Source organism: Leptobacterium flavescens, assembly GCF_010671605.1.
Classification (GTDB): Bacteria; Bacteroidota; Bacteroidia; order Flavobacteriales; family Flavobacteriaceae; genus Leptobacterium; species Leptobacterium flavescens.
Window position 1 is genome coordinate 1 of record NZ_JAABOO010000003.1, and the last position, 57671, is coordinate 57671.

Genomic DNA, 57671 nt, shown 5'->3' on the forward strand with positions numbered 1-57671 from the left:
CTATTCCACTGAAAGCTCCTCCGTTAAACGATACCTCATAAGTGTATCCAGGATATCCGCTTCCTGCCGTAATATCTATCACAGCATCCGGACTCACAGAACAATCAAGATCCTTGGTCAATACCGCTGATGCAGTCAATGCGTCGTTGATCGTAAGGGTAACCGAATCGGTACAGTTTCTGCTATCTACTACCTCAACAGTATAAGTTCCCGGGGTTAACCCGGCAAATACATTGCTGGTCTGATAAGGACCACCATTAACTCTATACTGGAAAGGAGCAGCTCCACCTGATGTTACATTGGCAGTTAGCGTCAGGCCAACTCCCGGATCATAACATACATCGTTAGGGGTTACGTCCAGAACCGGTGATACTGCATTGGTCAATACAAAAGTATCGGTTATCTCACAACCATTAACATCTCTTACCGTAACCGTATAGGTTCCTGCATCGGTAAGGTTGGTAAAGGTACTTCCTGACTGGAAAGGTCTGATAGTACCATTTGGTTCTTCAAGTTGATACTCATAACCTCCCCAACCGTCTGTTGCGGTAATCGTAACAGTACCGGGATCGGTACAGCTAATGTCCGTAACACTTAAGCTCATAGCCAGGGCAGCTGGCGGACCATCAATAGTGATGGTGTTGGACACGGCCTCACAAAGAGGTCCGGTTGGGTCATTAACGGTAATTGTATAATTACCGGGGGACAAGTTGTTAAGTGTTACGGTTGCATTAGATGTTGTAACTCCTGCAGCACCATTTACAGAATAAATATATGATCCTGTAAAATTGCTTACTGTGAAAGAAAGGCTTCCGTCGGCTGCACCGAAACAAACCTCATCATTGATCTTGGTTGCGATAACACTTAAAGGTACTATCGGATCTATGGTGAAGTTCTTGCTGAAGGTACATCCTTTGGCATCTCTTACTTCAAAAGTGTAGGTTCCAGCAGAAAGCACAAACGCATTGCTGGGGTCAAAGGCCGTGGCCGAAGCCGCGGGCGCCGTAATTCTGTATTCGAACGGTGCGTTCCCGTCAACCGGGGTAACTGTCACCGTTGTGGTATCTGCAGCACATGACAGTGCATTAGCTGCAAAATTGATATCGGTAATCGGGTTAAGAGGATCAACGGTAATTGGGTTTAGTACTACTGCACATCCGTTAGCATCCCTAACCGTAATATTGTTATAGGTTCCGTCGGTAAGACCGGTAAATACATTTGATGCCTGGAAGCTTCCGCCATCAAGACTGTATTCGTAAGGAGCCGTACCTCCGGTAGTGTTCTGAACCGTAATTTCTGCAGTCGTCAAACAGGTATAATCCTGGGTAAGCACTGCATTGGCAGTAATTACCGTTGCTTCATTAATGGTTACGGTTGCCATATCCTGGCACACATCAGGCCCCAGAGAATATCTTACGATCACATCGTAATTCCCAGGTGCCAGTCCTGTAAACAGGTTGGACGTCTGGAAGTTCACACCTCCGTCATTACTGTACTCCAGCGTAAAGCCGTTGGTATTGGTAACATTTACCGTAATCGTACCGTCATTAACCCCGTTACAGGTAGTATCTGTCGGGTCTATGGTATAGACCGGCGGCGGGATCTGGTCAACTGTCACATCTACGGTAGTCTGACAGTTATTGCTGTCTACCACCAGGATAGAATAGGTTCCTGCAGTCGTTACTGTAAACAGGTTGGACGTCTGGAAGTTTGCACCTCCGTCTATACTGTAAAAGTAGGGTGCCAGACCACCTGAAGCGTTTACGGTGATCTCTCCGTCGGCACAGGTAATATCTTTACTTGCCACCCCTGTAGCCAGGAGTTCAGGGAATTCCTGAATGACAATATCATCTGTAAAATTACATCCGTCATCCGTAGTTACGGTTACCGTATAGGTTCCGGCCGGAAGGTTGTTGAATGTATAATCGTTATTGTTGGTCGGTCCGAAGGTATCTATGATGGTCGCCCCCTGAGCAATCTGATAGAAATACTGGGGTTCAACATCATTTACCTGTATCCTTACATTTCCGAGATCGCCGGCACAAAGAATGTCCTGAGGGATCAGGTCTACTGTAAAGTTACGCTCTCTGATATCGATATTCGGAACAGAGAATACACAAGTGTTTCCGGAAACACCAGCCTGTCTGATATAAACCGTATAAGTTCCTGCAGTAGCAATGCTGAATACAGGGCTTGACTGGTAAGGTCCGGCCTGGTTATCTAAACTAAACTCGTAATCTGTTGGTACATTAGTAATGGTGATCTGACCCGGAGTGTTACAGATAATATCGCTTGTTAAAGCATTCGGGTCTAAAACATTCTGAGTTACATTAAAGTAGAAACGGTTAAAACATCCGTTCTGATAGTTGATCACCAGTCGGTACTGACCGGCAGCAGTAACGTTAAAATCGTTTCCTGCTTTTACCTGGTTCCATGTACAGGTTTGGTTTTTATTGGCACAGCCATCTATTCCTACAGCAGGACAGCTGGTTTCATCCAGCAATTCCCAGCTAATGGAAGTGGCATCTGTAATATCTGTATCAATAAATCTGTTGTCGTTCAATCCGCAGAGGAAGATCTGTGGGAATTCGTCTCCGTCGTTCGGACAAACATCCACTTCATCTGCAAAAGGAATAACAGGGTTGGTTACCGTATTTCCGAAAAGTACCACATTAACCACCTCATCAAAACTCAAACAAGGAGCCGGAGCGGTCTTGGTAACCGTATAGGTACCTACTTGGGTAACTGTAATACTTTGCGTTGTTCCCAGAACATTACCGCTGCTGTCTCTCCACTCATAGGAATCGAAGCCTGAACCTGCTGTAAGAACAACGCTGTCCCCACAAAGGATCTCCTGACGTGTAAAATCACAATCATCAAGATCGGTAAGGAAGTTGGTAGATCCCGGGATACCGAAGTTACACACGTCATATCCAAGGAAACTGGGGTCATCGGATACCACAACGCTGTTAAGCACCCCAGTATAACTGGAGAATGCCTGGTTCTCAATAATATTGGAACAGGCGTCTCTTAGCTCGTTACAGCTGTTAACAACCCTAACTTTAAATCTTATTTCGTATTCGGGGTCTCCGGATTCTACATAGCCATCCGGGACTTCAAATCTCAATTCGTTGGTTGCCGCATCGAAGGTATAGGTTATCTCTTCGGTCGGACTTAAAGGAGCCGGGAGAATAAGGTCTCCGGGCTGTATGGTTCCGCCTACCGGCGGGAAGTTTACGTTGGCCGGAAGGACATCCCGTATTACATATCCGGTGGCGTCGTCATTACCATTGTTCTGAAAACGCAGTACGTATACAATTTCCTGTCCCAGGGTAACACCGGCACCTCCGATATCGTTACCCGCACCGTCTTCCACGGTTTTTGCCAGGTTAATATCGGGTTCGATCACCTCTACATCAAAGGCATTAAAATAAATATAATACCGATCTCCCGTAGAACTCATCCGGAGGGTTGCCCCTGTTTCATCGTTGGGGATGACACTGTTTAAGGGGTTGGCAATACTCAAAAGGTCGGCATCGTGCCCCAGCGTATTGACACTATTGGGATTCCGTGCCGTAAAGGTGGCATCATCAATAGTAATATTACTGTTGAAGAAGTTTGTTCCGGGGTTTAACGTATTACTTAAATTCGTAAACGTGGCATTACTGTTTGCTCTGATGGCAAGCTGATCTCCCGTAATCCTGTTATCACCCTCCAGGGCACCAACACTAATATTGGCACGTACCGGGAAAGGAGCAGGAAGTGTAATAAATCCGTTATAATCTACATCTACAGATCCCGAACTGGAATCCACTCCGGCAAAACCGTCGAAAGTAGTGATAAATTTACCCGGAAGGGTCGGATTTTCATAAACCACAACTAAGGTCCATCCCGCAGAACCTCCACCACTGATAAATCCGTTTGTAGCCCTCACATTTGCCACAAAATACTCTCCATTAGGATCTCCAAGACCACTGATAATGGAAGTTACATCGGCGTAACACGCATAAGGTGCGTTCACCCCGAAAACCGGATCGTTAAATCCGTCGAACAGAATTTCATCGGCTGTAATATCCTGGTATGTCCCTCCAGGAGTTTGGAATTTTACCTGATTAAAATCGTTTTCCCTGATACCATCTCCCGTAGACGGATTTCTGGTAAATCCTTCATTCCATCTGTAGACCGCAGACCAATACAGACCGGCATAAATAACCCGGCTACAGGACTGATCCGGCAGAGTCAGGGTAGCGCTACTCGAACTAAAAGTAGTCGGATCGCTATCGATATCGATATAGCGCATATTAAAGAGATCGTTAAAGGTAGATGCCGTTCCCGTAAGGTTGTACGGGTCTTCCGGATCTGCCGATGACGTATCCCTGTTAAGGATGTTGTTGGAAATAAACGTAATATCACCCTTTGTATTTACCTGATACCTTACATCAAAAGGATTTGGTACACCCTGAGCATGTGAGGCAGATATACCGGCAAATAAAAGGCACGCCAATAGTATGACGATTTTTGAGGGACATAAGTAGGTTTTCATTTCTTTCTTTCTTCGGTTCGGGACTTATTTAGTTATAAAATATAATCAGTATTGACTCGCATGATCCATATATCTTCGAAATAGGAATCATTCAGATTGGAATAGTATGAGGCTAATGCGCTATTCCAAGAGCTGTGCTTCTTCAAATAAACATATCTGTAATTGTTTTCCGGGTTAACGAAATACGCGGCATCCAGACCTTGTTTCTTCAATTTATCAACAAAACGGGTTGCATTGGAAGGAACAGCAAAGACATTGGCAATGATATAATATCCTTCATCAAGCGAAGCAATATTTACTATTTTGCCTTTTTTAGCCTGTTTTCTCTTCCTGGAAGTGGAATTAGAATACTGATTTCTAATTTCATCTTCCGACTTCTCATCCACATTAGAAGCTACTGCATCTTTATCTGATTTGGGGGTTACAGTACTCTTCTTTACAGGGGATCCTGTATTACTCTGGCCTTTGTCATTGGCCGTAATACGACTATTTGTTTTATTTGGAGCGTTCACCCTGTCTGTGTTTTCTTTTCTAATATCACCAGGCCTGTTTACCACTCTTCCCGTATTGTTAACAGGTGGAGTTTTGGTAGCCGGACTGGTAACCCGTTGTTTATCTCCGGCAGGTTTTCTGGCTGTAATAGCTGTTTTCCTGCTTTCGTCTCCTCTTTTGGCCGTAGAGGATGGTCTCGTATCTCTATCTGCATAACGTAAAGTACTCTCATTTTGTACATTCATTATCCACATATCGTCGGTATAAGTATTATTCAGGTCTGATTTATATGCAGCGATGGCATCCTGCCAGTTATCAAAACGCTTTAAATACACATAATTCAGGTTATTTCTTGTATTTAAGAAATAATCAGGGTCCAAACCGTCATTTCTAAGCTTGTTAACAAACTTATCTCTGTAAAATCTTCCATTGGTCTTCTGACTGTAAACATTAACGATCAGATAGTATCCTCCGTCTACACCCTGTAGATTTTTAATGGTTCTTTGTCTTATATTATTCGCCTTTGCGGCAAGAATAAAGTCGTCGTCATTGTATGAACTCGTAGAAACAACATTGATGTTTCTTGGTTGATTTGAAAAGGTAGGACGATTTTTTGTGTTTGTTCTGTTTCTATTGTTATCGTTACGGGCTACCGCTGTGTTATTGGCGGGCTGCCCCCTTTTCATTGTTTTGATCAGATTGTAAAATCTCTTTTCAATATCCTTGTTTACTGCGCGCTCCAGGGAATCCTGTTTTAAGATAAGCTCAGCAAGGATCATATTATTTTCTTCGAGATTTTTCTTGATCTGTGCCAATTCTTCGTCTTTACTGGCAATTACCTCATCCTTTTCCTGGATCTTTTCTTCCAGTTGGGCGAGGTCGTCCAGTTCTTCCTCATTCAATTCTACACGATCGTCTGTGAGATTGGGTTGGAAAGAATAGGCAAAAGTAAGTTCATGAGTGGTACCCAGATTCTGAATCCCATCATTTAAACCTTTTTCTATGGTATAACCTAAAGATAATCGCTTGGTAAGATTAAAACCGATCCCGGCAGAAGCTCCGAAGAAATCGTCATAACCACCCTGAATCCATCCGAGTTTAGGTAGGTCAACTATAAGGCTCCCCGATAAATTGACGTCTCGATCCCCTTGTTTTCTCCCTCTTGCCAAGGCGGAAAAACGTCCATTTTCAAAAATTCCCGATGAGTTTTTGAATTTGCGGGTATACATCAGGTGACCTGAGAAGGTTTTCTCATTAAAATCGGTAACAGATTCGCTGGTTCTCAGATTGTAATCGAAAAGATTTTCTGCATAAAGACCAAAGTCAAAACTTCCGAGAGAAAGGTTGAATCCTGGCTGAAAGGACAGAAGAGAACTATCTTCTATCGAGGCCAAAGCCGGATCCGGCATTCCCGGAAAGATCTCACCTGTATCCAGTCCACTGCTGAAAAAGGATACATTAAAACCAAAAGTAAGGTTAATCCTGTCTGTTAATCGTACCCCATAGGCGTAGTTCGCCAGGATCCCGAAGTTGGTGATCACTCCCAGGTTTTGCTGGTAAAGGCCAAGGCCAAGACCTGTTCTGTCTCCTACTCTTCCCGAGTAGCTTGCCAGATAAACTTCCGGAGAATCCTCAAACTGGATCCACTGGTTCCTATGGTACAGATTAATGTACGAATTGTCCTCCCGAACCGTTGAAAAAGTTGGGTTTATCAAAAACCTGTTGAACTTCAAAAGGTTTTGAGAAGGTATATCAAAAGATATAAAAGGGTTCTCCTCCTGGCCCCTGACTGCTGTCAGTCCAAGTATAAAGAGGAAAAACACAATAACTTTTAGTTTCATTCCTAGCGTATTAAGGTTATAGTTCCTTGTTTTAAAATTTCCTTTCCTCTAACAATCTTGTAATAAAATACAGGTTTGTTAACAGGATACGATAGGTTCGATTCGGGCCAATTGTTTTGGTACGAGGAAGTTGCAAAAATAGTCTCCCCGCTCGCACCATAAATAAATACTTGAACGTCCGGATTAAAGGCATAACGATTAGGTATTACCCATAGGTCGTTGATCCCGTCTGAATTCGGACTTATAACATTCGGTACCGCAAAATTGTCGTTAAACATCACCGTAAACGTCTTAATAACCTCGCAATTGCCTACGCTGGCTCTCAGGACATACTGTCCTTCTTCGGAAAGCGTAACGCTGGCAGCGCTCGATATTTCAACATTTTCTTCATTAAACCACCTGTAACTATCAGCACCTGAGGCAGTTATTATTCGAAGAGATCCCTCCTGAATAACAATATTTTCCGGTGCATCAACGGTTACGATAGAATCTTCGAAGGGGTTGATGATAATCTCATTTGATGTTACCGTACATCCGAAGGCAGCAACTTCGAGTCTGTAGGTACCGGTGAGGTTGATTGTAAGTGTCGGGCTGGTTTCAGACGCCAAAGCCGTTCCATTTCTGAACCAGGTATATGTATAACCCGGATCGGTGAAATCGGAGGTAATGGTAATGTCTGAGCCTCCGTCACAGGAAACAACATCATCACTTTGAATAACCGGGTCTTGCTGACTGAAGGTCATTCGTACATCAAATTCGTTGGACACAACGTGGAAAGCACCTAAATCGGCTTTCAGCACATATTTACCGTTAAGGGAAGCGTCGGGCAGCGACATATGGTCATTGTTTTCTCCGGAAAGATCTGTTCCGTCCTTTTCCCACTGATACGTAAACGAGCCTTGAAGCTGAGCTGTAACATCGATCAGCTGGTTCGTACTGGTAACAGCCTCTATCTTCTCTATAACCAGTGTTACTGCAGAATTCTCGCAGTCGGTATAGCTTTCAAGAGTGGAAATGGTCATGTTGAAACTCTGTGGAAGTTCAACATCGATCTCGGGAGAGCGTTCAACAACGGCACAACCTACTCCTTGAGTTACTTCGGCCTGGTATGTACCAGGGCCACTCGCAATGAGGGTGTCGCTGTTTTCACCGCTTAACAATACTCCATCCCTGTACCACGCATAACTTGGTGTATCTGCAGTGGTGGTGACGGTAAAAATAACATTGTCTCCAGGCAACAACAAAGTGGTTACCGAGGGAGAAATAGAAACGTTGATAGAAGGAACTGTAATGACAACAGGGGCAGCTGTTTCTCTACATCCTCCTCCGCTTTCTATTTCGAGGGTATACGTACCGGCAGGATCGCTGGGATCTACCGATAAAGTGGGCTGATATCCCGGAGGTACATTAAGCAGAGTACCATCCTTAAACCATCTGTAAATCAGGCTTGGATCGTCGACATTGGCGGTTAACTGATATGCAAAACCAGGGCATAGTTCTACATTGGATGGTCCGTTTATAGCAATACCTACGGGTGTTGCCATAATAACTTCAACTTCATTTGAAGCTGTACTGAACGAACAAAAATCGCCATAATCAACCTCTACATAATAGAAACCTTCGTCTGTAACTTGTAATGTGGGTCCGGTTTCCCCTGGCATAGGGGTAATGTTTCTGTTTTTAAACCACCGGTAAGAAGGTTCTCCAGGAAAATTGTCTACGCTAAGCGTAACAAATGAGCCGTCGCAAACGACTTCTGTAGCATTAAACCCGTTAATGATCAGGTTTTGTGTTACATTTTGATAATATGCCGGAAACGGATCACTGACCGGGCTTGTAAGGGCCGGGCTCGTAGATCTGACGCGTACTCGATAGTTTTCGCCTCTCGTTGATGTGGGGAAAGAAAAGTTAAAATCGAAGTCTAGTGTGGTGTTTTGATTATTTACCGAGGCTAATTGGGTAGGACTGGAAAAACTACCATTTGCGTCTGAAAGTTCCAGAATAAATTGGTTGTCGCTATTGACCAGCGGAGTTTCCCAGGTGAAGTTTACCTGGAAAGTATTAAAACCTGACGATGCACAAGGAGATGTGAACTGTGGTGTTGGTTTTCTAAGTGTTTGCGTATGGGCAGCAAAAACACCTGAAAATAACACAATGCACAGCATCAAAAGACGTATATGAGTTATACTTCTCGTATTCATACAAAGTAGGTTAATTAAAGATTGGGTCTTTAAAACAACTAAATTATAACGAATCATTTTAAAAAACCAGATCAACGGTATAAATCCTCGTTGAGTTGTTAACAACAGCCATAAAAAGCAAATTATTTTATGAACTTTTGTTAAAAACATATCAACAAAATTTTATTTTTTGCTGATAAGCAACAATTTACATTGTTAATATCTGGTGAAATTTTCGATTTTTTAACGCCACTAAAGTACTTAAATTTTTTAAAATCGCAATACTTTTCCATAGTTATTAACAATTGTTGATAAAGTTTATTGTTTTAAAAAGGCTTTTTTTTCCTGATAATCAGTCTATTCTTTTGTGTATTTTTGCAAACTATTATAAAAAACGATCATGTCAGAAGAAACAAAATCGCTTAATTTTTTAGAACATATTATAGAAGACGATCTTAATTCGGGTTACTCAAAAGAGGATCTCCGCTTTCGTTTTCCTCCCGAACCAAATGGCTATTTACATATAGGTCATACGAAAGCTATCGGGATCAGCTTCGGTTTGGGTGAAAAATACAATGCTCCCGTAAATCTTCGCTTCGACGATACCAATCCCGCCAAGGAAGAACAGGAATATGTAGACGCCATAAAGCGCGATATTTCCTGGTTGGGATATCAGTGGGAAAGCGAGCTGTATTCTTCCGATTATTTCCAGCAATTATACGATTGGGCCATTCTTTTAATTAAAAAAGGAAAGGCTTATGTGGATAGTTTAAGTTCTGAAGAAATTGCCGAACTTAAGGGAACGCCCACCCAGGCAGGAAAAAACAGTCCCTACAGAGACAGGTCGGTTGAAGAAAACCTCGATCTTTTCGAAAGAATGAAAAAAGGTGAATTTGAGCCGGGAACCCATGTTTTAAGGGCTAAAATAGATATGGCCTCTCCCAATATGCTGATGAGAGACCCGCTTATGTACCGTATTATGTATAAATCGCATCACCGTACCGGAGATGACTGGTGTATTTACCCTATGTATGACTGGACGCATGGTGAAAGCGATTATATCGAGCAAATATCGCATTCTCTTTGTTCGCTGGAATTCAAACCTCACCGCGAACTATACGACTGGTTCCTGGATCAGGTGGTAGAGGAAAGCAGGATACGCCCTAAACAACGGGAGTTTGCCAGATTAAACCTCAGCTATACCATTATGAGTAAGAGAAAATTGCTCAAACTGGTTGACGAAGGTGTGGTTTCCGGTTGGGATGATCCGAGAATGCCTACTATTTCAGGGCTTCGCCGCAGAGGTTATACTCCTGCAGCTATTCGAAAATTTATTGAAACCGTTGGGGTTTCCAAGCGTGATAACGTTATAGATGTTGCTCTTCTGGAATTCTGTATCCGTGAAGATCTCAATAAAACCGCACCCCGTGTAATGGCGGTGCTTAACCCGGTTAAACTGGTCATTACCAACTATCCGGAGAATGAGGAAGAATGGCTGGATGCCGAAAATAACCCGGAAGATGAGGCTGCCGGAAGTAGGAAAGTACCTTTCTCCAGGGAATTATATATAGAAAAAGAAGATTTCCGGGAAGAGGCGAACAGGAAATTCTTCCGCCTGAAGCTCGGAGGTGAAGTGCGATTAAAAAACGGTTATATCATTAAAGCTGAGAGTGTTATAAAGGATGAAAACGGAGAAGTTACCGAGATACACTGTACATACGACCCTTTGAGTCGCAGTGGTAGCGGAACCGAAGAAAGTATGAGAAAAGTAAAAGGTACGCTTCACTGGGTATCTGTAAAACACGCGGTTCCTGCCGAAGTAAGGGTATATGACCGTTTATTCTCTGATGAGGCTCCCGACGGGCATAAAGACAAGGATTATATGGAATTCCTGAACCCGGAATCCCTGACGCTGGTAAATGCCTTCGTTGAACCGAGCCTGAAAGAGGCCAAAACAGGAGAACGTTTTCAGTTTCAGCGTCTCGGATACTTTAATGTAGACGATGACAGCAGTGCCGACAAGCTGGTTTTTAATAAAACCGTTGGCCTGAGAGATACCTGGGCCAAGCAGCAGAAAAAAGGATAATTTTAATATCCATTCATATAAAAAACCGGGCTATATGCCCGGTTTTTATTTAAGTAATAGTTTAATATTTATAATTTAAAACACTATAAACCAAATATTTGTGTGTTAATTTATTTGATCTATTCTATATCTTCCGTTTTTATTTCGTCCTCGGGAATTTCTATATCCGTCTTGAAATCCGGTAATAATACACTAACCAGCTGAGCATTTTTCAGCCTGGCAGCTTCCAGGAAATACCAATGTTTCTGTTCTTTATTGTAAAAACCAAAGAGGTAACTTTTAGAACTAATGCGTTTTCCGTCCAGTTTCATCTGATTATAGCCTTCAATAATACAGCGGTATTCATCCTGTTCAAAAACTACATTGGAAACTCCGTTAACTTCGGCCTTTTCAAAAACAAAGCCCTGGCTTTTCATGGTCGCAAAGGTAGATTCCAGCACATTTATCAAGGCGTCCTTTCCTCCGGAGGCCTCTATTATCTTGGGGTGCGTATACTTAAGTACGTTCTCGAAATCGAATTTAAGGGTGGCGTCGGCAGCAGCTTTAGCATCTCTTAAAGCGCTTTCTTCCAGTTCCTTCGTGGTTTGAGCTGTTGCAAAACTAACTGCCAGGAACAATAGCAAAAGGGTGATTTTTTTCATTTCTCAGTTTAAAAATTAAGACCCTGACTTATCGTCAAGGTCTGGTTTATATTTATTCTTCGTCTTTTCTTTTGTTTTTCTGCCTTTTCATGGCCTCTCCTATCTGGTTACTGGCCGTAAATGAAGCTACCATATTATTCAGCATATCGCTTCCCGCCTGAGGTGAATTCGGTAAGAGGATCAGGTTGCTATTGGTTTCCTCCCCTATAGACTGCAGGGTATCATAGTGTTGCGTAACCACGATCAGTGCTGATGCTTCCTGCGAATTGATCCCTACTTTATTCAGTACTTCCACACTTTCCTCCAGACCGCGGGCAATTTCTCTACGCTGATCGGCAATACCCTGACCCTGAAGGCGTTTACTTTCGGCTTCGGCCTTCGCTTTTTCCACAATAAGGATCCTGGCAGCATCCCCTTCAAACTGAGCAGCGATCTTTTCACGCTCTGCAGCATTAATACGGTTCATGGCCGCTTTTACCTGAGTATCAGGATCTATATCGGTAACCAGGGTTTTGATAATACCGTATCCGTATTCAAGCATCGCCTCCTGTAATTCAGCTTTTACGGCAATTGCTATATCATCTTTCTTAACGAATACATCGTCAAGTTTCATTTTCGGTACCTCGGCACGAACTACGTCGAATACATAAGAGGTGATCTGATCATGCGGATATTCCAGTTTATAAAAGGCTTCATATACCTTATCCCTTAAAACAACATACTGTACGGAGACTTTCAGCTTTACAAAAACATCATCCAGGGTTTTGGTCTCTACAATTACATCCAGCTGCTGTATTTTCAGGCTTAATCTTCCAGCTACACGATCTACAATAGGGATCTTCATCTGTAATCCGGAGTTACGGATACTCTGAAAACGCCCGAATCGCTCTATTAAGGCAGCAGTCTGCTGTTTGACAATAAAAAAGGAGGACAATAAAACTATGAAGCCAATAAAGGCAAACGGTAATAAAAAGTAATATGGCATGGCTAAAAATGTTAGTAGTTAATAAATTTTTAATGAAGTTATAAAAAAAACCTTCAATAAGTAGGTAGCAAATTCAACTAATTTGTTACACCTCTATAACTACTACCCTCTTCAGCCTTAACCGCTTATAATTCCGTTAAGATCTTTTCTAACCTGCCAAGGGTTTCTTCCTTTCCGATAACTTCCATGATATCAAAAACATGTGGTCCTTTCAGGGAACCTACTAGTGACAGGCGCAGCGGGGCCATAATTTTTCCGAAGCCCAGTCCCGAATCCGTAATCCACTGTTTTATAACGGTTTCCGTATTGGAAGCTGAAAAATCATCGATGGTCTTTATAAGTTCCATCAACTGCTTCATTAAATCGGGCGTATCTTCTTTCCACTGTTTTTTTGCAGCTTTCGGATCGTATTCTGCCGGTCTTTCGAAAAAGAAATTGGTCAAATCCCAGAAATCAGAGACAAAAGTTGCCCTTTCCTTCATAAGAGAGATCACTTTTACCAGTTTTCCGCTATCTGCATGATGTCCTTTTGAAAGGAGCTCCGGATTAAAGGCATTGGCCAGTTCTTCACTGCTTTTTTGCTGTAAATACTGGTGGTTATACCACTTTATTTTTTCCGGATCGAATCTGGCACCTGATTTGTTAACTCTTTCTATTTCAAATGATTGTATAAGTTCATTTAAACTAAAGATTTCCTGATCTGTGCCCGGGTTCCATCCGAGGAAAGCCAGGAAATTAACGGTAGCATCCGGAAAGTAACCATCTTCTCTGTACCCACGTGAAACAGTTTGATTTTTCGGATCCTTCCACTCCAGCGGAAATACCGGAAACCCGAATTTATCTCCGTCCCTTTTGCTCAACTTCCCGTTTCCGGTGGGTTTAAGGATAAGCGGAAGATGTGCGAATTCCGGCGCATCCCAGCCAAACGCTTTATATAAAAGCACGTGTAAAGCAAGAGAAGGTAACCACTCTTCACCACGGATCACATGGCTTATTTCCATTAAATGGTCATCTACAATATTTGCCAGGTGATAAGTAGGCATTCCATCGCTCTTAAATAACACCTTGTCATCCAGAATGTTGGTGTCGATGTTTATCTCTCCTCGGATCATATCGTTCAACAACAATGTTTCATCCTGAGGGGATTTAAAGCGAATCGAATACGGCATTCCTGACTCAATATTTAAGAACACTTCTTTTTCTGAAAGCGAAAGCGAATTTTTAAGCTTCAGGCGGTTGTGCCAGTTGTAGATAAAAGTCTTTCCTTTGGATTCGTGATCCTTACGATGTGCCTCCAGTTCTTCCGGGGTGTCAAAGGCATAATAGGCCAGACCTTTGTTTATCAGTTCGTCGGCATATTGTCTGTACAGTTCTTTCCTTTCGCTCTGGCGATAGGGGCCAAAATTCCCTTCTTTCCCCGGGCCTTCATCAAACGGGATCCCGCACCAATTCAGGGATTCAACAATATATCCTTCAGCTCCTTCTACATATCTTTTCTGATCGGTATCCTCGATCCTAAGTATAAAATCCCCACCCTGTTTCTTGGCAAACAGGTAATTAAAAAGAGCGGTACGCACACCTCCAATATGCAGAGGTCCTGTAGGGCTGGGTGCGAAACGAACACGTACTTTTTTGGCCATGAATAAAATTTTGGCCAAAGATACAATCTTTGCATGTAAAAAAGAGGGCTAAAATGCCTCTTTCATCTCCCTGGGGATCCTCTTGTTCATTATTTTGAACCAGAGCGGCGGGATGAGCGAAATAACCATGGAAGTAGGGTAACCATAGGGCATTTGCGGGCTTGTATTGTGATAATCAAGAAGTTGGTATTTCTTGCTGGCTTTATAATGATGATCGCTGTGGCGGGTAAGCTCGTACAGGACCACCCTGCCGATAATGTGATTTGAATTCCAGGAATGTATTTCCTTTACCCTTTCATACCTGCCCGAGCTTAGTTTATTGCGTCGGAGGCCGTAATGCTCAATATAGTTAATGGTTTCCAGTAAAAGGAAGCCAATAACGGCAACAGCAACTGAAAATATCAGGCCTGAAACGCCAAAAAACCAGTAAATCACAAAGAGATAAGCTGCCTGGAAAAGCAAATACCAAAGCATATCGTTCTTTGCCGAAACAAACTGCCGGTTCTCTCTTTTTAAAAGGTCGAGCTGAATTTTCCACGCACTTATATACTGCCGGCTGACCGATGTAAACCAAAACGAATAGACATTCTGGTTATACCGTGCCGTGGCAGGGTCTTCGGCAGTGGCCGCATGCAGGTGATGACCAAAATTATGCTCTATAAAAAAATGCATATAAAGCGACGGCATCAGAAGGAACTTGGCCGCAAGCTGTGAAAATCTGTCTTTTCTATGACCCAGTTCATGGGCTACGTTAATGCCATTGGAACCCAGAACAATTCCCGTGGAAAATGCCAGGCCAATCAACTCATAGGTGGCATAGGTATGAGTGCTTACATCTATTAGTGTGTATATTAACAGACTGAATACCAGGGGGATATTAATAAAAAGCATCCAGTCGAAAAAGGGATTTTCCGACTTGCTATCTCTCTCCTCCTCACTAAGGTTGGATCCGTCTAAAGGAAGCAATAGTTCCAGGACCGGAATAATACCGAAAGCGTAGACCAGGGTCAGGTAGCTAAAATAGCCCTTTAAGCTCAATGCAATTACAGCCATTAAAGGGATGGTATATGCTGATAAGTACTTTAAGTCTTTCATTTTGAAGGCATTTTTAACAACATCTTATCAAAATTAACTAAAAGTTCCTCAAAATAAAATTGTAGTTTTATCTGTTAGTGTATCAATAAACCATTGAAAAAGAAGTGAGTAATTTTTCCGCAATACAAAATAAGCTAGAGCAATTCATCAATAAGTACTACCGAAATGAATTGATAAAAGGTGCTATCCTTTTTGTGAGTATAGGTTTTCTTTATTTTCTGATCACCCTTTTGGTAGAGTATTTTTTATGGCTCGACAGCACGGGGCGAACCATTTTATTCTGGTCTTTTGTCCTGGTAGAAGCTGTTTTGCTTATTAAGTTTATCGTGTTGCCACTGGCGCATCTGTTCAGGTTCCGAAAGGGGATCAATTACAAAGATGCTTCGATGATCATCGGAAATCACTTCAACGAGATCGGCGATAAGCTGATCAATGTGCTTCAGCTGGCCGAAGACGACAGTAAATCGGAATTATTACTGGCCGGAATAGAGCAAAAATCTGCAGATATACAGCCGGTTCCTTTTAATCTGGCCATCAATTTTAAAACTAATGTCAAATATCTGAAATATGCATTAGTTCCGTTATTATTGTTTTTAACTATTTATATATCAGGTAATTACGATGTTTTTTCCAAGAGCTATGAGCGTGTGGTAAACTACAATACCAGCTATGAACCACCGGCACCTTTCCAGTTTGTTATCGCCAATGACAATATGAGAGCGCTGGAAGGGCAATCCTTTGTGCTTAATGTAAAAACCGTTGGAGATGTGATCCCGCAGGAGGTGGAAATTCACCTGGGTGATGAAAGATATTTTTTACAGAACACGGGTTCCGGAAATTTCAGATATACTTTTACCCAACCCGGTTCTCCCATCGATTTTTATCTGTCCGCCAACAAGGTCAGGTCTAGGCAGTACTCCATAGATGTAGTTAAGGTACCCACCTTGCTGAACTTTGAGATGGAGCTGGATTATCCGGCCTACACCAGAAAGCAGGACGAGGTTATTAAGAGTACCGGAAATGCTATTATTCCAGAGGGCTCCAGGGTAAAATGGAAGATCAATGCCCGGGAAACCGATAAGGTAGAGCTTATCCTGAACGATACGGTCTGGAATTTTGATAAGGATGAGAATGATTTTGCGCTGAACAAGACACTTTACAATGATCTGGAATATGAGGTAGGTACCAGCAACGGCAATCTGGAGCGTTATGAGACCCTGGGATATTCTATAGAGATCGTTAAGGATAAATATCCTGAAATAGAAATGATGTCGGAGAGAGATTCCATGTCTCCGGATAACAGGATGTATTTCCTGGGGCAGGTTTCTGATGATTACGGTGTTGCGGCTTTAGAGATCGTTTTTTATCCTCAAAATGAAGAAAATGATAAAAAAACGGAGAAAATTTCCATAAATGGAGGTGTTTTTGACCAATTTACCTATGCTTTTCCAGGAAATCTTGAATTAAAAGACGGCGTAGACTATGAATTTTACTTTCAGGTAACGGATAACGATGCTATCCACAAAGGGAAAAAAACCAAGAGTCCCGTATTTAATTTCCGCAAATTATCGCAATCGGAGCTCGAAAGAGAGCAATTAAAGCAACAGGGAGAAACCATCAAGGACCTGAATAAGTCGCTGGATCGCTTAAAAGAGCAGGAAAAAGAGCTCAATGCTATCTCCAAAAACCAAAAAGAGAAAAAAGAACTCAATTTTAACGATAAAAAGAAACTTCAGAACTTCCTTAACCGTCAGAAGCAGAGTGAAACTTTAATGAAGAACTTCAGTAATGAGCTCAAACAAAACCTGGAGGAGTTCCAAAAGGAAGAAGAACAAAGTGATGAATACAAAAAATTGCTGCAGGAACGCCTGGAGCGTCAGCAGAAGGAAATTGAAAAGAACGAGAAGTTGCTGGAAGAACTGGAGAAGTTAAGTGATAAGATCAACAAGGAGGAGCTGAGCAGAAAGCTGGAGCAACTGGCCAAGCAACAACAAAACAACAAAAGGAGCCTGGAGCAGATCCTCGAACTTACCAAACGTTATTACGTACAGGCAAAAGCAGCCAAAGTGCAAAAAGATCTGGAAGAGCTGGCCAAAAAACAAGAAGAACTTTCCAACAAGGAGGGGGAAGAAAACAATAAGGAAAAACAGGAGGAGCTGAATAAGAAATTTGATGATGTTAAGGAAGATCTGGAGGAATTGCAAAAAGAGAATGAAGATCTGCAAAAGCCGATGTCATTAGACAGAGATGAGAAAAAAGAAGACGAGATAAAGGAAGAACAAAAACAGGCTTCCGAAAAACTGGAGGAAAACCAGAAAAACAACGACCAGAATTCTCAGCAGAAAAATAAGAGCGAGGCTCAAAAAAATCAGAAGAAAGCTGCTCAAAAGCTCAAAGAGTTAAGTGATCAGTTACAACAGCAAATACAACAGGGAGGAGCCGAAGGAGAAACTGAAGATGCTGAGATGTTAAGACAGATCCTCGACAATCTGGTTTTGTTTTCTTTTGATCAGGAAGATGTATTGAACAAATTCTCGGAACTCGGAAATGAAGATGCTTCATTTGCCAAAAACCTGAGAAAGCAAAATAATCTCAGAGAATTATTCGGACATATAGATGATAGCCTGTTTGCACTTTCTTTACGCCGGCCGGAGATCTCAGAGCAGATCAACAGAGAAATAACCGATGTGTATTTTAATATTGATAAGGCACTGGAGCGTCTGGCTCAAAACAGAATCGGCCAGGGAGCAGCCAGTCAGCAATCGGCTTTGACCGCCGCCAATAATCTGGCTGACTTTTTAGGGGATGTCCTCGATAATATGCAACAGAATATGAGTGGTCAGGGACAAGGGCAAGGGCAAGGATTCCAGCTTCCCGATATTATACAAAGCCAGGAACAAATACAGCAGCAATTCCAACAGGGTCTTGATAAACAAAAAGGACAGGACGGAAAAGAAGGAGAAGGAAAAGATGGCGAACAGGAAGGTGAAGGCCAGGATGGAAAACAACAGGGGGAAGGGAAAGGTTCCTCCGGAGGGGATGGAGATGAACAGCTTTCGGAAGAGCTTTATGAGATCTTTAAACAACAACAACAATTAAGACAATTGCTGGAAGAGCAATTAAAGGATGTTGAAGGAAAAGGAGCCAGGGGAAATGCCGATCGTCTTTTAAGGGAAGCCGAGCAGATAGAGAATGAATTACTCGAAAAAGGGTTTAACGAAAGAACTCTTCAACGGATGACCAATCTAAAACATCAGCTTCTTAAACTGGAAGATGCTGCTTTTGATCAGGGCAGAAAACAGGAAAGAGAAAGCATTACCAACAGGAAGGAATTCGATAATAATACAGGAAGTCAGCAAATTGATATTAAACAATATTTCAATCAGATAGAAATATTAAACCGACAAGTGTTACCTTTGCGCCAAATTTACAAAAAGAAAGTGCAGACTTATTTCAAAGGTGATGATTAATTTCCATTATGAGAATGATTTTTTATTAGAAGATGAATCACTTTTTTCGGACTGGATATCTAGGGTAGCCAGTTCGGAAAATCACACGGTCGGGGATATCAATTATATCTTCTGCGACGATGCCTATTTGCTTAATTTAAATCAACAGTATTTAGATCACGACACACTCACCGACATAATCAGTTTTGATTATACAGAGGGTGAAATTCTACACGGAGATATTTTCATTTCAACCGAACGGGTCAGAGAAAATGCCAGCACATTTGAAGTTAGTTTTGAAAAGGAACTTCAAAGAGTTATGGTACACGGTATCCTTCACTATTGCGGATATAAGGATAAAAGTGAGGAAGAATCCGCCGAAATGCGTTTAAAAGAAAACGAAAAATTAAAGATGTTCCACGTGGAACGTTAATCTGCTTTTTATTATTTTCATCATAAAAGATTGTACAAATTATGTTTGATAAGGAATATGATGTAATTGTTGTTGGTGGGGGGCATGCCGGTTCTGAAGCTGCAGCCGCTGCTGCCAACATGGGTTCTAAAACCCTTCTGATTACCATGAATCTTCAAAATATTGCTCAGATGTCATGCAACCCGGCTATGGGGGGTATTGCTAAAGGGCAAATCGTGAGAGAGATCGATGCCCTTGGAGGCTATAGCGGAATCGTAACAGACAGGACCGCCATACAGTTTAAGATGCTCAACAAATCTAAGGGACCCGCCATGTGGAGTCCGAGAGCCCAAAGCGACAGAATGCGTTTTGCTGAGGAGTGGAGATTTATGCTCGAGCAAACTCCAAACCTAGATTTCTATCAGGAAATGGTATCAGGATTACTGGTTGAAAACGGAAAAATAAGAGGAGTAAGAACATCGCTCGGAATAGAAGTAAAAGCGCAAACCGTAGTATTGACCAACGGGACTTTTCTAAACGGACTAATACATATTGGTGAAAAACAATTCGGTGGTGGAAGGGCAGGAGAAAGAGCCTCCACAGGTATTACGGAAGACCTGGTTTCTTTTGGTTTTGATTCCGGAAGAATGAAGACCGGAACACCTCCAAGAGTTGACGGACGTTCTCTGGATTACAGTAAAATGAAAGAGGAACCCGGAGATATAAATCCGGATAAATTCTCTTATTCCAATGTTACATCCGCACTTAAAGAACAGCGCTCCTGTCATATGACCTATACCAGTAAACAGGTACATGAATTACTGCAGGAAGGCTTTGATCGTTCTCCTATGTTCAACGGAAGAATCAAGAGTATCGGTCCACGATATTGTCCCTCGATCGAGGATAAAATAAATCGCTTTGCAGACAAAGACAGACATCAGATCTTTGTGGAACCCGAAGGATGGAATACGGTAGAAGTATATGTAAATGGCTTCTCAACTTCCCTTCCGGAGGATGTACAATTTAAAGCGCTTCGTGCGGTAGAAGGATTTGAAAATGTAAAATTCTTCCGCCCGGGATATGCTATAGAATACGATTATTTTCCGCCCACACAATTAAAGCACAGTCTCGAAACAAAGCTTATAGAAGGACTGTATTTTGCTGGACAAATTAACGGAACTACGGGTTATGAAGAAGCAGCTTCTCAGGGGCTGATTGCAGGAATAAATGCCAGTCTTAAGATACAGGAAAAGGATCCTTTTATTCTAAAAAGGAATGAAGCTTACATCGGAGTACTTATAGATGATCTTATTACCAAGGGTACCGAAGAGCCATACCGAATGTTTACCTCCAGGGCAGAATACAGAACTTTACTCAGACAGGATAATGCAGATTTCAGACTGACACCTGTGTCTTATGAATTAGGTTTAGCTAAAGAAGACAGGATGCGTCGTATGGAAAAAAAGAAGAAACAATCGGATGCTTTTGTTCAGTTTTTCAGAGAAACCAGCATCAAACCTGAAGAGGCAAATCCAATTCTCGAACAGGTAAATTCTTCTCCGATGAAACAATCAGATAAGATGTTCAAGGTGTTTTCCAGACCCAATGTTACGCTCGAAGCTCTGAGTACTATTCCAGCTGTTTCCAATTATATTTCCGAAAACGAACTGGACAAAGAGGTGATGGAGCAAACAGAAATTGAAGTAAAATATGCCGGCTATATTCAAAAGGAAAAGAACAATGCGGACAAGCTAAGCAGGTTGGAGGATATAAAAATTCCTGAGAATTTCGACTACGACAAACTCAAATCCCTGTCGTATGAAGCCCGTGAAAAACTAAAAAAAATCCGACCGGTTAGTCTATCTCAGGCATCGAGAATTAGTGGAGTTTCTCCAAACGACATAAGTGTAATGTTGGTTTATATGGGAAGATAATCGCGTTTTGTTCCACGTGGAACAAAACAAAAAACAGATGCTTATCAACAAAATCCGTATACTTGTTCACCCGTTTTTTCATAGTATCTTTTGCTAAAAAAGACAAAGTTTACAGCTAAATATAGTTTTGAAAAAGTGGAAAGATCATTTATCAGTCTAATTTATTTTAAAAATAGCCATTAGGAATATTCCTTCAAAACAAGATTAACTACTATCTTTAAACCGGAAAACTAAGAATACAATTTACCTTAATGACAGCTTCAAAAAATACCGCCGATCCATTTCTTATATGTAAAGACCATACCGTTTCGGGAGAAGAATTTCAACTTCTTTACGATACGGAATACGATATGCTGATCACTCATCCGCAACCTTCCATAGATAAGCTGCCTTCATATTATAAAAGTGAAGACTATATTTCTCATACCGATTCCAGTAGAAACCTCTTTGAATATATTTACCAAAAAGTAAAATCCTATGCTCTTCGTAAAAAACTGGGACTTATAAATTCTCTTCAACCCGAAGGAGGAAATCTTCTGGACCTGGGAGCAGGAACCGGCGACTTTTTACACACAGCCAAAAAGGGAGGATGGAATATTTTGGGAACCGAACCCGATGCAGATGCCAGGAAGCTCGCTCTCGAAAAAGGAGTGGAACTTCATCTCAGTTCCGAATTATTTCCCGGGAAACATTTTCATATCATAAGTATGTGGCATGTGCTGGAACATGTTTCCGATCTTCAAAAACAGACCCGGGAATTGAAGCGTCTTTTACATCCGGAAGGAACATTACTGATAGCTGTTCCGAATTACAAATCTCTTGATGCAAAAATTTACGGAGCTCATTGGGCCGCTTATGATGTTCCACGACATCTATGGCATTTTTCACAATCTTCGATTTCCGCACTTATGAAACAAGAAGATCTTATGGTTGAAAAAGTGCTTCCCATGAAATTTGATTCTTATTACGTGAGTCTGCTTTCCGAAAAATACAAAAGTGGTAAAATGAATTTTTTGAAGGCTTTTATCAACGGATTTCGATCAAACAGGAGTGCAAAACGCAGTGGGGAATATTCCTCCCTCATTTATGTGATTAAAAACAGCTAAAATCCAATTTAAAGCCATTTCACGGCTTTTCACCGCCTTCCCGCTGTCATATCATCAGCCTTTTTAAATACGCTCTCATGCTCCTTTATACGGCTTCAATAAAATAAAGATAATTTATCGCGTTATAATTTTACAATAAGTATTCTTTATATTATAAAGTCCATGTATAAAACCAAACATTTTCGCCCTGACTTTCATATTTTTGCGATCAACATAATATTTACAAAATGAAAAAAATAGTTTTGGGGATTTTAATGACTGCTTCATTAATTTCCTGTCAGCAGGAAAAAAATGCCTTTATACATAACACGACCCTGATCAATGATTATGAAGAACGAAAAGAGATAGAGGCAAAATTTAAAAAGAAGGTGGAGGCTTTCCAGAAAAAAACAGATAGTCTTTCACAGTTGTTTCAGATAGAAGCTACCGAATTCCAAAATCAGGCTGCCAAGCTTCCGCAACAAAAAGCTCAGGAGCGTTATAATGAATTATTGCAAAAGCAACAATTCATGCAACAGCAACTAGGTCTTGAAGAACGTCAGATCCAGCAGGAGAGTCAGACAGAGATCGATTCCCTGATCAGCAAAGTACGAAGGTTTATTAAAGACTACGGAAAGAAAAACGGCTATACCTATATCTGGGGTGCTAACGAAGCAGGAAGTGTTTTATACGGCCAGGAAGGGAAAGACATTACACAGGAAGTTCTTAAAGCTCTGAACGATTCCTATAAAAAATAAATTGTTTCACATGAAACCATAAAAAAACCCTGACCGTGAAGTCAGGGTTTTTTATTTCTATTTTGTTTCTATTGTGTTCTTATCTTTTCAATTCCGTCCTGTATATTGAGTCTGTCCTTAGGCAGGAAGCCTTTAACGATCAATACCGCTCCACAGAGCACCAGGATGATCCCCAGCATTTTTTTAATGATCAGGATCCTCTTAGGAGTTAGTTTTTTCTTAAGTCGCTTAGCCAGTAAGATCTTAAACATATCCGTTATAAAGTAGGTTGCCAGCATAGCCCCAAAGAAAACCATAAACCTGTTCGGGTCATTATCCAGGTTCGGGCCGACAATTACAATAACCCCCAGCCAGAACACCAGGACCCCAATATTGATAAAATTAATTAGAAAGCCCTTTATCATCAGGCCGGGATAGTTTGTCCTTTTGACATTTACAGCCTGGGTTTCACTGCAGATCTCCTTGGGTTTCTTCAGAAAGGTGATCAGTCCGTATACAAGAAGTATCATCCCTCCAAAGACATAGAGTCCGGGTTGATTGCTTAAATTCTCCAATAACTGAAAACTACTGAAATACGCCAGGAAAAGGAAGATAACATCGGCTACTATCACTCCGAAGTTAAAAGCGAGAGCCGCCCTGAATCCTTTTAGGGCACTGGTTTCGAGTAAAACAAAAAAAACAGGCCCTATCATAAAACTCAAAAAAAAGCCAAGTGGAATAGCAGCCTGTATATCTTCAAACATATATTATTTTACTCTTTAAGACAATTTAAAAATAATTTGATAAACGGAAACCATAGGGGCAAAAATTATTGCTCAATGATCTTACCTCCTAAAAATCTTTTCTTGTCAATGACTTTAGGGTTTCCATAAATGCGAATTGTTCCTCCGGCCTTTACCGAAGCCTTCACATATTCGGAAGCGTTGATGTAAGCAGTTCCCCCGGCATTTACCGTAACGGAGGTTTGTTCCGTAACCAGGCGATCCCCTTCGTAATTACCTCCGGTATTTACCGTAATAGTCTGATTAATGGCATCTCCTATGGCCTCGATCTTTCCACCGGTAACCGATTTAACGATCAGGCGTTGTACATCCGTCTTTACATCTATCTCTCCCCCTTCCTGGGCTCTCAGTTCCAGACTTACTTCTTCTATCACATCATCTCCTTTAATAGACGCATTTTCGTTTACGTCAAGCAAGGTGAGTCTTCCGTTGTAATATACCGTTGCAAATGTTCTATATCCACTGAAGATCTTATCGATCTCCATTCTGATCTTCAGGCGGCCGTTATTATTTACTACCGCTACCTTATCACTGTCCTCTCCGCTAACGACTACTTTATTCTGATCGGATTTTACCAGATTAACAGAAATTCCGTCAAAAACCTTCAGCTCGTCAAACTTTCCCGTTTCCTTTTCCAGTTTCCCCTGGGCGAAAACGGTTGTGCTTAATAGCACTACTACTAACTTTATTACTGTCTTCATTTCTTAAATTTTCTTTTTTAATAAGATAAGATTATCCTCAGATTGTTACAATTCTATGTATATAAACTTATGTTAAGTGTCTAACTGTACACTTCTTCCCTCTTACCTAAAAGTTCAAAATCGAGATGGCGTTTAATAAGATCGGTGCTCTTTACTTTAACAACAACCTCATCTCCAAGCTGATACATATTTTTGCTTTCCTCACCTACCAGGGCATATTGCTTCTCATCAAAATTATAGAAATCATCTTTAATTTCCCTGATCCTTATCATTCCTTCGCATTTATTTTCTATAATTTCAACATAGATCCCCCATTCGGTCACTCCAGAGATCACTCCCACGAATTCTTCATCCTGATGATCCTGCATAAAACGTATCTGCATATACTTGATAGAATCTCTTTCGGCGTTGGCTGCAAGACTCTCCATATCGGAAGAGTGCCTGCACATTTCCTCATAGCTTTCCTGCTTGGCAGATTCACCCTTATCCAGATAATGTTGTAGCAAACGGTGTACCAAAACATCCGGATATCTTCTAATGGGCGAAGTAAAATGCGTGTAATAATCAAAAGCCAATCCGTAATGGCCTATATTCTCTGTCGTATAAACTGCTTTACTCATACTTCTGATAGCTAAAGTATCTACCAGATTCTGTTCTTTTTTTCCCTGAACTTCACTCAGTAAATTGTTCAGAGAACTGGTAATGGTCTTTTTGCTCTTCATATTAAGGGCATAACCAAATCTGGAAATGACTCCCTGTAAAAGCATCAGTTTCTCTTCATCCGGCTCGTCGTGTATCCTGTATACAAAGGTAGGTTCAGGATTTCTTTTACCGATAAACTCCGCTACCTTTCTGTTGGCCAGCAGCATAAATTCCTCTATCAGCTTATTAGCATCTTTGGCTTCCTTAAAGAAAACACCCACCGGATCGTTTGCCTGATCCAAATGAAATTTAACTTCTATTTTATCAAAAGAAATCGCTCCATCCCTCATTCGCTCCCCTCTCATTTTCTTGGCGAGTTCGTCCATTTTAAGAATGGCCTGCACAATAGTATCATCTACTTCGTACTCCCCTCCTCTTATAGAAACGGAATCATCTATTTTGTTGGTTCTGTTTTCAATGATATGCTGTGCCTCTTCGTAGGCAAACCGTTCATCAGAATAGGTAACTGTTCTTCCGAACCATTGTTTTAAGACCTCTGCTTTATCATTCATTTCAAATACTGCAGAAAAGGTGTATTTCTCTTCATGTGGACGCAAAGAACAGGCCTTATTGGAAAGCACTTCCGGAAGCATAGGCACTACCCTGTCTACCAGGTATACCGAAGTAGCTCTTCTGTAGGCTTCATCATCCAGGATCGTTCCGGGTTGAACATAATGTGAAACATCAGCAATATGTATCCCTATTTCATAATTTCCGTTTTCCAGCTGCTCAAAAGAAAGTGCATCATCAAAGTCTTTTGCGTCTTTAGGATCTATGGTAAAAGTAAGTGTCTTACGCATATCCCTTCTTTTTGCGATCTCCTTTTTACTGATCGAGGTATCCAACTGATTGGCAAAATGCTCTACTTCCAAAGGAAATTGATACGGTAAACCGTATTCGGCAAGGATAGCGTGTATTTCGGTATTGTGCTCTCCGGGTTTACCCAGGACTTCCGTTACATAACCATATGGCGAATCTGCCTTATCGGGCCAGTCATTGATCTCTACCAGCACCTTATCTCCGTCCTTCGCCTTTCCTACCTTCTCTTTGGGAACAAAGATATCGGTATACATACGAAGGTCCGTAGGCACGACAAAAGCAAAGTTCTTCTGCATCTGAACTATACCCACAAAAGAGGTTTTGGCCCTTTTAATAACCCTCATGATCTCCCCTTCCAGCTTTTTTCCTTTACGTCTGGGATACACATATACCTCTACTTCATCGTTGTGTAAGGCCTTGTTAAACTTATTGGCGGGAATAAAAACATCGTTCTCCAGCTCATCACAGATGACATAGGCATTTCCTCTAACATTGATATCAATAATTCCGGTAAAATAATTTTGAGATGGGATGGCTTTGTACTTACCTCTTTCTACTTCCTCTATCTTCTTTTTTTCCTTGAGTTGAACCAGTCGTTTAATAAGTAGATTTCTTCCGCTGGCATCTGTAATTCCAAGTTTTGAGGCAATTTGTTTATAGTTGAAAGATTGGTTTTTATTTTGTTCTAGTACAGAAAATATTCCTTTTGTAATCTCGTATTTTTTATGTTTTTCAGCTCTCTTTTTCTTTCTTGACATATATCATTAATTGGTTTAGAAAAGTACGAATAAATATTGAAGTTCGGATTATCTTAAAAAAAGTTAAAAATTTATTAAAAAAAATGTAACATTTTGCTTTTGAAATCGTCTTTAATAATACCTAACTATGCAAAACACGTGAAAAGAGTCTATAAAATAATCATCCTTTTTGTGGTCATTTTCCTGATCGGTGTATTTTCTTTTGCCGGTTATATCAACTATTCCCTGAAAAAAAATGACGAACTAAAAGCTGTAGACAGCAGTAAGACTTCCAAAAAAGGATCGGCTAAGACTACTTATCTTAATTAAATCTTTAGTAAATTAGATTGTATCAATATTTACAGTAAATGGAAAATTTTATTGTAGTAGCTACATTTACCTACCCTTTTGAATACGCTGTTCTGAAGTTAATTTTGGAAGAGGAAGGTATCCCTTATGTTTTTGAAAATGAAACAATGGTTGCCATTACACCTTTTTATTCTAATGCCTTAGGAGGGATAAAACTTAAAGTCCATAGAAAAGATGCTAAAGCAACCATTGAAATAATTAAAGACTTGGGGCAAAAAAATTCAAATCTTCGAATCGTTTAATTCACCTATTTTAGAAGAATTTTTTTGGTAAAGGTTCCAATTTCACTATTAATCTGAAGTACATAGACATTGCTTAATGCATTCCCCAGAGGAATAGTATTTTCACCTTCATTCAAGTCTCTACTTACCACAGCAACTCCCTGTAGGTTAATGATGTTAAGAGAGGCCTTACGGTCGCTATTAATATTTAAGGTTTTATCATTTCCAATGAAGAAACTGAAAGTTCTGTCAAGAACCTCTTCAATGGCATTATCGTTTGCACTCTGAACACAGTTGGCAGAAAAATTAGCATCAAAATCCATATTCCATCTTCCGGTAACACTTTTTGCATTATCAGAAACGATATCGTCATCTGCTGTAATACAGTTCAGACCAGGATTCCCTTCAGCTCTGAAGATCTGGAAATTAGCATTGTTACCATTTCTGATATTCAAAGATTCAAGCTTGTTATAAGCTACCAAAACCGCATACAAAGCTGTATTTGAAGAAAGGTCAAGATCGGTAATACTGTTGTATAATACATTGATCTGTTGCAGGCTTGGGTTTGTATTTGTATTTAATCCGCTAAGGTTGTTATTACTTGCAGTAATCTGAACCAGCTCAGGAGAATTATCTACATTCAATGCAGACAAATTGTTGTACTCTGCGTTGATGATCTCCAGTAAAGGCGAATTACTAACATCTAAAGAAGTTAACTGGTTGTTCTGGCAATACAATTTTTCCAATTGCTTGTTATTTACCAGGTCAAGTTCTAAAAGATTATTATCGGCTGCAGCAAGGTAGGTAAGGTTCCTGTTGTTATACAGTACTAATTCGGACAGCCTGTTGTTGTAAACGTTTAGCTTTTCCAGTTTTGCATTATTGGAAACATTAATAGAGCTAAGTTTGTTGTTGTATACACTTACTTCCTTTAAGTTAGTGTTCTGGCTAATGTCTAAAGAAGTAATATCATTTTCATCTGCTATTAAAACCTCAAGATTAGTAAAGGCTTCAATTCCGGAAAGATCCTTTATCCCTTTTCCGGATATATCCAGGTAACTTACCTGAGTCATATTCTCCATAGCAATCAATCCATCAGGATTTCCACTGTCATATCCAAGCTCAATAAGAACGTTTTCAAAGTTAGCATCTCGGATCTCTAAAGTCTGTGCATTTATTAGTGTCGTACATAATAAAAATGCGAAGTAAAGTTGTCTCATGGTAATCTGTTTTTGGGGTTTAACAAGACTAACTTAGAAAAAAATCTGGAAAGTATCGATAAAATACACAATTTTTTCGATGAACTGCACGTTATACTAAATCGTTCCTACATTATAAGAGTTTAAAGAAATAAATAATAATTAACAGTAATTATATAATTACAATAAATTCTTTTTTAAATAAAATAAAATGATGGATTATGATGGTCTGTTAATTTGATGAATAAAAAAGCTTCGATTAATTTTTTATTCCGGGAATAGTATAAATATACATTTTAATCAACAGCTTATTAATAGGCTAAAGATTTAAAAATGAAAAAATTGATAAATTACTTCAACAGTTGTCAACAAGTTATTTGAACATATCTTTTTTAATAATTAGAGTACTTAAAAACTGTTGATATTTAGGAAAACGGGTTTTAATAAATCAGGAACAATTTGTAAAAAAACCTCTTGTTTTATCCGATCAAAAATCCATATTTAAATTTTCTGCGAAATACACAAAAATAGTTTTGTCAATTAATCAATAAATATCAACATTTTATGTTAGTTTTTAATTAACTGATATTTAACTAATTGTAAAACAAAATTAACACGCCTATTTGTAAGAGTTGATAGCCAGTATTTTTTACCTTTGTCACATCATACAACACACTAAACAAAATTAAAAATGAAAATTGCAATTGGAAATGATCACGCCGGAACAGAATACAAGTTTGCTATTCTGGGTTTACTTAAAACCATGGGTATTGAAGCCGAAAATTACGGTACCGATGATATCAGCAGCGTTGATTATCCTGATTTTATTCACCCGGTAGCAGATGATGTGGAAAGCGATAAAGCAGATCTGGGAATCATTATTTGCGGAAGCGGGAACGGAGCTGCCATGACTGCCAACAAACATCAGAAGGTAAGAGCGGCACTTTGCTGGAATAAAGAACTTACCGAACTGGCACGTCAGCACAATAATGCCAATGTACTTAGTATCCCGGCCAGGTTTGTATCCTTGAACCAGGCACTTGAAATGGTAAAAGCATTTTTAGATACTGAATTCGAAGGTGGCCGACATGCCAACAGGGTAAACAAGATCCCTCAAAACTGCTAAGATCGAAGCGGAAATATTTCTTTAAATAATGCTGAATATAAAAGTCAAAAGTTTTAAAGAGCTGAGCTCTGATGAACTTTATGAACTGCTGGAACTTCGCAGTGAAGTTTTTGTGGTGGAACAAAGCTGTATTTATCAGGATGTTGACGGGAAGGACCGGAAAGCCATTCACGTTCTGGGAGAAAAGGCAGGAAAGATCGTTGCCTATACCCGCATTTTTAAAGCCGGAGATTATTTTGAGTATCCGAGTTTCGGGAGGGTTGTGGTTAAAGAAACAGAACGCAAATACGGTTATGGCCACGATATAATTAAAGCTTCTGTAGACGCGATAAGAAGCTTTGATCCGGAATCAAAAATCAAGATCTCCGCCCAGAGTTATCTTCGAAAATTTTATGAAAGCCACGGTTTTTTCCAGGAAGGAGAGGAATATCTCGAAGACGGGATCCCTCATATCTCCATGCTGAAAGAATAAGTTATCAGGCTTTAAACAAATGGATCCAGATAATCCGGGATGCCCTCATATTAAAGAATGACAGGGCAACCATGGAAAAAGCAATGATCAGGAATATTCTAAGGTCTATAGCCTTTTCAAAAAAGAAGGAACAAATAAAATAAATAGCAATAGCTTCTGCTACGGTAAGCATATAACTTACATACATAGCCCCGTAAAAATAACCGGGCTCCTTTTCAAAAGTATGTTGACAAACCGGACATTTTTTATTCATACGTGGCATTCTTAATCTTAAAAGAGATCCTCTTTTCTCATAAATATCTCCTTTATGACATTTATGACATTTTCCTTTAAGTAACTGTGATATAGCTATTTTCATGAGTTATTTATTTTGTACAAAATTAGAGTATCCCTTATTTTTATATTGTTTGTTTTATCGCTATTTATAGGATAAAAAAGACATTTTGTACTTTTGGAATGTGAAAAAACTACCTGTTTATACCATTGATAGATTTGAAACGCCGGTCGGAGACCGGAACATCTATATCAATAATTTCAGGGACCACCTCAAAACACATTCTTTTATTAAGGAACCCCATGGCCATGATTTTCATCTGCTGGTCCTTTTTACCCGGGGAAAAGGGATGCATGAAATAGATTTTAACCGCTACCCCATACAGAAAGGAAGTGTATTTATGTTACAACCCGGTCAGATGCATCACTGGGAATTATCTGATGATATAGACGGCTATATCCTTTTTCACTCCAGGGAGATCTACAACCTGTATTTCGGTCAGAAAAATATAGATGATTATCCTTTTTACTATTCGGTTTACAACACGCCTTTCCTCACTTTGAATAAAATCGAAACCCAAAAAGTAAAGAGTTTATTTGAGCATATCACTGAAGAATATTCAAAGGAAATACTTTTTAAGAATCACGTATTTCTCAATACTTTGGATATGATCTATATAGAATTATCCAGAAAATATATCGAAAGCAATACGCATAAGGTACATTCTTATTCGGAGCAGTTGCGAAAGCTGGAAAACCTGATAGACCTTTATTACAGGGAGCATAAATCGCCGTCTTTTTATGCAGATAAAATGAATATAAGTTTAAAACACACCAACCGTATCTGTAAAAGCACCCTTAACAAGACCCTTACGCAGATCATTGGTGACCGCCTGATACTGGAGGCAAAAAGAATGCTTTTAAAACAACATCTTTCGGTAAGTGAGATAGCTGCATTTCTGGGCTTTACCGATTATTCCTATTTCTCCAGGTTGTTTAAAAGCAACAGCGGGGAAACACCTTCCGATTTCAGAAAAAAATACAAACTCAGGAAATAGTATGACCGAAACATAGAATATAACCGTTGTTATCTTCTATCTCGAAATCCCGGTTCCCGTATTCCGTATCCCCGATCGTTTTTATAATGCTGATCCCTTTGGATATAAATTCTTTGTAGAGTGCATCGGCATTTTCAACCCAGATATAGGCGTCCCATGCCTCCGCCCCGTCTGTATGCCAGCCTGCTTCCAGGTGAGGAATACGGTTCGGCCTTGTCATTCCCGCTTTTTTTAATTGCCGGAACATCAGGCTTACTTCTCCCCTGCTTACTATGGAAAACATGGGCGCATCTCCTAAAAAATCGATGGAAAAACCTAATTTCTGAACATAGAAATCAACCGTTTCCGGAACGTTCTCTACAATAAAATAAGGCGCGATCTTTTTCATGATCCGGGCTGCGGGCTTTTACCTCAGCAGTTTCTCATACTTATTTTTATCTCCGAGTAATTTAGAAGAAACCGTAATGGCTTCGTCGTTCTTAAGATAGTAATCAAACAAACCTTCTCTGTAGAAATAACGCTTGATGATCTCTTTTCTCAGGTTGCTTAACAGCTCTTCCTTATACGTATTCAGAGCCTCAGCTTTGCTGTTCTCTATATCGGTAAGCAGCTTTTGATAGTCGGCCTTTACCGATGGTCCGAATTCATCGGATTCGTCGCTGGCCATGATCTGTTTCAGGGCTTTTTCTGTCTTGGTCTCATAGCTAAACCCACTGTTGGTTACGAACTGCTTAAAATTATTGTAATCGGATGATTTAAATGAAAAATCGCTCAGGTTGTTTATAGTGTTATCATAGTAATACTTGGTAGCATAATCGAATACCACATTATTTTCCAGCAGCGACTTGGTGAGCTTACTTTCCTTCAGGGAAGCGATCTCCACATCGGGGAATACTCCTCCTCCGTCGTAAACTGTCCGCCCGTTTCGGGTTTTAAAAGCATTGAAATTGGAAGCTTCTGTCCTTACTGCATTTCCGTTCTCATCCCTGTTCCAGTAATCCAATGCCTGGATACATCTTCCCGATGGGGTATAGTACCTGGAGATGGTAACTTTTAATTGTGTTCCGTAGGTGAGTTTCAGCGGACGTTGTACCAGGCCTTTTCCAAAGCTTCTGGCACCGACAATAACGGCTCTGTCAAGATCCTGCAGGGCCCCTGATACAATTTCACTGGCCGATGCACTTCTCCCGTCAACTAATACCACCAAAGGAACATTGGTATCTACGGGTTCGTTACGTGTCCTGTATTGCTGATTGAATTTTTTGACTTTGGATTTAGTGGTAACTATCAATTGTCCTTTAGGAACAAATAGATTGGTCACATTAATAGCTTCTGAAAGGAGTCCGCCAGGATTTCCTCTCAGATCCAGAATAATTCGCTCCGCTCCGTCGGACATAAGTTCCTGAAGCGCTTTTTTGGTTTGTTTGGAAGCCTTTCTGTTGAATTTTGAAAGGACAATATAACCGGTCTTATCGTTTACTTTTCCGAAATAAGGAACCGCATCTACTTCTATTTCTTCACGGGTCAGAGAAGTGGTATTGGTCTTCCCCATTCTTTTATAGGTGATATCGATCTTACTTTTTACCGCACCTTTTAACAACTCACTGGCATCATCTTTAAAATCGGCGATCATTATATCGCCAATCTTAATGATCTCATCCCCGGCTTTCAGACCGGCAAGATCGGCAGGATATCCTTTATAGGGCTCTACGATCAGAAGTTTATCGTTGTACGAGCGTACAACAGCTCCTATTCCCGAATATTCCCCGTTATTCCTGATCTTATATTCCTCTACATCCTGCTCATTCAGAAAACGCGTATAAGGATCCAGGTCGTCCAGCATGCTTTTGATGGCGGTATCCATTAATTCTGCAGGATTGGTCTCATCCACATAATTCATATTGAGCTCTTTAAAGAGTGTGGTGAAGATCTCTATCTGCTTGGCAATTTCAAAAAAGTTACTCTTAAATCCGGTTCCTACGAACAAGATAGTTACCGTAGCAACTATCAACACAATGCGCTTTTTCATCTACTTCAAAATTTTATTATTTCGGGTGATAAGCAAAAATCAAAACGGTTAATGCTTATGCTATTTTTTACTTTTTTTAAAATATTTTCTTCGGATCACATAGACCCCAAAAATCAGTATCAATATAAAAGGCCAGATGTTCAACAGCCCTAAAAAGAAATAGGAAAGACCGTTAAATCCCGACTTTAATGCGTTGAGCATTTTGGAGCCGTAAGAAACGGTTATTCCGCTTTCGGATGACCGCTTGTAAAAGCTAATGGTCAGACTACTGTACGAAACTCTATCCTGGAGGTATTTTAAGCGCCCCTCCCGGGCTTCTATTTCTTCACGAATGGAAGAGAGCTCCTTTTCTATTTCAAGGATCTCCTTTACCGTTTTTGCTTTATCCAGCAATTCCAGATAACGGTTTTCCAGCGTTTTCTTGGCCTTTAACCTTGCCTCCAGATCTATAAACTCCTCGGTAACATCCTTGGAGGTGATCCGTTTGGTATCAAAATAAGCCACATCTGCACTGATAGCATCTATGGTCTTTTGAAAATTGGAGGTAGGGATCCGGATAACCATTGTCCGGTTGTGTTCCCGGTAGCCCTTCCCCGATTCGTCACTTTGAATATATCCGCCGTTCTCATTTGTAAAGCGGATGATATCCTGATAGGTCTTTTCCAGGTCTTTGGTCTCGAAACGGAGATAACTTTCCTTAATGATCTTTTGTTCCCGTTTTTGCTGCACCTCAAACCTGGGCGAGGGAGAAGATATTGCAAGATCTTCTACGACCAGTTCTTCGGCTTCATCAAGTTCTGAATAGCTAAGCTCTGTTCCCGAGTTACCGGAACAGGCCAGAATAAGAGATAGCAGAAACCAGCTAAATGTTTTCATCTGTTTGCGTTTGTTTCAGAAACCTGGTCAAAAGTCGTTCCATAGTGGTGTTTAACTCACTAAAATCGGGCTCTTCTTTGCCAAGATACAAAAACATAAACGCATAAGATGTTGATAGATTGTTAAAAAGGTTGCTTTTATTAAGGCGATAGGCTTCACGGATCAACCTCTTTATCTGGTTCCTCTGCACTGCTTTTTTAAATTTTCGTTTAGGAACGGAAAAACCGGCTTTTACTTTTACGTCGTCTTCCGGTTCTGTTTTTACATAGATAAGTTTCAGAGGGTATTTGGAAACCGAACTACCTTCTGAAAACAGTTGCTCTATAAGCAGGTTGCTTTTTAATTTTTCTTCCCTGGGAAAACGCTGATCCATGAATTTTAAAACTGTATGCTGTAAAAATAGACAAATTGAGAACAATATAAGTGCCCGCCGCTTTAACGGTAATTGTAAAAGGCTATAAAACAGATCGATAGGGTTTGTAATATGATAAATGTCATTTTAAGGCCGAAGGAAAAAGTGTTATTTTAAGTATTGGATCAACTAAAACAAAAACAATGGGAGAACATATTGTAAAAAAATTAGGATCCTCCGGAGAACGATCTGCCTACGCGGGTCAGTTACTTTCGGATATCGAGGCATTGGAAAAAATGCTTTCGGATGGTATGATTGAAAAGGAGCCTTTACGGATCGGAGCGGAACAGGAGTTTTGCCTGGTAGATGATTCCTGGTACCCGGCACCGCATGCGTTAAAAATGCTTGAACTCCTTAATGATGATCACTTTACCACAGAGATCGCCACTTATAATCTTGAGGCAAACCTCGATCCGTTGGAACTCGGAGGTAATTGCTTTTCCAGGCTTCATCAGGACCTGGTAGATCTGTTGGAAAAAGCAGACCGGACGGCGGCTTCCATAGACACTAAGATCTTATTAAGCGGTATTTTACCCACGATCATGCCCCGTAATCTGACATCCGATTTTATGACTCCCGCCGAACGTTATTTTGTACTTAATGATGTACTTAAGGAATTGAGAGGAGAGAATTTTGAATTGCATATTGAAGGTGTGGATGAGGTAAATATTTTACACGATTCTGTACTGTTCGAAGGTTGTAATACCAGTTTTCAGACCCATCTTCAGATAGACCCCGACGATTTTGTAAACAGTTATAACTGGTCGCAGGCTATTGCCGGCCCGGTACTGAGTATTTGTACAAACTCTCCCCTCCTGCTTGGGAAAGAATTGTGGAATGAAACCAGAATAGCTCTTTTTACACAGAGTATAGATACCAGAGCCAGTTCTTATCACCTTAACGAAAGAGAGGCCAGGGTTAATTTCGGAGAAGGATGGGCACGCGGAACTGCAGCAGATATCTTTAAGGAAAATATAGTTCGGTTCAGAAGCATTCTCAGCTCGGAATTTGAAACCAGGAGTACCGAATTGCTTAAAAAAGGTAAAATACCAAAACTTAAGGCACTAAACCTGCATAACGGAACCGTGTACAGATGGAACCGGCCCTGTTACGGAGTGACCAATAACAAACCGCATCTGAGGATCGAATGCAGATACCTTCCTGCCGGACCTTCGGTAGTTGATGAGATTGCCAATATGGTATTTTGGGTAGGTTTGATGCTGGGCCGGCCTAAAAAGTTTGACAAAATTCACGAGCGGATGGAATTTAAAGATGTAAAACAGAATTTCAGGAAAGCTGCTCAATACGGCCTGGCAACCCAGATGTGCTGGGATGGGCAAATGATCTCTTCGGAAAGGCTTATCCTCGATGAACTCCTTCCCATGGCTTATAGAGGGCTTTACAGTAAAGGAATAGACCCCAGGGATGCGGAATATTATCTGACGATAATAGAAAACAGGGTAAAGGAACAGGATGCCTCCGCATGGGTACGTAGCAGTTATCGTAAACTCAAAAAGAATTTTAAAAAAACCGATGCCTGCAGAGCGCTTACGGCAGCCATCTTCAGAAATCAAAAAAAAGGTTATCCCGTTGCTACCTGGAAATTGATAGATAAGGATATAAACATTAAACTCGAACAGGATAAGCTGGTGCATCAGTTTATGAACCGGAATGTGGTAAGCCTGAATGAGAAAGACAGTACTGAGCTTGCAATAAGCATGATGCAATGGAGAAACATCCATCATTTACCGATCATTGATGCGAGAGGAAAACTCAAAGGGCTTATAAGCTGGACCGATATAGAAAAGATCGAAAAAAACAATATTTCCCTCCCTGTAAGTCAGTTTATGAAAACAACGCTTCAGTTAACACATCCGGAAGAAAGCATGGCAGAAGCAAAACAACGCATGCAGGAGCTGAATATAGGGTGCCTTCCCGTGGTTTATAATGGCTACCTGACAGGGATCATTACCCGCAACGATTTTAATACATTTTAATGACCGAAGAGAAAACAGAAACAACAGAAAGGGTATTGGCCCGTATGGAGGCCGGGCCTCATAAACCGGCAGTCGTATTTTTTACCGGGATACACGGAAATGAACCGGCAGGAGTTCTTGCTTTTAAAAGGTTAAAAGAGAAGATCCTTCATCAGAACCTGAACGGATCTCTCTATGTACTGTCCGGAAATTTACAGGCACTTAACAAAGGGGTACGTTATATAGATAAGGATCTGAACCGTCTGTGGACGGAAAGGAGGATAGCACAGTTGGAAAGTGATCCAAGCCGGGAAATGGCCGAAGTTGGAGAACAAAGGGCATTACTTAAGGAGATCAAAGCTATCCTGAAGAATACGGAACGCCCCCTGTATTTTATTGATTTTCACACAACCTCCAGTAGGGCTATTCCGTTTGTTACCATTAACGATGCCATGATCAACAGGAAGTTTTCAAAGACATTTCCTGTACCTGTTATTTTGGGAATAGAAGAATTTCTGGAAGGAGCCCTGTTAAGTTATATTAATCAGTTAGGCTATGTATCCCTGGGTTTTGAATCCGGAAAGCACGACGATCCGCAGGCTGTAGATAATGCAGAAGCTTTTATGTACCTGTCTTTATGTGAAGCAGGCCTTCTTCCTAAAAAAGAAAACTCCCTGCATGAGCATTATTATCAAACACTGCAAAGTGCAACTAAGGGGACTGCTCATTTTTTTGAGGTGAAGGAGCGCTATCCGATCTTAAAAGGAGATCATTTTAAGATGGAGCCCGGTTTTGAAAGTTTTCAATCTGTAAAAAAGGGAACGCTCCTGGCCGTGAAGAATAAACTCCCTGTTTATGCGATTAAAAATACGGTCTTATTTATGCCCTTGTATCAGGCCCAGGGGAAAGAAGGCTTTTTTCTGATCGAGAAGACCCCCCGTTTCTTTTTAAGATTGTCCAAATTTCTCAGGAACCGAAGGCTGGACAGATTTCTGGTATATCTTCCGGGAATATCCTGGGCTTCTGAAAAGAAAGAGGCATTACTTGTAAATCTCAAAACCGCCAGGTTCCTTGCAAAGCCTGTTTTTCATTTATTAGGGTACCGGCACCGGGAGCAGGACGGGACACATATTCTAATGTTTAACAGAGAGCGGGTTGCCAGGAAAAGAATGTACAGGTCTGAGGAGTGGTACAGGGCATAAGCAAAAATCCGACCGGATAAACAGAAAGGTGTTTAACCGACCGGATGCAAAACATAAATCAAATAAAATACCTGAGATGGTTCAAATGACCCGGCGGATATTTAATCGCATCTGAAAAAATTCACCGCTACTTCATTGGAAAGATCTCCGAGGAAGTCTTCAATTTGAACATTCATGGAAAACAGCTTTTTTTCACCGTTGTAAAGAGCGGGATCTATACATAGCCTGAACAAACCATCGAGGTTCGGACGCTCCGATTTGCAGAAATAATCTTCGGAAACCAATACTTTTTCATCGTATTCGAAAGAAGCCCCTTCAGTCATGGTGTTACCCATATACTGCAGCAAAGCTCCCGGAGTGTGGTAGGACAGCTTTGAAAAGAGAACTTTCTCTACGGGCCTCACCCCTTTGTAATACTGAAAAATACCCGGCCAGAAATAAACAAGATTATTATCGGTACCCAACTTCCCGCCGTCTTGATCTTCTATATACAACTGTACATTAAACCCGTTAAGGGGCTCCACTATTTCGGGCAGGGTAGATTGTTTAGACCGGGTAGTTATCGGTCGTAAGAAACTGATTCGTTTTTTTGATTTTTTAATAGAGGTCCTTAAACCTGTTTTTTCCGCTGTTTGTTCCATAGATCATTAGTTTTTTAATATGTTGAAAATTGTTTTTTCAGAAATGAAGAGACGCTCCGTTAATTCCGCTACAATCAATTTCATTTGTTTGTCAGAGTTGTTTTTTACATAGTCCTGAACAAACCGTTTACGTTTTTCCAATAAAAGCTTACTTCGTTGCATAAGGCCTAAAGGTTTAAAAATCAGATATAAACTCCAGTCTTTTCAAACTTTTGTTTGAAAAGTTTAGCATTAAAAGGGTGTTTAAAAAAACAAAATCCTAAAAATGTTGCTTTGATTTTTACACAAATGTTTGATTTTGTGTGCTTTTTCGTATATTAGCAGCTAATTACATGACAAACATAAAACATTTTACAGAAATCTACAAACAAATTACCGAAATTTTATGTAAAATGTTTGAATTGTTAATTTCCCGGAATTATGAGAGGTATTAATGAAAAAATAAAAGTCATTATTGACCATTTCGCACTCAATAATAACTCATTTGCAAAGCGACTGGGTGTTACCAGTACTACCATAGACAGTATTACGACCGGAAGGCTTCAGCCCGACGGCAGTCGCAAACGCACCAAACCGGGTTATGACCTTCTGGAAAGCATCATTAATGAATTTGATATCAATCCGGATTACCTGTTCGGTGATAATCAGCAAATGCTTAAATCCTCTACACCAATACCTCAAACATATGCTGGAATACCGCAGGTAATTGCCGTAGACCAGGATGGCGAGGAAAACGTGGTATATGTACCGATAAAAGCCAGGGCCGGTTACCTGGACGGTTACGGAGATCCGGGTTATATTGAAACCCTGCCCTCTTTCAGAATGCCGCATTTAACCAATGGTACCTACAGATGCTTTGAAGTACAGGGAAACTCTATGGTCCGTACCTTCTTTGACGGCGACCTGGTTTTCGGAAAGTATGTGGAAGACCTGGAAGATGTGAAGGATGGCCGGGTATATGTTATCGTCAGTAAAAATGACGGGATCGTTTTAAAAAGAGTTATCAACCGGATCAGGGAAAGAGGAAAGCTTATCCTGAAATCCGATAACAAGGACGGGAACTACCCTACCTATACCGTAGATGCCGAGGAAATAGATGAGATATGGTACGTAACCATGTTTGCTTCCAAACAAATGCCGGAGCCCGTAGATGTTTACGACAGATTGCATGATCTGGAAAGCAAAATCATTATTCTGGAGGAGCAGTTAAGGCACGATAACTAGGAAAAGCCTAAAATTTATCTGTGAAAAGCACTTATTTCACGATTTTCGGCATTTCACCACAACTTTTGCTACTTACACAACAAAAATTTCGAAGAACAGCGGGAACGCCCTATGTTTGAAGTGTCAAAATGGTAATATTGTTTGATAGTAAAGTCCCCAAAACTTTAAATTACTATCTTTTTAATATTAATAAATAAGCCTCGAGTCCTACTAATCGAGGCTTATTTTTTGGTAACACCTTTTACAGGTCTATTATTCAAGTTTTAATCAAAAAAATACCCGGATATCACTATCCGGGTATTTTTATTCGTTTGAATTCCTGATCTAGTTGAATTCTACCGTATTGTTATCCCTTTTAATATCTGCCATCAGTTGAGAAGGATCAACTACTATAGCCTTGATACTGCTTTTGGGTTTACTGATCGTAAAATCGTAAGTAGGATATGCCCATGCCCAATCCGGAAGAACCGTTCTTTTAAGGTTATCAAAAGGATTTGGTTTCTCACCCCTCATCATACGTAGCGGAGCATAGAACGTTTCCTGGGTCCCGTCTTTGTACACCACAAGAATATCCATTGGCATTGGCATTAAACCAACTCTCTCTAAAGTAACTTTGGTATTGTTCCCGTCTTCTGCAACCTCTTTAACTCCGTAATCAATGGTATTGGTTGTCAGGGTCCAGTCGGTAAGATACCAGTCCAGATGCATTCCGGATACCTTTTCTGCCGTACGCTTAATATCGTTCGGGGTAGGGTGCTTGAATTTAAAGTCATCATAATACTTTTTGATGGTCTTTAAAAGATCTTCCTGCCCGATGATATAACCTAACTGTGCAAGGAATACTTCTCCTTTACTATAGGCAGATATTCCGTAAGCCTGGTTAAACTCATATCGGTCTGCGTGCGTACTCTGCGGTTGCTCCCTTCCGGAAGTAGCCAGGAACTGATATCCTCTGTATGCTCCCTGAAACGGATTTTCCCTGTTCTGATCCATGATCTCATTCATACACAGATCCGAGATAAAGGAAGTAAAACCTTCATCCATCCATTCGTGCTTGGACTCGTTGGTAGCCAGCACATGCTGGAACCAGGAGTGTGCCATTTCGTGAACGGTAACACCTACAAGGCTTCCAAAAGAACGCTCTCCGGTGATCAGGGTACACATTGCATACTCCATTCCTCCGTCTCCTCCCTGGATCACTGAATACTGATCGTACGGATACTTCCCTACATTCTTGCTAAGGAACTCCATGGTCTCTACAGCCTTTGGCTGAAGCTTTTTCCAGTTGTCTATGATCTTAGGGTTGTTTTTGTATAAAAAGTGCATTACAGGCCCATTCTTTACCTGTACCTTATCGTGTAGGTATTCCGGATCTGCCGCCCATGTAAAATCGTGAACATTTGGCGCTTTAAAATGCCAGGTAAGGGTCTTTCCTCTGACCTTCTTCATCGGTTTGGAAGGATCCTCATATCCGTGACCTACTTCCTGTGGGTTCTGAATGTAACCACTTCCACCTACAACATAGCTTTTATCGATGGTAAGCTTTACATCAAAATCTCCCCATACCCCGTGAAACTCTCTTCCCAGGTAAGGAGGAGTATGCCATCCTTCGAAGTCGTATTCGGCCATCTTAGGATACCACTGTGTCATAGAAAGAGCTACTCCTTCTCTGTTGTTTCTTCCGGAGCGTCGGATCTGAACCGGCACCTGCCCGTCAAAATCCATTACCAGGGTAACTGTCTGCCCGGGCTGTATTGGCCTGGCAAGATCTACTTCCAGAATGGTCCCTTCGGTCTTATAGGATACAGCTGTACCATCCTGGCTAAGGCTGTTAACTTTAATATATCCTATTTCGTTGGGCTGCAGTTTAGCGATCCTGCTTTCGTATTTAGGCTCCTCACGGGTTCCTAAATTATTCACCATTCGCCCGTCCGGATCTGCTATATTCTGCAAGCGGATATCCATTTCACTTCCCGGTTGGAATGCATTAAAATACAGGTGGTAAAACACTCTGTCCAGCACATCCGGGGAGTTGTTGGTATATTTTAATACCTGCTTCCCTTTGTACTGGTAGTTCTCAACATTAAAGTCGATATCCATTTGGTATTCAACATGCTGTTGCCAGTACTGATTGGAAGCGCTTTGCATTTCTGCATTGGCCGGTGTTGTTTTTTCATTTTTCGCACAAGCACTTAATACAAAGCCAAGGCTTAAAAACGAAACGAAAATTTTCTTCATGAGTACAGTATTAAATTTAAAGTCGATTGATTGGTTTATAATAAGTTAACTTCTCCTTTTGCCACCTTTCCGGCAAGGATAAGCGCATTATATGCATTCACGATCTTTCCTGATTTGGAAAGGTTATTAAAACTAGCTGTATTGCTGTTATCTCCTCCGATGATCACATTTGTTTTTACAGGCAGACCTGAACTCATCAGGATACGCTTAACCTGAGCAGCAGACAGCTTTGGATAATAAGAACGTATTAATGCCGCAACACCACTTACCGCAGGTGCTGCCATGGACGTTCCCTGAGAATAATCGTATTCGTTATTCGGCATGGTAGACCAGATCTTAACCCCGGGTGCAAATACATCTACCTGTTTTTTCCCGTAATTGGAAAAATTGGCAACCAATTCACCTCCGTACTTATAATTAAGGGCACCTACCGTAATAAAGTTATCGGCAATCTCATTGTTCCCGTCTTTACTATCTGAAGGGAAGGATTCGTTCTCATCGATATTGGAAGCATCATTTCCTGCTGCGTTTACGATAAGTACGTCTTTGGAAGCAGCATATTTAATGGCATCCCATACCCATTCCGCATGTGGGGAATGATCTTTTCCGAAGCTGGTGTTGATCACTTTTGCCCCGTTATCCGCAGCATAACGGATAGCCAATGCAATATCCTTGTCGTATTCATCTCCGTCAGGAACCGCTCTGATTACCATGATCTCAACATTTTTCGCCACTCCGTTCATTCCGATACCGTTATTTCTCTGTGCGGCAACGATCCCTGCAACGTGAGTTCCGTGACTGGCTTTTTCCTTATCAGGACCATACACCTGGTTGTTTCCGTAATCCCTGTCGTTCAGATCATCCGGATTATCCCCGACTACAGATCTTCCGTCATAGTCTACATTAAGATTGTATTTAACCTGATCTTCCAGGCTCTCACTGTATTCCTTAAGGGAATCGTAATCCAGGTCGTTCTCATCCAGGAAAAGCAACAGTCCTTTCGACTGTGCCACCTGCTGGTCTGTAGAATTGATGGCTTTTACCTCCTCTATGGTATACTCCTCTTTTCCGAGGTGGTCTTTAATAGCTTTCTGTGCCAATGGAATAAACTGAAGCAACTGATCTATCTGAGGTTTTTGCTGATTAATACTGGCAATTTCCTCGTCGTAAGCTGCTTTGGCCTCCTTGTAAACCGCAGAACCGTTATCTCCTTTTTTCAGGATCCTGACATATTCCAGGTTTTCGTGAATGGCATCTCCGAGGAAATTCCATCCGTGTATATCATCAACATAACCGTTCTTGTCGTCATCAATGCCATTTCCGGGCTTCTCTCCTTTATTGGTCCAGATTACATTTTTAAGGTCTTCATGATCTATATCCACACCGGAATCGATTATCCCGACGATCACCTTTTTTCCTTTTCTGTCTCTGATCACTTCGCTATACGCTCTGTCTACACTCATTCCCGGAATGGTATCCTTTACCAGGTCCAGTTGGTTCCAGCTTTTTAACTGGCTTTCATTCAGATCGGTTACTTTAGTAGGTACCGTATCAATGTTCTCGATCGGGGTAGATAGAATTGCAGTGCTTCCGCATGAAGCTAAAATTAATGAAGCACCGAATGCAATAGGTTTTATAAATCTCATGGATTAAATTATTAATTAAATAGTTCGTTAAAAGTAAATACCTCCTTCAGTCTCACTCCTTTTTCCGTATGCTGAAGGGTACAGATCTCATTGTGCGCATCGTGCTCCAGGAATAAGTAGTAATTCTCACTAGCTGCTTTATCCAGGAACTTCGCCTTCTCATCTAAAGTTAATAAGGGCCGGGTATCATAACCCATTACATAAGGCACAGGAATATGCCCTGCAGTGGGTAACAGATCGGCCATAAAAACCAATGTTTTTCCTTTATAGTGAATATGGGGGATCATCTGTTTCTCGGTATGCCCGTCTACAAACAGTACATCAAAACCCAATTCAGAATTTTTCAGATAATCTCCCTGCGGGAGGGAAATATAGTTTAACTGCCCGCTTTCTTCCATGGGCATTATATTTTCCTTTAAAAAGGAAGCCTTTTCCCTGGCATTGGGATTCACGGCCCATTGCCAGTGGTTCTCGTTTGTCCAGAAACGCGCATTCTTAAATGCGGGCTCCAGGAATGTCCTGTCCTTGTTCCACTGAACACTTCCTCCGCAGTGGTCGAAGTGAAGGTGGGACATAAAGACATCGGTAATATCATCCCGGTGAAAACCGTGTTTTTTTAAGGAATCGTCTATGTTATCATTCCCCCACAAATAATAATATCCAAAGAACTTATCGCTTTGCTTATTTCCCATTCCGGTATCTATGAGGATCAGTCTGTCTCCGTCTTCGATCAGCAGGCACCTGGCTGCAATATCTATCATATTGTTGTTGTCGGCGGGGTTGGTCCTGGTCCAAAGCGACTTGGGAACAACACCGAACATGGCGCCTCCGTCTAACTTAAAATTTCCGGATTCGATGGGAAATAATCTCACTCTTTAAGAATTTAATCATTATTCATGCCAAAGCATGTAAACTTAATTTCTCGATCCCATGGCGATCTGCCAAAAAAAATCTTCGCAAAATAAGAAAAGAAGGTCAATTAGGAGGGTGGAACAGGCTTTTATTAGACTATTTTTAACAAACTAATTGCTTTTGAATGATGGTTTTAAGCCGCAGTCCGAAATCTATTATCATTTTAATCTCCTTTACACTGGCCAGACGCTCTTTATTTTTAATGATGAGGTGATCTCCGTTAGACTCTACGTGGTAATACGGATTGCTTTCAAAAAAGAGAACCAGCTCGTCGGTAAAGAGTCTTCTGATCCCTTCTTCATCTTCCCCTCTCAGGTAAAAGCGTTTTGAAAAATCGCTATGCGCTTCAATATCCACATCCTTAAATCCGGCCCATTGATAGATCACCTCCAGGAAGCCTTCCTTGTCGAGAGTAAAGACCGGCATTGCTCCGTCTATCTTAATAAAAAGCATGGTAGACCGGATCACCTCCTTGGCTATAAACTCTCCTTCACTGTATTCGATATCGAAGAGGTTCAATTCTTTTTCCTGATCGAATAACTGATTGTAAACATGTTTTATCTGCTTGGTCTCAAAGTAGATAAAATCGTATAAAAAACTTACATCTCTCTCCTTCTTGGGCTCGTAACTCCAGGTAAAATCCTTAGCTACTTCACTGATGAGCCGCTGCCTTTTGGTGAGGTTCTTATCTACTTTAATGATGGTCTGAAACGGGATGATCTTCCGGATAGCAAAAGGGTGTACCGAATCTGCTTCATGAGCGTCCAAACCGATCACTTCAAAATTCCCTCCCTTTCTCATAAAGGTCTGCTGATAGGCATTAAGGCTTTCCATAACGGTATGATCCACAAAATCACACATAGAAAAATCCACCACCGCTTCCTTGTCCTCAGGAATGGCATCGAGCTTGGCTTTTAACTTGTAAAAATTGAGGAAACTGCAGAAGTTCTTCACACTCACATAGTAGTTGCCCTTATCACCTTCCTTAAACATCAGAACATTGGGTTTTAATGCATTTCCGAGGAAGAGGGAAAGACTCCTGTTAATGATGATATGGATCAGGAAAGTGGTTAATATTCCGATCAGGATCCCGGTAATCAGGTTGGTGGCAATGGTGCTGAAAAGGGTAATAAAAAAGATAAGCAACTGCTCATTCCCTATTTTGGAAACCCGTCTTACGCTTTCGGGTGCTGCCAGTTTATAACCGGTATACACCAGAATAGCGGCTAGTGCCGGAAGCGGGATACGCTTTAGCTGCTCCTGGAAAAGCACGATAAAGAGTACCAGGAACAGGGCGTGGAAAAAGTTGGCCGACCGGTTGCTTCCTCCGTTATTTACGTTTACGGAACTTCGTGCAATTACAGTTACTACATTCAATCCCCCTAAAAAACCACTCAGGGTTGTTGCTGCTCCAAGTGCCTTGAGATCTTTGTTAACATTACTCCTTCTTTTCTGCGGATCCAGTTTGTCTACCGCTTTAATACTCAATAAGGATTCTATACTGGAGATCAGGGTAATGGCAATAACTGCATTTATAAAATTGCTGTCCAGAACCTTGGAAAAGTCCGGAAAAGCCAGATTGGAAACAATATCATTGGGAAGGCTTACCAGCAGTTTTTGTGATATAGGATAGGGGTCACTGCTGAAATACTGATAGTAATAGCTCAGGCCGACGGTCAGGATAACGATCCACATCGGTGCCGGAATAAGCTGAAAGTATTTGTTTCGGATCTTGGAATAGAAAACCATGATCAGAAGACTTCCCACTCCAACCGCTGCAGCTACCATTACTTCCATAGGTGCGGAAACAAACAGGTTTGAGATCGCTGCCGGTATTTTAAGAAGCAACTCTATAATGGAGCCTTTGGTATCTATCTGCCCGACCATAACGTGAAACTGTTTGGCAAAGATCCCGATCCCGATGGCAGCCAGCATTCCCTGGATGGCTGAAGCCGGGAAAAAGTCGCTGAGAATACCCAACCTCAGAAAACCGAGAAGGATCATCAGGATCCCTGATATTACAATGGCACCCAATGTTAGCAGATAACCCTGGTAGAGGTCGCCTCCGCCGAGGGTAGTGATAGCACTTAAGAGCACAATAACAAGACCGTTCCCGGGCCCTGTAATAGTCACATTAGAGCCTCCGAGAATAGCTACTACCGTACCTCCTACTATGGCGGCTATTATTCCGGAAATAGGCGGTGCCTCGGAAGCAATTGCCAGTCCGAGTCCAAGTGGGAGAGCTATAAGTGAAACGACAAAACCTGAAAAAATATTCTTAGGTAATTCGCCGATAAATGTTTTTATCCTATTCTTTTTCGGTCCCAAAAATTAGCTATTTTATTATGAGTACATCTGTAGGTATTTCCGAGAGGATATATTCGAGGTCGTGCGGGAAGATCCGGTCTATCAAACCTAATTTATTAGGTGCGTTCATGATCAGCAGGTCGGCTCTTACCAGTTTTGCATAATGTCCTATAGAATACCCTCTTCTTCCAAAAATACTCTGTGTTTTTATATTGATATCTGTCTTTAACTGTTCGGGAATGGCCTTTAGGATGTCGTTTACCCTGGTGGTCTCCCTTTTCTCTATCCTGGCCTTCATGATGGTGGCCTTTCTTAAACTCCTGTCATCGCTTACCACTACGTGTACTTCATTCTGACTGATCTCCTCCACAATGGTCACCCGGTTAGCACCCAGGTCTTTGGCAACACCAAAAGAAATGTGAATGGCCTCCCTGGTTTTGGGATCCTCCAATCCGTTTACCACAATATGTTTACAGGCCACCCTGTTTACCGAAGGGTTTATCAGGAGGAGTACGGAGCAGGGAGCTTTTCGGGTGATCTTCCTGGCGATGGACCCCAGGTAATATTTAAAGAGCTGCTCTTTTTGCAGGGCCCCCAGGATAAGGAGATCTACATTAAAAGATTTGCAGGCCTCAAGAATAACATTTACAGGATTCCCTTCCTTCCAGACCACATCTACATTTTCGGCAGATTCCTCAAACTCACTCATGATGAGCTCCAGTACTTCTTCCTTCTGAGGTGTTTTGGGCCCGACATGTACCAAAATGAGCTTGGCACCAAAGAAGGTAGACAACCTCATGGCCTCATAGAGATTGGCCCTTAGGTTGGGCGAAAAAGCAATCCCCGTCAAGATAGTCTTGAATTGATATTTCTCAGTTAACGCTGTCATGAAGCCAGTGAATATATAGTTTTTTTTATATCTGACAAAGTGAGAAGGTGAATTAAACGGACGAATTAACGAATTGAGATCATCCATTTCAAATAAAGTAGTATTTTAACGAAAAAATACAAGATGTTAGAGTTAGCAAGCGTAATCGTACTGGGAATTTTAGCACAATGGGTAGCCTGGAAATTTAAGATCCCGGCTATTTTACCCCTTATACTTATCGGACTTTTTGTGGGCCCGATCTCTACTTTGATCTCCGAAGACGGAACCAAATGGATAGAACCCGTTTGGAATGGTCAAGAAGGGTTTTTCCCGGGGGAAGGACTTTTTTACTTTGTATCTCTGGCGATCAGTATTATTCTTTTTGAAGGAGGGCTCACCCTCAAGAAAAGTGAAATTAACAGTGTTGGCCCGGCCATCACCAAACTTATTACCCTCGGATCGCTGGTTACTTTTTTAGGTGCGGGTTTTGCCGCTCATTATATTTTCGGACTGAGTTATAAGATCTCTTTTTTATTCTCGGCCCTGATCATAGTAACAGGACCTACTGTAATTTCTCCTATTCTCCGGAACATACCTTTGCGGAAAGATATTTCAGCCGTCCTGAAATGGGAAGGGATCCTGATAGATCCTATCGGTGCTCTTGTAGCCGTACTGGTATTTGAGTTTATCAGTGTGGGAGGAGAAGGAGCCTATACCAAAACAGCCCTTATCGAATTCGGGAAGATCGTTCTGTTCGGAACCTCTTTCGGATTTACCTTTGCGCACGCTCTGGCGTTTGCTATAAAAAGGAAACTGATCCCTCACTATCTGCTTAATGTGGTATCCTTATCGGTGGTATTACTGGTGTATGTGCAATCCGATCTGTTTGCACATGAATCCGGGTTACTGGCTGTAGTGGTCATGGGAATGGTACTTGGAAACAGCAAGCTTCCCAATATCAAGGAACTTCTGTATTTTAAAGAATCTCTAAGTGTACTTCTGATATCCATTCTGTTTATTCTCCTGTCTGCAAATATTGCGATCGAAGACCTTTTACTGGTATACAACTGGAAGACAGCTTTACTGTTTGCCTGTGTTGTTTTTGTGATCCGGCCTTTGGGTGTTTTTCTGAGTACCCGGAATTCCAGTTTAAAGATCAACGAAAAACTGTTTATCAGCTGGGTTGGTCCGAGAGGGATCGTTGCGGCAGGGATCGCTTCACTCTTCGGAACAAAGCTGGCTTTGAAAGGAGAGCCCGGAGCCGAATATATTACCCCCCTGGTCTTTACCATGGTACTCGGAACGGTATTGCTCAATGCCACCACCGCCAGGCTTATTGCCAAATTACTGGGAGTATTCCTGAAAAAATCTACCGGGATCCTTATTGTGGGGGCTTCCCAGGTATCGCGGCTAATTGCCAAATACCTCCAGAAGAACAGCAGGCATGTGGTACTGATAGACAGCAATAAAGAGAATATAGAAAAAGCCAGAGGAATGGATCTGTATGCCGAGGAGGCCAATATCTTTTCGGAAGACCTGACCAGCAATATTGAGTTCAGTGATATAGGATATTTAATGGCGCTTACCGGAAGTAAGGAAGTGAATAAACACGCGATAGATCGATTCAGAAAACAATTGGGTGAAAATGGTGCATTCAGGTTAATCTCTTCCGAAGAATTGCAGAACCCGGATATAGTTAATCCGGTGGAAACCCTTTTCTCTTCCAAAGATGATTTTATCAATCTCAGTGAAGTGGCCAGGAACTATCCCAGGATCAATGAGATCAGTCTGAGTTCCAAAGAGGAATTTAAGAAAGAGATCGCTGCGCTTAACAAAGAAAAAGATGCCATCCCGCTGTTTATCAAAGACAGTGAAGGAGAGCTGCATATCATTTCCAGCTATAACGAAACCATGAATGTTCAGAATAATTACGAACTGATATATCTTGGGAAACCCAAGGAACTGTTCTAATCGTTCAGCTTCAGAACGGCCATAAACGCCTGTTGCGGGATCTCTACGTTCCCAACCTGGCGCATACGCTTCTTACCTTTCTTTTGCTTTTCGAGCAGCTTTCGTTTCCTGGAGATATCTCCTCCGTAACATTTGGCAGTTACATCTTTTCGGAGTGCCTTAATGGTCTCTCTGGAAATGATCTTGGCTCCGATAGCAGCCTGAATCGGAATGTCGAACTGCTGCCTTGGAATTAAGGCCCTGAGCTTTTCACACATCTTTTTCCCGATGGTCTGCGCATTATCGGCGTGGATCAGTGCAGAAAGGGCATCTACCGAATTCCCGTTGATAAGAATGTCGACTTTTACCAGCTTGGATGCACGCATTCCGATAGGTGAATAATCGAAAGAGGCATATCCTTTGGAAACCGTTTTTAATCGATCGTAAAAATCAAAAACGATCTCTGCCAGCGGCATATCAAAGCTCAACTCCACACGTTCGGGAGTAAGGTAGGTCTGATTGGTGATCTCTCCCCTTTTTTCAATACAAAGCGACATAACCGATCCGACAAAATCAGATTTGGTAATGATGGTTGCTTTAATATAAGGTTCCTCCACCCGGTCCAGTTTGGAAGGGTCCGGCAGGTCTGAAGGATTATTTACAATAATTGTGTTTTCAGGTTCTTTCTTGGTGAAAGCGTGATAACTTACGTTGGGAACCGTCGTGATCACGGTCATATCGAATTCGCGCTCCAGGCGTTCCTGGATGATCTCCAGGTGAAGCATTCCGAGGAATCCACAACGGAAACCAAAACCTAGAGCGGCCGAACTTTCCGGAGCAAACACCAGGGAAGCATCATTAAGCTGAAGCTTCTCCATAGAGGCACGAAGTTCCTCGTAATCTTCCGTATCTACCGGATAGATCCCGGCAAATACCATAGGTTTCACATTTTCAAAACCTTCTATCATATTGGAGGTCGGATTCGCAGCATCGGTAATGGTGTCACCCACCTTTACTTCCCTGGCATCCTTGATACCTGTGATAAGGTATCCCACATCTCCTGTTTTTATAACTTTTTTAGGTTCCTGGCTAAGCTTTAAGGTCCCTACCTCATCTGCAAAGTAGGTCTTATCGGTAGCGAGGAACTTAATTTTCTGCCCTTTGGTTATTTCTCCGTTTATTACCCGGAAGTAGGTTTCCACTCCGCGGAAAGGATTGTAGACAGAATCGAAGATCAATGCCTGTAAAGATTCGTCCGGATTTCCTTTAGGAGCAGGAATACGCTCTATAATGGCGCTTAGAATATCTTCTATTCCGATCCCGGTCTTGGCACTTGCAGGGATCACTTCTTCAGCATCACACCCCAAAAGATCTACGATATCGTCTGTAACTTCTTCCGGATTGGCACTCGGAAGATCTACCTTATTAAGTACAGGAATGATCTCCAGGTCGTTTTCCAGGGCCAGGTACAGATTGGAAATGGTCTGTGCCTGTATGCTCTGAGCTGCATCAACTACCAGAAGTGCACCTTCACAGGCCGCAATGGAACGGGATACCTCATAAGAGAAATCCACGTGCCCGGGAGTGTCTATCAGGTTCAGGATATATTGTTCACCGTTGTATTCGTATTCCATTTGTATGGCATGCGATTTTATGGTGATCCCGCGTTCACGCTCCAGGTCCATATTATCCAATAACTGGTCCTGTTTCTCTCTCTCCGTCACCGAACCGGTAAAATCCAACAGCCTGTCGGCCAGGGTACTTTTACCGTGATCTATATGGGCTATAATGCAAAAATTGCGAATGTGCTTCATTACAGTTGATATCTTCTCTTTGAATTTGCAAAACTACATAAATTTATTTCTTCAAAGTCGCCCTGAGCGAAAGAAATCCCATGTGTTTTGGCCGATTATTTTTATCTTTAATAAAAAAGGAGGCTCTGTTGCTTAAGGAGTTAAAGACGGAGGCTGCTTGCTTTGCAGAGAAAAGATGTATCTTTGCAGTCTGAAAATTTTTGAAAAAGAATTTAGAAGTGGTTAAAATACGTGACATAGAAGTTGGGGAATTCCCTTTGTTGCTCGCCCCTATGGAGGATGTGAGCGACCCGCCTTTTCGTGCCTTGTGTAAGGAACAGGGAGCCGATGTGGTCTATACCGAATTTATTTCGAGTGAGGGCCTTATACGGGATGCCGCCAAGAGTGTAATGAAGCTTGATATCTATGAAAAGGAGCGCCCGGTAGGGATACAGATCTTTGGTGCCGAAATGGATTCTATGTTGCAGGCGATAGATATTGTGGAGAAATCCAACCCTGATATTATTGATATTAACTTTGGCTGCCCGGTAAAAAAGGTGGTAAGTAAAAATGCAGGAGCAGGGATATTGAAAGATATTCCGCTTATGGTAAAGCTTACCGAAGCCATGGTAAAAAGAACCAAACTTCCGGTTACCGTAAAGACCCGTTTAGGTTGGGATGCCGATACCATTAAAATTGTTGAGGTGGCAGAGCGACTTCAGGATGTGGGGATCGAAGCTATTTCCATTCACGGACGTACCCGGGTACAGATGTACAAGGGAGAGGCCAACTGGAAACCGATTGCCGAAGTAAAGAACAACTCCAGAATGCATATTCCTGTTTTCGGGAACGGTGATGTGGACAGCCCGGAAAAAGCGGTAAAGATGCGGGATGAGTTCGGTCTGGACGGCGCTATGATAGGACGTGCCAGTATCGGATATCCATGGTTCTTCAAAGAAGTAAAACACTATATCAAGACCGGAGAACACCTGGCGCCTCCTACGCTGGAAGAAAGGGTAAACGCTGCCCGAAGGCATCTGCAGATGTCTATAGATTGGAAAGGGGAAAAACTAGGAGTTTTCGAAACCAGAAGACATTATACAAACTACTTTAAAGGGATCCCTCACTTTAAGGAATACCGTATGAAAATGGTGACCAGCGATGATTCTGCCGATGTTTTTGCGGCTTTTGATGAGGTCCTGGAAAAGTTCGGCGACTACCAGTTCGTATAATTTACAACTACTGACTTATTAATTTGCGGGAGATCCTTACGGAAGAGATCTTGGCGGCGATAAAGCCCAGGATAAAAATGGTGAGGATAACCACTAAGGCATTCATAAGCTTAAGTTCCATCGGATATGCCAGGGAGGGTGTGATCATGATCAGGCTAAAGGTCGTTTGAAGCCAGGTGATAAGAATTCCCAGAGCCAGGCCTGAAAGCCCGCCAATAACTACCAGCAGGATCCCCTGAATAAAGAATATCCTTTTGAGTTCCCTGACCGTTGCCCCCATATTAAAAAGGGTGGTAAGGTTGTCTTTTTTATCCAGGATCATCATTATAATAGCGCCCGCAACATTAAAGAGGGCAATGATCAGTACCAGGGTAAATATAAGGTAGGTAGCCAGGTTTTCGGTGTTCAGCATTTTGTAGAGAGAACTGTTCAGCTGCTCCCGGTTCCTGATATCGACCTTATTTCCAAAAATCTCTTCTACCGAACTCCTGATCCTATCTTCACTTGCTCCGGGTTGCATTCTGATATTTATTCCGGTGATCTCATCCGGATTTTTCTGAAGCAGTTCCTGTACGGTTCCTATGGGAGCAAATACGTATTTATCGTCTATATCCTCACTCAGGGAGTAAACCCCGCTGGCACTGACCAGCAATTCCTTAAACGGCCGTGCCTGGTTAAGGATGCTTCCTTTTCCCAGTTTGGGAACGATCACAGAAAGAGAATTTACATAGTCGTTTACACTTAAACCAAGGTCGATGGAGATGCCGTAACCTACCACCACTTCTTTGGACTGATTAAACCAGTTTCCGAAGAAGATAAGACTGTCTATTTGCGTAACCCCGTTGTATTTATGATCTACCCCTTTTACATAAGCCACATCGTTTTTCTGTTTATAGCTCAGAAAGACGCGCTCTTCGATCTCTCTGGAAAAAGAGGCGATCCCTTCTATCTTTTTTAACTCCTTTTCCTGAAGACTATCTACCGTAAAGAACTTACCGGTAGAAGCGGTGATCTTCATATCGGGGTCGAAGGAATTGCTGAAGGAAAGGTCGAATGATTTGAGCCCGGAAAAACCGGAAAGAACTATAAACAGGGAAGCCGTTCCGATAACGATCACAAAGAAAGTTACCCAGTTAATGATATTAACGGCATTCTGGCTGCTTTTAGAGAATAAATATCTTTTAGCTATGTAAAAAGGAAAATACAACTACCTAAGATTTTTTTCTTTTGTCGAGGAGATCCGGATTTTCTATCGGATTGTCCTTGCCTTTCAGAGAATTTTCTATTCGATCTATATACTCCAGGGAATCGTCCATAAAGAAGTTGAGTTCCGGAACCCTTCTCAGCTGATTTCTGGTTCGCTGTGAGAGTTCGTGCTTTATTAACGGCTGGTTAGATCTGATCCCTTCCAGGAGGGTTTCGCTGTCTTTATGAGGAAAAATGCTCAAGTATACCTTTGCCAGTAAAAGATCGGGTGTTACCACCACCTTTGTTACGGAAATTAGCGTTCCTGTCAATCCACCATCCTTAGCTGCCTTTTGCAAAATATCTGCCAGATCCTGCTGCACTACCCTTGCTATTTTTTGCTGTCTGTTACTTTCCATAAGGCAAAAATACAATATAAAAGATAACGGAATAATGTCTTATTTTTGAAAGCTGATAAATTTATAGCTATGATGAACAAAATTGAGCATTTGGGAATTGCCGTTAAGGATATCGAAACGTCCAACAAACTTTTTGAAAAATTACTCGGAAGCAGCTCCTATAAAATAGAAGAAGTAGAGAGCGAAGGCGTAAAGACGTCCTTCTTTCAAATAGGTGAAAGTAAGATAGAATTGCTGGAAGCTACCAGGGAAGACAGCCCGATTGCCAAATTTATTGAGAAGAAGGGAGAAGGGATCCACCATATTGCTTTTGATGTGACCAATATTGAAGAAGAAGTGGAGCGATTAAAGAAAGAAGGTTTTCAGATCCTGAATGAAATTCCTAAAAAAGGAGCAGATAATAAAAAGGTTGTATTTTTGCATCCAAGGTCCACTAACGGAACCTTGATAGAGCTGTGTCAGGAAATAAATGAATAGTTTATTAAATGTTTGCAGTCTTTAAAAATATGTAGTAATATTGCAGCCTCTTTCAGGACCCGTAGTTCGGCTGGTTACCAGGAGGTAACGGCAAACGGGAGCACCAAACGATACAGACCAGAAGTATCCGGATGCAATTACTGCAAGAAAAATTTAAATAGGTCCTATAGCTCAGCTGGTTACCTGCCTACCTGGCGGTATCGGCAGGCAGGGAGCACCGAAAGTGTAATTTGACATAATGAATGTATATGTTCTCCGAAGTTTGAAGGATAATAGATTTTACGTTGGTATGAGTGTTAATGTAGAAAAGAGGTTATCGGAACATAATGCCGGAAGAACTAAAAGTACAAAAGGATACGGGCCGTGGGAATTATTACACGAGGAGAAGTATCCGGATAGAATCACTGCAAGAAAAAGAGAAAAGTATCTTAAAAGTGGATATGGAAAGCAGTGGTTAAAAGAAAAATATAAACAGGTCCTATAGCTCAGTTGGTTAGAGCACCTGACTCATAATCAGGGGGTCCATGGTTCGAGCCCATGTGGGACCACAACGTGGTAGCAGAAGTCTTAGCGAAAGCTAAGACTTTTTTTGTGGAACAAATTTAGGGCGAGAAGTTTATCCTGAGCGAAGTCGAAGGGAGCCCATGTGGGACCACAAGGTGGTAGCAGAAGTCTTAGCGCAAGCTAGGACTTTTTTTGTGGAACAAATTTAGGGCGAGAAGTTTATCCTGAGCGAAGTCGAAGGGAGCCCATGTGGGACCACAACAGAGAATAAAACTCTTGTTTTTTACAACTATCTGTTCTTTCCTGAATACATTTTTTGCTTAAAGCCGGAAATCTCATCCTTTAATTTTTTATTAACCCGTTCCAACAGTTCATTTTGATGCTTCATGATACTTAAAAGATCATGCATGGCATTGAGATTTTCTAACAAAAAATGGAAATAAAGCTTAATTAAGCCATGTTCTTATTTAAGTTTTTGATTTAAAAATGAAAATAAACCATCATTTATTTAAACAAAACACTACTTTTGTTAAATAGAGAGATTCTTAATTTAAGTGTGAGATTATGAAAGAATTTAAGGCAGGAGCGTATAAGAACCAAGGACATTATAAAAGTTTTCAACCAAATCCGATAAATAAACAATGGCAAGTAGAAGACATGGAAGTACTTGCTTTATTGAGTACAGCTGATAGGCATTTGGGAAGATTAGATATGTATTCCGAATATGTAAATATTGATTTGTTTATCAGTATGCATATTGCAAAAGAAGCTACTAAGTCTACAAAAATTGAAGGGACTCAGACTAATATGGAAGAAGCTTTTTTAAAAATAGAAGAAATTTCTATAGAAAAAAGAGATGATTGGGAGGAAGTACAGAATTATATAGCTGCAATGAATGAGGCAGTTAAAATGTTACATACATTACCTTTTTCATCAAGACTTATAAAGCAGACACATAAAATTTTACTAAGAGGTGTTCGAGGGGAAAATAAATTACCGGGAGAATATCGCAGAAGTCAGAATTGGATAGGTGGGGCAACTATTAATGATGCCGTATTTATTCCTCCAATACATTCATCTATCGATGATTTGATGTCAGACATTGAAAAATTTGCAAATGATGAATTGAATTATTTACCAGATCTTTTAAAAATCGCATTAATCCATTATCAATTCGAAACAATACATCCATTTTTGGACGGGAATGGTAGGGCTGGTAGATTATTGATCACTCTGTATTTAGTAAGTAAAGGTGTTTTAAAACAACCTATCTTATATCTATCAGACTTCTTTGAAAAAAACAGAACATTGTATTATGATAATTTAATGCGGGTAAGAACACATAATGATCTTTCTCAATGGTTTAAATTTTTCTTAGCAGGAATTATAGAAACGGCCAAGTCCGGAGTAAAGACATTTGATAGTATTATGCAATTACAAAAATCTTTAGAGGACAAATTAAAAGCAATAGGTAATCGAAGTGTCGACGTTCGTAAAGTAATTGAACAGTTATACACCAACCCTATTATAGGAGTGAATCAAGTTGAACAAATTATTGAAAAATCTAATGTATCTGCATATAGGCTGATAGCTACAATGGAGGAGTTAAAAATTTTACATGAAATAACAGGGGGCCAAAGAGATCGGTTATATGTTTTTAAAGATTATATTGACCTGTTTGAAACGGAATTTATTTAACACAAAAACAGTTGTGACGTACTTCAAAATATGCTTTAGCAACCCAAAACTCATACAAGGGATAGTTTAATATCTCTAAAAGACTTTAACCTTTATAATTCCTCCATCACCCGTATCTGCTGTTTTTCCCATTTCTCTTTTAGCGGTTTGTTTTCTTTGGAATAAAAGGGCCATTGGCTGTTGGCCACATATATAAATCCGTAAGAGGGATCGTAATACCCATTGGTAGGTTCCCCGTCCAGCGGAAGGGCATTATCCAGGAGGGTTACTTTCTGTACCTGATTGCCTTTAAACGCTATTTGCACCACTCTTCTGGGGTTGGAATTATTCTGAATAGCTATCAGAGAGCCCTCTTTTATAAGATATAAACCGTCTATGCCTTTAAGCAGATATTCCTCAGATCTCAACCATTCAACACTCCCACTCTTAAGATCGAGCTTTGCAATACCTTTTATATAGTCGGCAATATACAGCTGTTGCCT

At 41.0% G+C, this 57671-nt stretch carries 44 protein-coding genes, 1 tRNA gene and 1 pseudogene (1 of these 46 running past the window's edge); 20 read left to right on the plus strand and 26 right to left on the minus strand.

Translation table 11 applies throughout. The annotated features are described in order from the left end of the window. From GWK08_RS12195 to GWK08_RS12205, 3 genes and pseudogenes are all read right to left on the minus strand, one after another. Positions 1–4543 (minus strand): annotated as a pseudogene (locus tag GWK08_RS12195) (DUF11 domain-containing protein); the annotation flags it as partial. 32 nt (positions 4544–4575) lie between these two features. Continuing rightward, positions 4576–6876: a PorP/SprF family type IX secretion system membrane protein gene (locus GWK08_RS12200; RefSeq protein WP_163607500.1), complete on the minus strand. Its 2301-nt coding sequence runs from the start codon at positions 6874–6876 to the stop codon at positions 4576–4578. 2 nt (positions 6877–6878) lie between these two features. Next, entirely contained in the window at positions 6879–9077 is a 2199-nt protein-coding gene (locus GWK08_RS12205; protein ID WP_163607501.1) for a T9SS type B sorting domain-containing protein, read from the minus strand. Between the two features lie 379 nt (positions 9078–9456). Here GWK08_RS12205 and GWK08_RS12210 point away from each other — a divergent pair, with 379 nt between their 5' ends. Then, positions 9457–11142: a glutamine--tRNA ligase/YqeY domain fusion protein gene (locus tag GWK08_RS12210; RefSeq protein ID WP_163607502.1), complete on the plus strand. Its 1686-nt coding sequence runs from the start codon at positions 9457–9459 to the stop codon at positions 11140–11142. A gap of 119 nt (positions 11143–11261) precedes the next feature. On the opposite strand, the gene GWK08_RS12215 is transcribed toward GWK08_RS12210, so the two are convergent. The 4 genes from GWK08_RS12215 to GWK08_RS12230 all read right to left on the minus strand — a co-directional run bounded on the left by GWK08_RS12215 (position 11262) and on the right by GWK08_RS12230 (position 15503). Beyond that, positions 11262–11783, minus strand: a complete 522-nt coding sequence (locus tag GWK08_RS12215; RefSeq protein WP_163607503.1) for a hypothetical protein — start codon at positions 11781–11783, stop codon at positions 11262–11264. Between the two features lie 52 nt (positions 11784–11835). Continuing rightward, positions 11836–12768, minus strand: a complete 933-nt coding sequence (locus tag GWK08_RS12220) for an SPFH domain-containing protein (RefSeq protein ID WP_163607504.1) — start codon at positions 12766–12768, stop codon at positions 11836–11838. Positions 12769–12893: 125 nt separating this feature from the next. Continuing rightward, positions 12894–14408, minus strand: a complete 1515-nt coding sequence (gene gltX, locus GWK08_RS12225) for a glutamate--tRNA ligase (protein WP_163607505.1) — start codon at positions 14406–14408, stop codon at positions 12894–12896. A 48-nt stretch (positions 14409–14456) separates the two neighbouring features. After that, the gene (locus GWK08_RS12230; protein WP_163607506.1) at positions 14457–15503 is read right to left on the minus strand and encodes an alkane 1-monooxygenase; all 1047 of its coding nucleotides are present in this window, start codon (positions 15501–15503) and stop codon (positions 14457–14459) included. Positions 15504–15607: 104 nt separating this feature from the next. On the opposite strand from GWK08_RS12230, the gene GWK08_RS12235 reads away from it, so the two are divergent. From GWK08_RS12235 to GWK08_RS12255, 5 genes are all read left to right on the plus strand, one after another. After that, the gene (locus GWK08_RS12235) at positions 15608–18973 is read left to right on the plus strand and encodes a DUF4175 family protein (RefSeq protein ID WP_163607507.1); all 3366 of its coding nucleotides are present in this window, start codon (positions 15608–15610) and stop codon (positions 18971–18973) included. Next, complete coding sequence (ybeY, locus tag GWK08_RS12240; RefSeq protein ID WP_163607508.1) at positions 18966–19385, plus strand: rRNA maturation RNase YbeY; 420 nt, start codon at positions 18966–18968, stop codon at positions 19383–19385. The genes GWK08_RS12235 and ybeY overlap by 8 nt, the downstream gene beginning before the upstream one ends. A 41-nt stretch (positions 19386–19426) precedes the next feature. After that, positions 19427–21298 carry a tRNA uridine-5-carboxymethylaminomethyl(34) synthesis enzyme MnmG gene (gene mnmG, locus GWK08_RS12245; protein WP_163607509.1) on the plus strand — a complete coding sequence of 624 codons (1872 nt, stop codon included), beginning with the start codon at positions 19427–19429 and terminating at the stop codon, positions 21296–21298. A gap of 251 nt (positions 21299–21549) precedes the next feature. Then, positions 21550–22404: a class I SAM-dependent methyltransferase gene (locus tag GWK08_RS12250; protein ID WP_163607510.1), complete on the plus strand. Its 855-nt coding sequence runs from the start codon at positions 21550–21552 to the stop codon at positions 22402–22404. Positions 22405–22631: 227 nt separating this feature from the next. Continuing rightward, positions 22632–23141: an OmpH family outer membrane protein gene (locus GWK08_RS12255; protein ID WP_163607511.1), complete on the plus strand. Its 510-nt coding sequence runs from the start codon at positions 22632–22634 to the stop codon at positions 23139–23141. A 68-nt stretch (positions 23142–23209) separates the two neighbouring features. Here the strand turns inward: GWK08_RS12255 and GWK08_RS12260 are convergent, their stop codons facing one another. From GWK08_RS12260 to rnr, 3 genes are all read right to left on the minus strand, one after another. Continuing rightward, positions 23210–23884, minus strand: a complete 675-nt coding sequence (locus GWK08_RS12260) for a LysE family translocator (RefSeq protein ID WP_163607512.1) — start codon at positions 23882–23884, stop codon at positions 23210–23212. A gap of 65 nt (positions 23885–23949) precedes the next feature. Next, a complete protein-coding gene (locus GWK08_RS12265; RefSeq protein ID WP_163607513.1) occupies positions 23950–24624 on the minus strand; it encodes a head GIN domain-containing protein in 675 nt (224 codons plus the stop codon). An 80-nt stretch (positions 24625–24704) separates the two neighbouring features. Further along, positions 24705–26903 (minus strand): ribonuclease R, encoded by a 2199-nt coding sequence (gene rnr, locus GWK08_RS12270; RefSeq protein WP_163607514.1) that lies wholly within the window; start codon positions 26901–26903, stop codon positions 24705–24707. A 138-nt stretch (positions 26904–27041) separates the two neighbouring features. Between rnr and GWK08_RS12275 the strand changes: the two genes are divergently transcribed. Continuing rightward, a complete protein-coding gene (locus GWK08_RS12275) occupies positions 27042–27212 on the plus strand; it encodes a hypothetical protein (protein ID WP_163607515.1) in 171 nt (56 codons plus the stop codon). 38 nt (positions 27213–27250) lie between these two features. Then, positions 27251–27493, plus strand: coding sequence for a DUF2007 domain-containing protein (locus tag GWK08_RS12280; protein ID WP_163607516.1), 243 nt, complete (start codon positions 27251–27253; stop codon positions 27491–27493). A 5-nt stretch (positions 27494–27498) separates the two neighbouring features. Here GWK08_RS12280 and GWK08_RS12285 read toward each other — a convergent pair whose 3' ends face one another. Beyond that, positions 27499–28692 (minus strand): T9SS type A sorting domain-containing protein, encoded by a 1194-nt coding sequence (locus tag GWK08_RS12285; protein WP_163607517.1) that lies wholly within the window; start codon positions 28690–28692, stop codon positions 27499–27501. A gap of 670 nt (positions 28693–29362) precedes the next feature. Between GWK08_RS12285 and GWK08_RS12290 the strand changes: the two genes are divergently transcribed. Continuing rightward, positions 29363–29797 (plus strand): RpiB/LacA/LacB family sugar-phosphate isomerase, encoded by a 435-nt coding sequence (locus GWK08_RS12290; protein WP_163607518.1) that lies wholly within the window; start codon positions 29363–29365, stop codon positions 29795–29797. A gap of 28 nt (positions 29798–29825) precedes the next feature. Then, the gene (locus GWK08_RS12295) at positions 29826–30269 is read left to right on the plus strand and encodes a GNAT family N-acetyltransferase (RefSeq protein WP_163607519.1); all 444 of its coding nucleotides are present in this window, start codon (positions 29826–29828) and stop codon (positions 30267–30269) included. 4 nt (positions 30270–30273) lie between these two features. On the opposite strand, the gene GWK08_RS12300 is transcribed toward GWK08_RS12295, so the two are convergent. Next, positions 30274–30627, minus strand: a complete 354-nt coding sequence (locus GWK08_RS12300; protein ID WP_163607520.1) for a DUF983 domain-containing protein — start codon at positions 30625–30627, stop codon at positions 30274–30276. A gap of 100 nt (positions 30628–30727) precedes the next feature. Between GWK08_RS12300 and GWK08_RS12305 the strand changes: the two genes are divergently transcribed. Further along, a complete protein-coding gene (locus GWK08_RS12305; RefSeq protein ID WP_163607521.1) occupies positions 30728–31600 on the plus strand; it encodes an AraC family transcriptional regulator in 873 nt (290 codons plus the stop codon). On the opposite strand, the gene GWK08_RS12310 is transcribed toward GWK08_RS12305, so the two are convergent. Genes GWK08_RS12310 through rnpA form a run of 4 tightly spaced genes read right to left on the minus strand, consistent with a single transcriptional unit; the run spans position 31590 to position 34878 of the window. Then, on the minus strand, positions 31590–31988 hold the full coding sequence (locus GWK08_RS12310; protein ID WP_163607522.1) for a VOC family protein: 399 nt from the start codon (positions 31986–31988) through the stop codon (positions 31590–31592). The two genes, GWK08_RS12305 and GWK08_RS12310, sit on opposite strands and share 11 nt — an antisense overlap. Before the next feature lie 18 nt (positions 31989–32006). Beyond that, on the minus strand, positions 32007–33629 hold the full coding sequence (locus GWK08_RS12315) for a S41 family peptidase (protein ID WP_163607523.1): 1623 nt from the start codon (positions 33627–33629) through the stop codon (positions 32007–32009). A gap of 60 nt (positions 33630–33689) precedes the next feature. Beyond that, the gene (locus tag GWK08_RS12320; RefSeq protein ID WP_163607524.1) at positions 33690–34505 is read right to left on the minus strand and encodes a DUF4349 domain-containing protein; all 816 of its coding nucleotides are present in this window, start codon (positions 34503–34505) and stop codon (positions 33690–33692) included. Continuing rightward, positions 34492–34878 carry a ribonuclease P protein component gene (gene rnpA, locus GWK08_RS12325; RefSeq protein ID WP_163607525.1) on the minus strand — a complete coding sequence of 129 codons (387 nt, stop codon included), beginning with the start codon at positions 34876–34878 and terminating at the stop codon, positions 34492–34494. Before rnpA ends, GWK08_RS12320 begins: the two co-directional genes overlap by 14 nt. A gap of 182 nt (positions 34879–35060) precedes the next feature. Between rnpA and GWK08_RS12330 the strand changes: the two genes are divergently transcribed. Both GWK08_RS12330 and GWK08_RS12335 read left to right on the plus strand, forming a co-directional pair. Next, positions 35061–36914 carry a CBS domain-containing protein gene (locus GWK08_RS12330; protein WP_163607526.1) on the plus strand — a complete coding sequence of 618 codons (1854 nt, stop codon included), beginning with the start codon at positions 35061–35063 and terminating at the stop codon, positions 36912–36914. After that, complete coding sequence (locus GWK08_RS12335) at positions 36914–38095, plus strand: M14 family metallopeptidase (protein WP_163607527.1); 1182 nt, start codon at positions 36914–36916, stop codon at positions 38093–38095. Before GWK08_RS12330 ends, GWK08_RS12335 begins: the two co-directional genes overlap by 1 nt. Before the next feature lie 101 nt (positions 38096–38196). Here GWK08_RS12335 and GWK08_RS12340 read toward each other — a convergent pair whose 3' ends face one another. Further along, positions 38197–38736 carry a hypothetical protein gene (locus GWK08_RS12340; RefSeq protein WP_163607528.1) on the minus strand — a complete coding sequence of 180 codons (540 nt, stop codon included), beginning with the start codon at positions 38734–38736 and terminating at the stop codon, positions 38197–38199. A 420-nt stretch (positions 38737–39156) separates the two neighbouring features. Here GWK08_RS12340 and GWK08_RS12345 point away from each other — a divergent pair, with 420 nt between their 5' ends. Beyond that, on the plus strand, positions 39157–39960 hold the full coding sequence (locus tag GWK08_RS12345; protein WP_163607529.1) for a S24 family peptidase: 804 nt from the start codon (positions 39157–39159) through the stop codon (positions 39958–39960). Positions 39961–40284: 324 nt separating this feature from the next. Here the strand turns inward: GWK08_RS12345 and GWK08_RS12350 are convergent, their stop codons facing one another. From GWK08_RS12350 to GWK08_RS12370, 5 genes are all read right to left on the minus strand, one after another. Then, entirely contained in the window at positions 40285–42198 is a 1914-nt protein-coding gene (locus tag GWK08_RS12350) for a M1 family metallopeptidase (protein WP_163607530.1), read from the minus strand. A 35-nt stretch (positions 42199–42233) separates the two neighbouring features. Beyond that, positions 42234–43844 (minus strand): S8 family peptidase, encoded by a 1611-nt coding sequence (locus GWK08_RS12355; RefSeq protein WP_163607531.1) that lies wholly within the window; start codon positions 43842–43844, stop codon positions 42234–42236. 11 nt (positions 43845–43855) lie between these two features. Continuing rightward, complete coding sequence (locus GWK08_RS12360; RefSeq protein ID WP_163607532.1) at positions 43856–44716, minus strand: MBL fold metallo-hydrolase; 861 nt, start codon at positions 44714–44716, stop codon at positions 43856–43858. Positions 44717–44858: 142 nt separating this feature from the next. After that, positions 44859–47084 carry a SulP family inorganic anion transporter gene (locus tag GWK08_RS12365; RefSeq protein ID WP_163607533.1) on the minus strand — a complete coding sequence of 742 codons (2226 nt, stop codon included), beginning with the start codon at positions 47082–47084 and terminating at the stop codon, positions 44859–44861. Positions 47085–47091: 7 nt separating this feature from the next. Next, the gene (locus tag GWK08_RS12370) at positions 47092–47952 is read right to left on the minus strand and encodes a universal stress protein (RefSeq protein ID WP_163607534.1); all 861 of its coding nucleotides are present in this window, start codon (positions 47950–47952) and stop codon (positions 47092–47094) included. Positions 47953–48075: 123 nt separating this feature from the next. Between GWK08_RS12370 and GWK08_RS12375 the strand changes: the two genes are divergently transcribed. Beyond that, positions 48076–49902, plus strand: coding sequence for a cation:proton antiporter (locus GWK08_RS12375; protein WP_163607535.1), 1827 nt, complete (start codon positions 48076–48078; stop codon positions 49900–49902). Here GWK08_RS12375 and lepA read toward each other — a convergent pair. Continuing rightward, positions 49899–51695 carry a translation elongation factor 4 gene (gene lepA, locus GWK08_RS12380; protein ID WP_163607536.1) on the minus strand — a complete coding sequence of 599 codons (1797 nt, stop codon included), beginning with the start codon at positions 51693–51695 and terminating at the stop codon, positions 49899–49901. The genes GWK08_RS12375 and lepA overlap by 4 nt on opposite strands. 218 nt (positions 51696–51913) lie before the next feature. Between lepA and dusB the strand changes: the two genes are divergently transcribed. After that, positions 51914–52906, plus strand: coding sequence for a tRNA dihydrouridine synthase DusB (gene dusB, locus GWK08_RS12385; RefSeq protein WP_163608250.1), 993 nt, complete (start codon positions 51914–51916; stop codon positions 52904–52906). 7 nt (positions 52907–52913) lie between these two features. On the opposite strand, the gene GWK08_RS12390 is transcribed toward dusB, so the two are convergent. Both GWK08_RS12390 and rbfA read right to left on the minus strand, forming a co-directional pair. Further along, positions 52914–54113, minus strand: coding sequence for an ABC transporter permease (locus GWK08_RS12390; protein ID WP_163607537.1), 1200 nt, complete (start codon positions 54111–54113; stop codon positions 52914–52916). A gap of 4 nt (positions 54114–54117) precedes the next feature. Then, entirely contained in the window at positions 54118–54510 is a 393-nt protein-coding gene (gene rbfA, locus GWK08_RS12395) for a 30S ribosome-binding factor RbfA (protein ID WP_163607538.1), read from the minus strand. A 72-nt stretch (positions 54511–54582) separates the two neighbouring features. Between rbfA and mce the strand changes: the two genes are divergently transcribed. The 4 genes from mce to GWK08_RS12415 all read left to right on the plus strand — a co-directional run bounded on the left by mce (position 54583) and on the right by GWK08_RS12415 (position 57189). After that, positions 54583–54987: a methylmalonyl-CoA epimerase gene (gene mce, locus GWK08_RS12400; protein WP_163608251.1), complete on the plus strand. Its 405-nt coding sequence runs from the start codon at positions 54583–54585 to the stop codon at positions 54985–54987. Between the two features lie 238 nt (positions 54988–55225). Further along, positions 55226–55471 carry a GIY-YIG nuclease family protein gene (locus tag GWK08_RS12405; protein ID WP_163607539.1) on the plus strand — a complete coding sequence of 82 codons (246 nt, stop codon included), beginning with the start codon at positions 55226–55228 and terminating at the stop codon, positions 55469–55471. Continuing rightward, positions 55462–55535, plus strand: a tRNA-Ile gene (locus GWK08_RS12410). The genes GWK08_RS12405 and GWK08_RS12410 overlap by 10 nt, the downstream gene beginning before the upstream one ends. A 520-nt stretch (positions 55536–56055) precedes the next feature. After that, the gene (locus tag GWK08_RS12415; protein WP_163607540.1) at positions 56056–57189 is read left to right on the plus strand and encodes a Fic family protein; all 1134 of its coding nucleotides are present in this window, start codon (positions 56056–56058) and stop codon (positions 57187–57189) included. Between the two features lie 92 nt (positions 57190–57281). Here GWK08_RS12415 and GWK08_RS12420 read toward each other — a convergent pair whose 3' ends face one another. Then, positions 57282–57671: the final stretch of a YncE family protein gene (locus GWK08_RS12420; protein ID WP_163607541.1), read on the minus strand. 855 nt of this gene lie beyond the right edge of the window; only the last 390 of its 1245 coding nucleotides appear in the window; the start codon falls outside the window, past its right edge; the stop codon is at positions 57282–57284.

Bases quoted from the DNA above. Each gene is read 5' to 3' on its own strand.
- GWK08_RS12200 (WP_163607500.1), bottom strand. From the start codon at position 6,876: ATGAAACTAAAAGTTATTGTGTTTTTCCTCTTTATACTTGGACTGACA.
- GWK08_RS12205 (WP_163607501.1), bottom strand. From the start codon at position 9,077: ATGAATACGAGAAGTATAACTCATATACGTCTTTTGATGCTGTGCATT.
- GWK08_RS12210 (WP_163607502.1), top strand. From the start codon at position 9,457: ATGTCAGAAGAAACAAAATCGCTTAATTTTTTAGAACATATTATAGAA.
- GWK08_RS12215 (WP_163607503.1), bottom strand. From the start codon at position 11,783: ATGAAAAAAATCACCCTTTTGCTATTGTTCCTGGCAGTTAGTTTTGCA.
- GWK08_RS12220 (WP_163607504.1), bottom strand. From the start codon at position 12,768: ATGCCATATTACTTTTTATTACCGTTTGCCTTTATTGGCTTCATAGTT.
- gltX (WP_163607505.1), bottom strand. From the start codon at position 14,408: ATGGCCAAAAAAGTACGTGTTCGTTTCGCACCCAGCCCTACAGGACCT.
- GWK08_RS12230 (WP_163607506.1), bottom strand. From the start codon at position 15,503: ATGAAAGACTTAAAGTACTTATCAGCATATACCATCCCTTTAATGGCT.
- ybeY (WP_163607508.1), top strand. From the start codon at position 18,966: ATGATTAATTTCCATTATGAGAATGATTTTTTATTAGAAGATGAATCA.
- mnmG (WP_163607509.1), top strand. From the start codon at position 19,427: ATGTTTGATAAGGAATATGATGTAATTGTTGTTGGTGGGGGGCATGCC.
- GWK08_RS12250 (WP_163607510.1), top strand. From the start codon at position 21,550: ATGACAGCTTCAAAAAATACCGCCGATCCATTTCTTATATGTAAAGAC.
- GWK08_RS12255 (WP_163607511.1), top strand. From the start codon at position 22,632: ATGAAAAAAATAGTTTTGGGGATTTTAATGACTGCTTCATTAATTTCC.
- GWK08_RS12260 (WP_163607512.1), bottom strand. From the start codon at position 23,884: ATGTTTGAAGATATACAGGCTGCTATTCCACTTGGCTTTTTTTTGAGT.
- GWK08_RS12265 (WP_163607513.1), bottom strand. From the start codon at position 24,624: ATGAAGACAGTAATAAAGTTAGTAGTAGTGCTATTAAGCACAACCGTT.
- rnr (WP_163607514.1), bottom strand. From the start codon at position 26,903: ATGTCAAGAAAGAAAAAGAGAGCTGAAAAACATAAAAAATACGAGATT.
- GWK08_RS12280 (WP_163607516.1), top strand. From the start codon at position 27,251: ATGGAAAATTTTATTGTAGTAGCTACATTTACCTACCCTTTTGAATAC.
- GWK08_RS12285 (WP_163607517.1), bottom strand. From the start codon at position 28,692: ATGAGACAACTTTACTTCGCATTTTTATTATGTACGACACTAATAAAT.
- GWK08_RS12290 (WP_163607518.1), top strand. From the start codon at position 29,363: ATGAAAATTGCAATTGGAAATGATCACGCCGGAACAGAATACAAGTTT.
- GWK08_RS12295 (WP_163607519.1), top strand. From the start codon at position 29,826: ATGCTGAATATAAAAGTCAAAAGTTTTAAAGAGCTGAGCTCTGATGAA.
- GWK08_RS12300 (WP_163607520.1), bottom strand. From the start codon at position 30,627: ATGAAAATAGCTATATCACAGTTACTTAAAGGAAAATGTCATAAATGT.
- GWK08_RS12310 (WP_163607522.1), bottom strand. From the start codon at position 31,988: ATGAAAAAGATCGCGCCTTATTTTATTGTAGAGAACGTTCCGGAAACG.
- GWK08_RS12315 (WP_163607523.1), bottom strand. From the start codon at position 33,629: ATGAAAAAGCGCATTGTGTTGATAGTTGCTACGGTAACTATCTTGTTC.
- GWK08_RS12320 (WP_163607524.1), bottom strand. From the start codon at position 34,505: ATGAAAACATTTAGCTGGTTTCTGCTATCTCTTATTCTGGCCTGTTCC.
- rnpA (WP_163607525.1), bottom strand. From the start codon at position 34,878: ATGGATCAGCGTTTTCCCAGGGAAGAAAAATTAAAAAGCAACCTGCTT.
- GWK08_RS12330 (WP_163607526.1), top strand. From the start codon at position 35,061: ATGGGAGAACATATTGTAAAAAAATTAGGATCCTCCGGAGAACGATCT.
- GWK08_RS12335 (WP_163607527.1), top strand. From the start codon at position 36,914: ATGACCGAAGAGAAAACAGAAACAACAGAAAGGGTATTGGCCCGTATG.
- GWK08_RS12340 (WP_163607528.1), bottom strand. From the start codon at position 38,736: ATGGAACAAACAGCGGAAAAAACAGGTTTAAGGACCTCTATTAAAAAA.
- GWK08_RS12345 (WP_163607529.1), top strand. From the start codon at position 39,157: ATGAGAGGTATTAATGAAAAAATAAAAGTCATTATTGACCATTTCGCA.
- GWK08_RS12350 (WP_163607530.1), bottom strand. From the start codon at position 42,198: ATGAAGAAAATTTTCGTTTCGTTTTTAAGCCTTGGCTTTGTATTAAGT.
- GWK08_RS12355 (WP_163607531.1), bottom strand. From the start codon at position 43,844: ATGAGATTTATAAAACCTATTGCATTCGGTGCTTCATTAATTTTAGCT.
- GWK08_RS12370 (WP_163607534.1), bottom strand. From the start codon at position 47,952: ATGACAGCGTTAACTGAGAAATATCAATTCAAGACTATCTTGACGGGG.
- GWK08_RS12375 (WP_163607535.1), top strand. From the start codon at position 48,076: ATGTTAGAGTTAGCAAGCGTAATCGTACTGGGAATTTTAGCACAATGG.
- lepA (WP_163607536.1), bottom strand. From the start codon at position 51,695: ATGAAGCACATTCGCAATTTTTGCATTATAGCCCATATAGATCACGGT.
- rbfA (WP_163607538.1), bottom strand. From the start codon at position 54,510: ATGGAAAGTAACAGACAGCAAAAAATAGCAAGGGTAGTGCAGCAGGAT.
- mce (WP_163608251.1), top strand. From the start codon at position 54,583: ATGAACAAAATTGAGCATTTGGGAATTGCCGTTAAGGATATCGAAACG.
- GWK08_RS12405 (WP_163607539.1), top strand. From the start codon at position 55,226: ATGAATGTATATGTTCTCCGAAGTTTGAAGGATAATAGATTTTACGTT.
- GWK08_RS12415 (WP_163607540.1), top strand. From the start codon at position 56,056: ATGAAAGAATTTAAGGCAGGAGCGTATAAGAACCAAGGACATTATAAA.